The following is a 57,671-nucleotide window of genomic DNA, read 5'->3' as shown; positions in this document are numbered from 1 at the left end:
CTGGCCCTAACACAGGTGGAATGGGTGCTTATGCTCCAACACCACTTGTTAATGAAGATATCTATAAAAAAGTTGAAGAAAGAGTAGTAAAGCCTACACTTGATGGTATGAAAAATGAAGGAGCACCTTTTGAAGGTGTTCTTTTTATTGGTGTGATGGTAGTAAAAGGTGAACCAATTATTTTAGAATATAATGTTAGATTTGGCGATCCTGAGTGCGAAATATTAATGCCTTTACTTGAAACACCTGTTTCTGAACTTTTTTATAAAGGTGCAACTAAAGATTTAAATTCATTAGATATAAAAATTAAAGACGAATTTAGTGTTGGTGTTGTTATGGCAAGTGGAAATTATCCATACTCAAGTAGTGCACCAGCAGAAATAATTATTGATAATATAGTAGATGAAGATATACTTAATAATACTCATATCTCATTTGCAGGTGTGGCAAAACAAGATGACAAGCTAATGGCAACGGGTGGAAGAGTTTTAGTTTGTGTAGGCTTTGGAAAAACAATTAAACAAGCAAGAGATAGAGCTTATTTATTATGTGGACAAGTTCATTTTGCCGGTAAGAAATGTAGAACTGATATTGCATATCAAGCTTTGAAGTAGGTTCAAATGAGTGAATTAAATAATTCAAATTTAGAATTAGCTTCTTTAAGATCTAGAGCATTAGCTTTTGTTATTGATGATTTACTAATTACTTTTCTTATTGTTATCGTATTTTGGGATACTATTGTAACAACTACTAATGATCCTGCTGTTGTTTTAGCAATTATGAATCAATTTCTTTGGCCAGTTTTATTTGTAAAGTTTATTTACCACTCTTTTTTTGTTTGGTATTATGGTGCAACTGTTGGGAAGATTATAGTTAAGATTAAAGTAATAGACTATAATCATTTAGGAAGAGTATCTTTGCTTAATTCTATGTTTAGATCAGCAGGGCGAATATTAAGTGAAATGTTCTTTTACATAGGATTTTTGTTAGGTTTTTTTAGTGAAGGTAGACAAACATTTCATGATAAAATTGGTAGGACACTAATAATTGATGTTTAAAAAATTAGTTTTTATATGTTTAGTTGCATTATGTACTTCAAGTAATGCAAAAGAAGTAAATGATGATAAGTTTCAAATGGTTGCTAATAAAGTTGATAGTCAAAATAATTTAATTACTGCGTATGGTGATGTTGTTATTTTTTCATCAAATTATTATGCTAGTGCGCAAAAAGTTATTTATAATAAAAAAAATGAAACATTTGAGTTTTTTGATGATGTTTTGATTATTAAAGATAACAAAATCCAAACTCAAAGTGACTACGCCTTTTTAGATAATAAAACAAATGCCTTATTTCAAAAACCTACTTTGATTTTTGAGGGTGAAACAAACCTTTGGATAAACTCAACAAAATCTAATAAAACAAATGAAATAGTTTCTTTAGAAAAATCTATACTTTCAAGTTGTGACTGTGAAGATCCTGATTGGAGTATTAGAGTATCTAGTGCTGAATATAATTCAGAAACTAAATGGCTTAGTACTTTTAACACAAGACTTTATATAAAAGATGTGCCTGTTTTATATACACCTTATTTTGGGTTTTCAACTGATAATACAAGAAGAACAGGTCTTTTAATTCCTACAATAGGATATGGTAGTGATGAAGGTTTTATGTATAAACAACCAATTTTTATTGCACCTGCACCAAATTATGATATTGAACTTGTTCCTCAATATCGTTCAAAAAGAGGTAAGGGTTTAAATACTTATTTTAGATATGCAGATTCACAATATTCAACTTTAGAAGTTGGTGCAGGTTTTTTTAAAGAAGATAGTGATTATTTTGAAGAAAATGAATTAGAAAATCAAAACCATTATGGATGGAATATTGATTATAAAAGAACAAAACTTTTTTCAGATGCAGATTCTCAAGATGGTCTATTTGTGGATATATCATGGTTAAATGATATTGAATATAGAAACTTAGAAAATAGAACAAGAGATGATGAAGATAATGAAAAAAAGATTGAATCTAAAATAAACTATTTTTATAATACTTCAAAGTATTATACAGGTATGTATTTTAGACATTATATTGATACTACTGAAGAATCAAATGCAAAAACAATGCAAGAGTTACCTCAAGCACATTTTCACAAATATTCGCAACCAATTATTTTAGATAATTTATTATATTCAACTGATATTAGATATACAAATTATTATAGAGAAGAAGGAATCACAGCTAATAGGTATGATATAAATATACCCATTTCTTATTCAATGTCTTTTTTTGATGATTATTTACAATTAACACTTAAAAATGAAACAGTAATTAATCATTTACAATATGATGATACTACTACTAATTTAGAAGATGGAACTTTTATTGAAAATATTACTAGTGTTGGAGTTAGTACAGATTTAATTAAACCTTATGAAAACTTTTTACATACAGTTAATTTAAGTGCTGCTTATGTAGATGCTAAAACAATTGAAGATGATGGAGATTTATATAGCATAAATAATACTACTTCTGAATTGAACTTTTTTCCAATATCAAAAACAAAAAGAAGTATTCAACTTAGTTTAAATCAATCAATTTATGATAATGAAGATTTAAAACAAATTATCAATCATAAATTAAAGCAATCAATAATTTTTGATGAGTTTGATGATCCAAAACTTGATAATATGGAAAATGAATTAATTTATAACTATTTTCTAGGGAAAGTTTCTAATAAAGTCATTTATAATCACCAAGACAACGCCTTTATTGAGAACTCTACTTCTTTTTCATTTAATTATAATGATTTTAGTCTAAGACTTGGTTATTATATGTCAAAAGATACTCCAAACTCAGGGAAAGAAGACCTAGAATCATATAGAGTTGATGCAAACTATAAAATATCAAACGATTACTCTATTGGATACTATACAAATTACAATTTAGAAGAGAGTATGAGAACAAAACAAGGTGTTTTATTCTCTATAAATGATATTTGTTGGAGATTAGATTTCAGATTTGAAAAAGAGATGGAAGCTAGTTCTAGTAAATTATATGATAGAAAAGAACAAGATATTCTTTATGTACAATTCTTACTAAAACCAATTGGTGGTTTAGAACAAGAGTATAAGTTAAGAAAAAGTGAGAAATAATACAAATGCAAAATGAGCAAATATATTTCAAAAATAGAGATGTAGCTGCTTTTAGATTACTTGATGTATTGCCAATTGAAAGTATGAAACTTGAAGATTGGACAGTTTTTGCAACTTCGTATGGAGGAGTTCCAATTGCAAAAATAATAGCAAATAAACTTGAATCGAACTTTGATTTGATTTTGTCAAGTAAAATAATGGCTCCAAATAATGAAGATTGTGAAATAGCAATTGTAACTGAGTCAGAGGAAGTTGTAATTCATGAAGAACTTGCAAAATCTTTTGAAATTAGTTTAGATTTTATATTCTCAAAGTCTAAACAAATCTATGATAATGAATTAATGAAAACAGTTAAATTATATAGAAAAGATAAAAGAATAGAAAATTTAACAAATAAAAATGTATTATTAGTAGATGAGGGTTTAAATACAGGACTTACAATGATGGCTTGTATTAAAACCGCAATTAATTTAGGTGCAAAGTCTGTATCTGTTGCAACACCAATTTTACCAAGTGCTAGTGTTCCAACAATAGAGTCAATTGCTGATGATTTATATTATGTTAAAAAATTAGATCATTTTGTTTTTATAGATTTTTATTATGATAAACTAGAAAATATTAATTTTGAAGATATAAAAAATATTAAATAAAAGGAAAAGTATGTCAACAGTGTGTGAGTTTGAATTAAATGGAAAAGATGAAATATTTGAATTTGATAAAGTAGCAAAGCAAGCTAATGGATCAGTATTAGCAAGATTGGGGAATGCAGTTGTATTAGCAACAGTAGTAAGTGAATTTGATAATCCAGTAGAAGAGGATTTTACTCCATTGACTGTTCAATATGTAGAAAAAACATATGCTGCTGCTAAGCTTCCAGGTGGATTTATAAAAAGAGAAGCAAAACCAAGTGAATTTGAAACTTTAACTTCACGAGTAATTGATAGAAGTTTAAGACCACTTTTCCCAAAAGGATATGTATATCCTACAACAATTACTGTTATTGTTCTAAGTGCAGATAAAGATGTTGATTTACAAGCATTAGGTTTAAATGCAGCTAGTGCAGCTTTATATACTTCAAATTTACCTATTAAAAAATCTATTGCAGGTGTAAGAATTGGAAAAGTTAATAATGAATATATAGTTAATCCTACTTCTGATCAAATGACAGAATCTACACTAGATTTATATGTAGCTGGTTCTAAAGAAGAATTACTAATGATTGAAATGAAATCAATTTCAAGTGAAGAGATGGTTGAAGTAGATATCGAAGCTTTTACAAAAATTCATAAAACAAATGAAGTGAATGAAGATAATCTTGTAGAAGCAATAGAAATTGCACAAAATGTATTAAAAGAAGTTAATACAACTTATGAAAATGGATTTGAAACAGTTTGTAAAGAACAAAAAAATGTTGAACTTATTGAGTTTACTATTGATGAAGCAATAATTAATAATGTAAGAAACAATTATAATACAAATGTAAATGATGCTATTAAGAAACTTGCAAAGAGTGAAAGAGCTGTAGAATTAAAAGAACTTGCAAAACATATTTTAGAAAAAGAGTATAAAGAAAATGAAAATATAAATCTTGCTCAAGTTTATGAAGCAGTTTCAATTGTAAAAAAAGAGATAGTAAGAAAAATGATTGTTGAAGACAAAGTTAGAGCTGATGGAAGAGGGCTTAAAGATGTAAGACCTATTTCTATAGAGACTAATATACTTCCTTCAACTCACTCTTCTTGTTTATTTACAAGAGGTGAAACTCAAGCCTTGGTTATAGGAACAATTGCAGGACCTAAAGATGGGCAAATGTATGAAATTTTAACAAATAAATCTACATCTATGGAAAACTTTATGGTACATTATAATTTTCCAGGCTTTTCAGTTGGTGAAGCAAAACCTATGTTTGGTGTAGGTAGAAGAGAATTGGGTCATGGGAATCTTGGTAAAAAAGCTTTAGAAGCTACAATTGATAAAGATTTTAATGAAACAATAAGATTAGTATCTGAAATACTTGAGTCAAATGGTTCTTCTTCTATGGCTACTGTTTGTGGTGGTTCTTTGGCACTTAAAGCAGCTGGTATTCCAATTTCAGGTTTAGTTGCTGGTGTTGCAATGGGAATGGTAGTAGAAGATGAAAAATATTCAGTTTTAACTGATATTATGGGTCTTGAAGATCATGATGGAGATATGGACTTTAAAGTAGCAGGGACAAGTGAAGGTATTACAGCACTTCAAATGGATATTAAATTAGGTGGAATAGAACTTAATGTATTAAAAGAAGCATTACTTCAAGCAAAAGAAGGAAGATTACATATTTTAAATCTTATGGAAGAAGCTGCAAAAGAGATTGTTCCAAGTGATGCCTTACCATTAGTTGAACAATTCGCAATTGATCCAAGTAAAATAATGGTTGTAATTGGAAAAGCTGGTTCAACTATAAAAGAAATAATTGAAAAATTCTCTGTTTCAATTGACTTAGATAGAGATAGCGGAAATGTAAAAGTAAGTGGAGAGGATAAACAGAATGTACTTGATGCTTGTGAGCATATAAAAACAATTTCAAATAATGCAACTTCAAGAAAAGAAAGTGGCAAAAATATTGATTTTGGTAAGCTTTATACACCAGAAGAAGTATTAGAAGGTAAAGTTGAGAGAATTACAGATTTTGGTGCATTTATATCTTTACCAAAAGGCGGAGAAGGTCTACTACACATATCTAAGATCTCAAAAGAGAGAGTTAAAAATGTATCTGATGTTTTAAGTGTAGGAGAAGAAGTAAAAATTAAAGTATTAAATGTGAAGAAAGATAGAATAGAATTAGCTTCAACACTATTGTAAAAATTTTAATACTAAATTAATATTTCTTTAGTTAAGATATAAAAAATAATATTTATTTATAAGAAAACAAGGGGTTTTTTATGGCTAAGCTTTTAATAGTAGATGACTCAACAATGCTAAGAGATATGTTGAATTATGCACTTAACGAAGGTGGTTACAATGATGTAACGGAGGCAATTGATGGCGTTGATGGGCTAGAAAAAGCTAAAGCTTCAATGTATGATTTAATTATTACTGATGTGAATATGCCAAATATGGATGGACTTACATTAATAGCTGAATTAAGAAAGTTGTCTCAGTATGCTAATAAACCAATTTTAGTATTGACAACAGAAAGAAGTGATGAAATGAAAGCAAAAGGTAAAGCAGCAGGTGCTACGGGCTGGATTGTTAAACCCTTTGTTCCAGATCAATTGTTAAAAGCGGTTAATATAGTTTTAAGTAGATAATTTATTAAGTAATTAAAGTAGATAAAGGATAAGTTATGTCTGGTTTTGATATATCTAAGTATAGAGAAATGTTTGTAGAAGAAGCAGAAGAGCTTTTTGAATCTGCTGATAATGTACTATTAGAAGCTGAAACAAATGGAAGTTTAACAGATGATCAAATGGGTCAACTGTTCAGAGATGTACATACATTAAAAGGTAGTGGTGCATCAGTTGAATTGACTCTTTTTGCTGAGTTTACTCATGATGTAGAAAATATGATGGATAAACTAAGAAATCATCAAATTGAATTTCAACCAGAGATGGCAGTAACTTTAATAGATAGTTTAGATGTAATGAGAGAAGTTCTAGATCTTGAAGTTGCAGAAGATCTTGATCGAGATACTTTTGAAAATATGACTTCTTCTTTGCTTAAAGATATTCGAGCATATATAAATGGGGATAAAGTTAATCCAGAATCGGCTTCAGAAACTGCAAATACAGAAAAAATAGAAGAGAATAAAACTACAGAGCAAAATTCCACTATAAATGATGAAGTTGATGATGAATCTTTGACTAGAAATATTGGTTTTTTTGATGATAATTTAAATGATCAAAGAGATCATAAAACTTATGGGATATTTGCAGATGATGATTTAGATGATTCTACTGATACTCCTTATGGTTTTTTTGATGATGATTTAAATGAAAGTGCACAATTAAGCATGGATGATAACTCTTCACAAAGTATTTATGATGAAGATGAAGAAAACTTTGGATTTTTTGATGAAATGCCAGCAATTACTCCTGATTCAAAAATAGAAAAAAATGAAGTAGAAACTGAAGTTTCTAAACCTAAAATAGAGCAAAAAGAAGAGCATCCCGTAAAAGAAGAGGTAAAAAAACCTATAGATAAACAAGAAACTACGGCTAAACAGCCGGATAGAAAAGCAAGACCTGAAAAAGAGAAAAAAACTTCTTCAAATAATAATATTAGAGTTAATCTTGATAAAATTGATTTATTAATGAATAATGTTGGAGATTTAGTAATTACAAATGCAATGTTAACACAATTTTCAACTTCAATTGAAGAAGCAAAAACTAGAAATGCAGTTTTAGAAAGATTGGAACTTCTAGAAAGACACATTAGAGATATGCAAGATTCAATTATGAGTATTAGAATGGTACCAATGGAATCAATTTATTCAAAATTTCCAAAAGTTGTTAGAGATATTTCAAGAAAACTTGGTAAAAAAGTTTCATTTAAACATTATGGAGATGGAGTAGAAATTGATAAAGCAATGATTGAAGGATTAACTGATCCATTAATGCATATTATTAGAAACTCTCTTGACCATGGACTTGAAACTCCAGATGAAAGAACACAAAATGGCAAAAGTGAAACTGGTACTATTTCTATCTCTGCTGAACAAGCTAATGGTCAGATGATCATTACTATTAAAGATGATGGTAGAGGAATTGATGCTGAAAGAGTTGCACTTAAAGCTTTAGAAAATGGACAAATTGATAATAATCAGTTTGATTCAATGACTGATAGTGATAAAGCAATGTTAGTATTTGGAGCAGGGGTTAGTACTGCAAAAGAAGTTACAGATATTTCTGGTCGTGGTGTTGGAATGGATGTTGTTAAAACAAATATTCAAAAACTTGGTGGTGCAATTAAGTTAGATACTGAAAAAGGTTATGGAACTACAATTATAATTATGCTACCACTTACTCTTGCAATTTTAGATGGCTTAGATATTGCAGTTGGTGATCAAAAATATATTTTACCATTAAGTTCTATTGTTGAATCATTACAACCATCTTCTGATATGATTAAAAAAATAGGTGATGGTACACAAGATTTACTGATGTTAAGAGAAGAGTTTATTCCAGTTGTTAGATTGCACAATCTATTTGGAATAGAACCTACTTTTGATAAGTTAGAAGATGGTATGTTAATTGTCGTAAAATCTGGTAATACAAAAGTTGCTATATCTATTGATGAATTTTTAAATCAACACCAAGTTGTAGTTAAACCATTAGATAAAAACTTTAGAAGTGTAGATGGAATAGGTGCTGCAACAGTTAGAGGGGATGGAAGTATTGGTTTAATCTTAGATATTTTGGGTATTATTAATGCACAAATTAAGATTGAAAGAAGTGTAAATGCTACTAAAAGAAAAGCATCTTAGAAAAAAATGAATGATACTAAACATCTACATGATAGAGTAAAAAAAATTCTTTATTCTCTGACAGGTATTACACTTGCAGAGAATAAAGATATTATGATTGCTAATAGATTACACAAGCTAAAACGAGATACTAAATTTACAGGTGGAGATTTAGAAGCTTTATTAGATTCGATTGAAAATGGAAATAATACAACAGAATTTATCAATTCATTCACAACAAATAAAACACATTTTTTTAGAGAATGTTTTCATTTTGAAGATTTAAGGGATAGAGTTTTACCAACTTTTGCACAAAGTGGAAATCAAATTAAAATGTATTGTTCTGCTTCTTCAACAGGAGAAGAACCTTACTCTATGGCAATGACAGTTATGGAAGCAAGAGAAAAATTGGGCAAAAGTATAAATGCATCAATTATTGCTACGGATATTGATACTAATGTATTACAATTTGCAGCAAATGGAGTTTATAGATTTTCTAAATCTTCAAAAGAGTTTCCAGATTGGATAAAACCTCCTAAATATTTTAAAAGACGTGTAGAAAAGAATCTTGCAAATGAAGAAATATTGATAAAAGTAAAAGATGAAATAAAAAAAATGATTACATTTAAGGTAATGAATTTAAATGATTTATCTTATCCTTATAAAAAAGAAGAGTTTGATGTTGTTTTTTGTAGAAATGTACTTATATATTTTTCAGTACAAGATCAACAAACAATACTTAAAAAATTATTTTCACATTTAAAAATTGGTGGAACTTTATATCTGGGTCATTCAGAAAATCCACACGATTTAATTAATTATGTTCAAAGAATAGGACAAAATATTTTTGTTAAGACTAAGGATATACATTGATTTTAATTGGACACAAAGATGGAGGAATAGAAAGAGCCTCAAATAGTAGATTTAATCAAAAGATTAAAGGGTTTAATACTCATACAATAATTGGTGGTGAGTTTGCAGTGGGTAAAGATAGTGATGAAATTGCATTTAAGACACTTCTTGGTTCATGTGTTGCAATAATGTTTTATGATAGAGTGCAAAAAATAAAAGGAATGAATCACTTTTTGCTTCCTTCTACAAAAAACTCAAATGATGATATGAAATATGGTCTTTATTCTGTGGAAGCAATGCTAAATGAAATGTATAAACTTGGATGTAAAAAAGAGAATATTACTGCAAAAATTTCTGGTGGTGCAGATATTATGCAGCTTTCTAATGCAATTCCTAATAATAGTATTGGCTTTAGAAATGTCGAGTTTGCAAAAGATTTTTGTAGAGCAGAGGGCTTTAAACTTATTAGTGAACATACAAGAGGGGAACATGGTAGGTTGATTCTTTTGACAAATGATTTTAGCACTTTTATTAAAGTAACACAAAAAACTGCAACTGATGTTAAAATTGTCAATGAAGAAAAAGCTCTACAAACAGAAATTGCAAAAGAACCAGTTATTAAAGAATATGTTGGTGGTGTTGATCTATTTAATGAAGATATTAAAAAGAAAGATGAAACACAAATGGAAATCGAACTATTTTAAATGAGATTAAATGTATACAGTATTAGTTATTGATGATTCACCCTCAATGAGAAGAATCTTAAAAGATATGGTAAATTCAATTGATGAGTTTGAAGTAATTGCAGATGCAATGGATGCATATGATGCAAGAGAAAAAATCAAACAATATGAACCTGACTTGGTAACAATTGATATTAATATGCCAAAAATGGATGGAGTAACCTTTTTAAGAAATCTTATGAGGCTCCATCCCATGCCTGCAGTTGTTGTTTCAGGTGAAGGCGTAAGAGGAAATGATATTTTTGATGATGGTGCAGTAGGATTTATTCCTAAACCAGAAGCTGGTGAATCAATGATTAAATTTCAAGAGAGAATAAAAGATACATTAATGAATCTAACTTTCTTACTTAAAAGATATACACTAAAAAAGCCTAAAGCATTAAAAAAACCTAAAAAAGTATCATCAAATGAAGTTGAATATAAAATTCACCCCGATGAAGTCATCAAATCTTTTCCTGCTACATTTCCAGGTAGTAGAATAATTGCAATTGGTTCTTCTACAGGTGGAGTAGAATCTTTATTGAAAGTATTTAAACGTTTACCAAAAAATTTGCCTCCTATTGTTATTACTCAACATATTCCTTACGGTTTTTCTTCTTCTTTTGCACAAAGGTTAAATGCAAATTCAGAAGTAGTAGTACACGAAGCAAAAGATGGAATGATTCTTGAAAATAGTCATGCATATTTAGCTCCTGGGAATATGCATTTAACTATTGAAAAAAGAAGAGACGGTAAATACATAACAAGACTTTTAGATACAAAAAAAGTAAGTCATCATAAACCAAGTGTCGATGTTCTATTTAGATCAATAAATAACTCTGCTGGAGGATCAGCTATGGCTGTTGTGATGACAGGTATGGGTGATGATGGTAAGATAGCAATAAAAGAGTTATTTGACAATGGAGCTTATACTGTTGCTCAAAATAAAGAGAGTTGTGTAGTCTTTGGAATGCCTGCAAAAGCAATTGAAGCAAATGCCATAAAAGATATTATTCATTTAGATGAAATAGCAGATTATATTATAGATTTTTCAAAAGGTAAAAAAAGAAAGTAGGGTATAAACCTACTTTAAAATATATCTGTTGTTCTTTTCAACTTGTCTTTATCAAAATGCGTATAAATTCTAGAAGTATTTATATCTGCATGGCCTAATGATTCTTGAACTAAGATTAGATCCTTACTTTTTTGATAAAGCATTGTCGCAAATGTATGCCTTAACATATGTGCACCATTTTTTTCTTTTCTAATACCTACACTTAATAAAATTTTTTCAACAATACTACTAATATATGCTTGACTTAAAGGATTTCCTTTCTGATTACAAAATAGAAGATTCTCATCACAAATTCTATATTCAAACCATTCATTAAGATCTGTTTTAATAATTTTTTCTTTTATCATAACAACTCTTGGTTTATTTCCTTTTCCTCTTACTTGAATAATAAAGGCATCTTCATCTTTATTGAAGTCTTTTAAATCAATATTTATTGCTTCACTAACTCTTATACCTGTATAGAGTATTATTTTTATAATAAGTCTATTTCTTGCAGCTATTTTAGAACTAAATGGATATTTATCAATACCATCTAAAAACCTAGCAATTTCTTCTTTTTTCATAAAAGAGGGTAGTTTTGTACCTGATTTTCCTGCTAAACCACCCCAGTTTTTTAATTCTATCCCAAACCTATGAACAAAACCATTTTGTTCTTCATTTTGCTTATCTATATATCCAAAAAAAGAGATTAATGCAATTCTATAGTTTTTTTTAGTTGCATCAGAAAGATTACTAGTTTCAGTTGCCAAAAAATCACTTAGTAACTCTTCATCAATCTCCTTTAATGACTTTGCACCAAAATTAATTAAAAAGTAATATAACTTTTCAAGAGGAATAAAATATACATGAATACTATTTATTCCATTATTTCTAACTTCTTTTATTGTCTTTTTTAGTTTATCTATATCACTAAAACCTTTAATTAGCTCTTGCAATGTTTGAGCTAATCTATCTTTATTCTTAACTTGTCTATTAGATAAGGTTGTCATCTTATTTCTTAAAAAACGTGACAACCAGAATAAATATGTTTTTTCAAAGTTATTTTCACAATCTAAAGGATATTTCATTAAAAGCCTTTTATATATATATTACTTTTGGAAACTATAATTTCCAAACTAATGTGCTGAAACTACCATAAAAACGCGGTTTTATAAAATTACTTTCTTATTTTACTATTCTTTAAGCTTATTTAAGGTAGTAAAAATGTCACAAGACAATATGAAATTTAAAATGAATTATGATGTTAATTGTCCCGCTGAACTATTAGCGAACGAAAGTATAACAGATGTTGAATTAAGAGTTTATTTGATAATTAGAGCATTTACAAAAGGTAAAGATAAGTCTTGTTGGTTAACAAATGAACAAATCTCACAATGTTGCGGTAAAAAGCCCACTTTAGACAAAAATAACAAACCTCAATATGGTGCAATTAAAAAAGCCATATTTAATCTAAAAGAAAAAAAACTTATATATGTTGACACTAGACAAAACAGAACACCAAAGAGAAAAATATACATAGGAAAACAAGCATTTGAGAAACAACATGGTTTAAGTGATAATAATGCCCCTATTCCTGATAATTTCAACAATGTAAGTCATTTCAGAAACGCAGTAAAAGACCGTGCTACGGGATATACACTACGTATGAAAATTCAAAACGAAACTACTTATTTAATGATTGCTAACAATGGAATTGTTAATAAAAATACTTACAAATTAATTGATAATGAAACTGCAAAGAAATGCTGGGAATTTATATATCAAAACAAACAAGAAGAAATAAGAAATTATATTAAAATTAAGGAGCAAAAATGAGTTGGACAAATTGGTTAAGTAAAGGATTAGATGTTGCGAAAGTAATCGCGGGACCTACTCCAATTGGGGCTATTATAACTGTTGCAGATTCAATCGTAGATGAAACTGTAAAAGACAAAGGTATTAACAATGATGATGTAATTGACACATTACAAGTTATGTTAAAAAGTAAATGGAATGATTTAACACCTTTAAAAGTTGAACTAATCAAAGATATTATAAATAGTGATGGTAATACAAAAGATGACATCTTAGATGAATTAGGTATTAATAACGCGGTAGATAGTGCATTTATAAATAAAGATAGATTGTAAAGGGAAAAAATGAGTTTAGAAGAAAAAGAAAACTTAAATGAGATTGTTAAAGATACTGGGGATAATAATATTATTCCTGATGAAACTTTGGATAATACTAGTAATAACAATTTTGAAACTAAAGTTAAAAGAAGAAATGCAGAAGCTAAAAAAGCAAAAGAAGAGCTGGAAAATGAAACAGAAGAGGAAGAGCAGCCAAAAACAAAATCTTTCTTAAAAACTGTATTAGCTTTTGCTGGTATTGGTTTAATTGGTGTTGGTTTATTTGGTGCATTTAGAACGCAAAAACAGCCGCAAAACACGCAAATTTCGCAAGATGAGGGAATGAGTAATGAAAACATATGAGCAAATAAGTGAGCAAATGGGAACAGAAAATGAGTTTCCATTTGAGGAAAATGAGCAAAGTTTAACAAAGACAAGGGCAGAACTTGAAAAGATGACAAATAAAGAACTTGCAAAACTTGCAGAGCCTTTACAAAGTCAATACTCTTTTAACAGCTTAAAAGGTAGAAGTAAACCTTTTTTAATTGATATTATCTTAGGAGTAAATAAAGAGCCTAAAATTAATAACAATGCAAAAGCTGCACATAAAACAACAGTAAATGAAAGTGAAGATATTATCACAACTGGATTATCAGTTTTACAAGGTATAAAGCAACAAAGAGAGGGGCAAGAAGCATTGTTAAATCCAATCGCACAAGAGCTATTTAAAAACAGCGCAGTTAATACAGTAGATAAAGCAAGAGCAGAGGGAACACTAAGTTCTGAAAAATTTAGCACTGCCCTACTTGCTTTAAGTGGAACTGCATTAGTTGTTGATAGTGTTATTGGATTTAATAATATTCCTACATACTTCACAAAGTTAAAAGCAAGATTTACAAAAAAAGAAGAGGTTCAATCTTGATACAAAACAAGATTTATACAATCATTGGTCATAAAGGATATGGTAAGACTACTCTTACAGAGAAGTTAGCTATCTTAACAGATAAGCCTACCATTATCCTGGATCCTAGATTTCAGTATGAAGAAAATATTAGAAGATTAGTATTTACGAGTGTATCTAAGTTTCACAAGTTTATAACGAAAAGAGATAATTATAAACTATTTATGAAGCATAAATTAGAATTAGTCGTAAATACTATTGATGAAGCTGAAGAACTAGCAGAAACAATATTTAAAATGAAAAATATAACTTTTGTAATAGATGAAATAGATATGTTTTTTGATACTAGAACAGACAAGAAGAGCTATTTTAATAAACTTGTACAGTATGGTAGACATAACAGAATAGATATCATTACTACAAGCAGAAGACCCGCTAATATAAGCAGAAATTTAACAGCTTTAACAGATATATTTATTTTTAGTAGATTAAGAGAGCCAAATGACAAAAAATATATAAAAGCCCTACTCGATTCAAGTTATGCTGAAATGATTGCTGACCTTAATAAGTTTGAGTTTTTGAGAATTGAAGATGAAAAAAAGGAGATTATAAAAACAACTGAAAAAGACCTACAAATTTTAAGCTAAAAAAAAAGGCTTTAAAGTGCATTTCCCCAAGCACACTTTAAAACCCTCGCAAAAATAAGTCCTTGCCGAACTCAATCAAATAAGACCATTATTATAGCCAAAAAGGCTTAAAAAATCAACATAAAAAAGGAGTACTCAAAAATGAGTCAAAAAAATCTTTTAAAAGGTGCGATGATTGGCTTCGCAGTTGTTATCATAAGTGATGTAGCGGGTAAATGGATACCTCAAGCTAAAGCAGTATAGGGAAAGGGGAAAAACAAATGAATTTCACACAAACAGATTTAGGATTAGCACTTGGATGTATGGCGGGAATTATTATCGCAAAAAAATTTATTAGACCAGTTATTGCAGGGGCATTATAATGGCAAGATTATATGAGAGATACGAAAATCACGCGCTTTATAGTCCAAGTTCTCAAAAGAGAATTGAATTAAGTAGAAATTATCATACACAATATTTACTATTAAAATTAACAGTAAATCATGATAATGCAGCTGGTGCAACTTTTAAAGATGAGGCTTTATTTGGGTTAATAAATCAACTTGAAGTAATTGCAAATGGTAATCAAACTATTAAACAAATTCCGAGTAAAAAACTTTACTTAGATAATATTATTGGTACATCTCAAAGAGGTATGCATTCAATAGATACAAGTGAGGGAGCTGGAAAAGAAAGTTTTGTTTATGCTGTTATACCTTTTAGTATGTTTAACACTATCAGACCGCACGATACTATCTTAAATACTGCATTATTTACAACTTTTGACTTGTTAATAAACTGGGGTGGAGATAGTTCAATTGGTAGCGGTATAACTGTAAATAATGCAAAATTAGATGTTTGGTCATCTTCTTTGATTAATTACAAAAGAAATGCAAATGAAACAATTAGTTTCTTTAACTCAACTAGTTTACTAAAAGAAGTTACTAGTACAACAAATGAGCTAACTATTAGCTTACCTACACAAAAGCTTTACAAGTCAATTCAAATCGTTTCTACCGTAGATGGTAAAAGAGTTGACAACATGATAAAAGGTGTAAAGATAAAGTCTGGTAATACAACTTTTGTTGATATTGACGCGAACGCATTAAGGGCAAAAAACGTATTTGAGTTTAAACCCGAAGCATACAATTTATTAAAAGGTTGCTATGTGGTTGATTTTACAATTAGAGGTCGTATGACTGATTTACTAGACACTATAAACAGCTATAACACTTTAGAAGTTGTTTTAGATGTTGAGAAACAACCAGGGGAAACAAACAATGTACATATCTTAACTGATACAGTTCAAAAAACAAATATTTTAGAAAAGTAGGTGATTTATGAGCATGTGGGAAATGTACACGGGAGGCGACTCCACTCCCACTAATTGGAGTTTTGGAGATGTTACAGACACAGCAAATGAATGGATGGAAAACATTGGAAGTGTTTGGGAAAAATACACAGAGATTGAAAATGCAGTAAAAGGCAATTCAAACAAAAATGACAATAGTGCAAAAGCGCAAGAGTATGAGAACATTAATCAAAATGCACAACAAGACTCAATCAATCCTTTAAAAAATATAAGTAACACAAATTTAGTATATGGTGGTATTGGGTTACTTGCATTGTTTATAATATTTAAGGATTAAACATGGGGTTATTTGGTGGAAGTAGTCAAAGTACTAGTAGTGTTGTAAGTTCTATTGATTTTAGTCCAATTATACAGTTTGGGGAAGACCAAACGAGTACACAAGATAAAGTTAATAGACAAGACGCAACTACAAGCCCTAAACTTGATGATAGTTTAGGCTTAAGCGCTTCCGTTGGTGTTGCGGGTGGTACAGGTGGACCAGCACAAACAAGCAGATATCAAGAAGAAGATGCGCAACCTAAAGAAGCTGGAGTATTAAGAAATATAGGTACAGATGATAATAAAAAGCTTCTTTATATTATTGGTGGTGTTGGTGCTATTGGTGCAATTTATTTGTTAATTAATAAAAAATCTAAAAAGAAAAAATAATGTACTTTTTAGATAATTATGATTTTTTAGAAGAGTTAGTAAAAGAGGGTCAAGCAGACCCTCAAGAACCATTTATAAAAGATGGTTTTTGTATAGCAGATAAACCATCAAATCCAAATACAACTTATGTATTTATGTTTGATAGTGGCTTTATTTGGGCTTTATATGCTTATACAAAGAAAAAAAATAAAGCTTTTCTAAAATTTCATAAAAAAGTAGAAAAACTTATGTTTTCTTTTAACATGCCAATCTTAAGAATAGGAAAAAATAGGGATTATAAAAACCACACTGTCCCTATTGGCAAATTAGGAAACAATATAGTTTATCAATTTGTGAAGGATTAGCATGGGTGGCGGTGGAAGTAGTTCTAAAAACTACACTTACAATACAATAGATGTAAAACCAGTTACAAATGTAGAAATAGACACGGAAGAGATTGCTAAAGCAATAAAAGATGGCTCTTTAGAAGAAAAAGAAGCAATTATCGAAACTACAAAGCTAAAAGCAGTTTTAGCAAAAGCTGGTCTTGATTTAGAAAAACAAAAACAAGCACAAGAATTTTTTAAAGATGAAAAAACAAGAAACCAATTAGCCTTACTAACGGTAATAATTGGTAGTTCTTACATCTATAAACATTTAAAGAAAGGAAAAAAATGAGTACAGTTGACTATAACATAGCAAGAGTACCAATAAGCGAAAAAATAAATAACTTTCCAATCTCAGGTGGTAGAAATTATTTAATTTTACTTAGCGCTCCAGCTGGTGCTAATGTTACTGTTCGATTAGGAAGTAACCAAGCGGACGAAATACCAATAAAAGAAAACTTTGCATTAAAGACAAGCAATGTAACAGAAATTTATGTAAATTGTAATGCAGTTGAAAATGGAATGTTAGTATTTGGGCAAAGTTCAAGAAGTGATAACTTTGAAATATTACCAAGCCCACAAGTAAACAAAATAGGAGAAATAAACAATTTAAATAATTTGCAAAATGTTCAAGATTTGCAAAATGTTCAAAATTTTAGCCCTGCTCTACTAAGTGCATTAGATAAGATTTTTCATCCATTAGACACTAATAAAGATAAGTATAGTTACATTTCTGTTACTTTAACCTCTAGAGTTGAATATATTAGTACTATTTTAGATTGCGATGAAGTTGAGATTTTTATTTGTCCTAGAAGTACAATGTCAAATTTTTATTTAAGAGGCTTTACAATTGATGTTATGTTACAAGGTGTTTATGTAAATACTACTAATTATTGTGCTACAGGTTTAGATGTACAACACAAAGATATAAGTAAAAATATAATACTCAAAAACACAAAGAATAAAAGACTGCAGGTATTTAGTAAACTTTATGAGAATGATAGATTAAAGTTAGATATTACATTAATAAAAAGATATAAAAAGGTATAAAATGACAAAAAATCAAAGAGAAGAAATAGAGAAACTTTTAAAACAAAATGAAGTTGCTGTTGATATACAGCAAGTACAAATTGCAAAAGATGAAAACGGTTATCCTGTTTTTGAATTAAGATTTGAAAATCCTCCAACTAATTACAAAGTAGTAAAAATCATTGAGCCTTACAAAGGCGCAGTTTTAGAGGATTTAGACTTTAAAGAGGTGCTTCAAGATGAAGCAACAAAACAAGCTTAAAGCCCTTTTGGCTTTAGGTCTAATTTTGGGAGGTGTAAAAATGCACTCAAAAGAATACAAATTTTACGGGCTTATTGGTGGCGATTTAGAGATAATGGCTAAAATTACAATGGCATGCAAAGTAATATCGCCTAAAACAGAACAAGAAGCAAAGCTTTTATTGGCTGAAACGATTGCCGTAGAGTCTAGGAATGGAAAAGCCACGGATTATTCAAAGGAATATGGCGAGGGTTTAACACAATTTGACCGCCCTACTTTTACAGATGTTAAAAACCATTTTATGGCAAACATATTCAAAGAGCTTAGACAAAAAATTAAAAATTTTTTAGGTGTAGATATTGCAAAAGTACAATATACAGACCTAAGAAAATCACCGATGACATCTATCGTATTTGCAAGACTATTATATTTTAGAGTACCGGCCGCAATACCTAAGACAAAAATTGGAAGATGGCAATATTATAAAAAATATTTCAATTCTGTTTTAGGTGCAACAACACAAAGTAAATATTACAATGCAATGGAATACGCAGTATTTAAAGATAATAATCCAAATATGGTTGGCTAATATGTTTAAATCAAGATGGACGACCATAAATGAAGATGGAGAAATAGAAACTTTAGAAGCAAAAGACCCGACTTATAATCCTAACTTAGAGTTATACACAGATTATAAGTTTACAAATAGTCAAAAATTTGACTATTGGGAAAATGCTTTAAAAGATGAAGCTTCAAACACATTTTTACAGATTGATTCTGTTTTTACAAATGCGGGAAATGGCATTAAAAACGCTTCAAAAGCTTTTAAATATTTACCTTTAATTGCAATTGGTGCGGCTGCACTATTTGCATATAAAAAGGTTGCATAATGGAAGACATTTTAACACTAATAACCAATAATTGGGAAGTATGCTTTCTTTATGGGATAAAATATTTAAAAGATATCTCAAACAACTTGCATGATTTAAAAACAATCGTAAAAGTGCATGAAGCAGAAATAAAAAATTTAAAGGCTAAAAATGTTTGATAACTTAGACTTAGAAGCTCCAGCTAAAGCACACGCGCAAGAATTAAACAAAAGTATAGATAAAATATCTACAAATATTCTAATTGGCTTAGGTTTAATCGCCTTAGCTGTTGCATTTAAAAAGAAATAAAACAATTTTTCTATAAAATTGCTGCTTAAAAGGAGCAAAATGAAGAAAAATATTTTTATAGCTATAACTGCAGCAACTGTTATGATTGGTTGTGCAAAACAACCAATTGCAACAGTTGAAGCAACAGACTATGCGATGAGTTGTGAAGCACTTATTCACGAAATCAAAGAGATAAGAACACAATTAAGCAATGAAGAAAATAAAAATCTTGCTAAAAATGTTGTTGGTAAAGTTATGACACTTGGTATCTATAGCGCAGATGAAGAAGAGGAAATTATGCTTAGAGAAAGAGCGAAAAGCCTACAACTAATCTACACTATAAAACAAGCAAAAGGCGAATGTAAGGCATTAACAAGAGAAGATATTAAGATTGATAATGCAGTAATTCAAACTACAAAAGAAGCAAAAGAAACTATAAACAGTTTAAAAGAATAAATCTGGCGGGGCGCGGGTAAAAAAAACTATAATTTTTCCGCCCTACTTTTTTAAAAATCTCAAACATAAACAATATGGAATAAAAAACTATTTGAAATATACTCACAATCGAACAGAAATGGCTCTATTTCTTTAAAACTATCCTAATTAATATCAATACTAACCTTTAGTTTAAAAAAGCCATATAGAGAAGATATGAAGTTTTTTCATATCTTCCCTAGAAGATACAATCTTAAAAAAGTTTGCTTTAGCAAACACAATATTGGGCTTTAGCCCTCAAAAAATCCCGATTTTGCGACGCATGGAGCATAAATATCCTTTCTCACACAAGCCCCTGGGCGCAGTGTTCAAACAATGTGAGCCATGGGCGAACACCTTTTAACCGTCCTAAGGAGTGAGCCCAAGCGAATGTATTAGGACGCGACCGAGCGCAAGCGAGGGAGTAAGCAACCCCTAAGGGGTGCGTTTCTCCTTTTTGTTTCATTACATGTTAATTCTTGAAATAATGTTAGCCTTATGTTAACCTTTTTACTTAGTCATTAGATTTCTTTTTTATTCTTACTTATTACATAGTAATAGGAGTTTCTCTAAGAACCTAGGTTATATTCTCTAAGAACCTAGGTTATATTCTCTAAGAACCTAGGTTATATTAAATTTATTTTGCTACACTTTTAATTCACAATAATGTTATAAAATAGTCATAAATTTAAAATATTTTAAGATTGAATAAAGTTTAAGGTTGTTAAAATGGACGAGTTAAATTTTTCTAGTCAAGATGAAAGACTTAGATATCTAAAAGAAAAAGAGATAGAAAGGTCAAGAAAACTAAACAATGCCAAGAAAAATATAGGTATAACACTTACTTTCAAAGCGTGGGAAGTTGACAGAATACAGCGAAAATCTAAAGTGATAAAAAAGCTTTATGGAGTCAAAAGAAGCGATGTTTTAAAGAAAGTTTTGTTAAACTTAGATGATGAGGATTTAATTAATTTTCTAGGAATGAATAGAAATAAAAAGTAATACAAACGCCCCAAAGAAAAATTGCAGTTTTTCTTTGAGATTTAAACAACCCGACGAAAGGTTTTTGTGTTTGTTTGTAAATTAATTTTATAGTGTTATCACTTAAATGTAGCTGAAAATGGTTACTATAATTTCCAAACTATAACATATGCTTTATTAAAATACCCTAAATCTAATAGTAAATAGCTTCATTGCTATTTACTATCATACATAGATAAATCATCCATTGATACAAATAAACCTTTTTTTGATATTTTTCCATAATGATCATCAAATTTTGTTTTATATACTTTTTCTATTCTAAGTAATCTTCCCTTTAAATAAAAAGAACTTTTTATTTTTGTATCATTTAACATATTTGTTTGTTTATAGTCTCCATCATAAACAAAAACTTCAATTGGGTTTGTTTGCATTTTAAAAAATGTATAACCTTTTTCTTTATCAATTTTGTACAGTTCATCTAAATTTACTTGTTTTTCTTCTTTCTTTTTAGGTGTCTCTACACTTTCTTGCTTTGTAGCATTACAACCTGTAAATAGCATGGTAAATACTATTGTCGTAGAAATAACTATTTTTTTATGCATTATGCTCCTTTATTTAATTTAAAAGTACTCTTTTTCTAATTTTTTTATTTATATCCTCAAACTTGACATACACAGGTGTTATTTTAAAAACTTTGTATCCTTCTAAAATATCATTTTCTTTATAATATTTATTCTTATATTTAATCATATTATTTTCATACATTAAATGTTTTTTTATTTGTGCTAAATTATCTCTAATTTTAAAAATAGTTGTCTTTTTAGATTTTATTAAATCGCCCTCTTCTTCTTTTTTTATCTTTTTTTCTTTTTCTATAGAAGATATTGGGTTTATTTGATTTTGTTGATTTAATTCTATTATTGCAGTTATTGTATCATTTTCAATGTTTTTTATTATTTTAATATTATCTAGTTTAGTGTCTATTTCATTATTTTGTAATGATTTTTCTTCTTTTAATTGTACTTTTTCTACTTGCTTAAGAGTAAGTGCATTTTCAATAGTTTTATTATCAAAAGGCTTATTATTAGTAGTTTTAATTTTTACTTCATCAGTTATTTTATCATTATTAGGGATAGTGAAAAAAGTCAATAGGCCTAAAAATACTACCGTGAAAACACTACCTACAATAATATAATTTTTCTTTTTTATAATATATCTTTTATTTTTAAATAGTATTATTAGTTTGTCTATATTGTTAATAAAAGAACATTTAATACTTGACAGTATTTTTTTTAAATATTCAATATTTTTGTTATGATTTTCTTTTTTATTAATGGTTTGATTCTTTTTTTTCAATAGTACTTCTATTTCTTCTTCATTATAATCTTTTAATTCATCTAAAAAGATTTCAATAATAGATTTTTCTTTAGCTAAGTATTCATTTTCTTTTATTTTTACTAGAATAGTTTTTAATTGCCCAGGAGTTATTTTATATTCTGCTAACAAACCATCTACACTTAAATTGTTATTAGAATCGATTAATTTTTCATAAATACTGCTATATATATTTATACTCATTAAACTACCTTTGATAATTTTTATCATTATTACAAAATAATAGTTAATATTAGTTTAAAATAATAAATATCCTTATTATAATCTCGATTTTAATAAATACTTATCACCCTCTAGTAAACTCTTTGCCCTCAGTAGAATAAATAACTCTCTTTCCATATAGCTCATATTCATCTTTTTTCTCATTTGAAGGTTTATTTACAAAGTTTCCAACTTGTGAAGAGTGGTGTAAATAGTTGTTTTTTAACTCTTTATATATTTTTGTATTCTCTTTTTTTAAAACTTTGTGCTCTTTAAGTGCTTTATATGTTTCTTTTAAAGTTTCATCATCTTTAAAACTATGATCAAATTTACCAAAAGGAACCATCTCAAACTCATCTTTTCTATTTTTTTGTGTTTTTGAATCTACATATATAGCTTTATCATACATTAATCTCATAGCTACATGTTCATATTTATTTGATACTTTTGGTTTATACATATATAAATGTAAATGATATTCCCAATTTGAAGAGTTTCCCCAAATATCTTCTCTTGTATTTAAATTATATACATTTTTTATATAGTAATAAAAACCTTCTTTATTTTCCAATTTTTCAATATCATCTTTTAGTTTCTCTTTCTCATTTTTTGATTTATTTTCTTTTTCTAGTTCTTTTTTTAATTTCTCTATTTCACTTTCTCTTTCTTTTTGTTTTTCTTTCATTTCTTTTATTTCTTTTTTTGAATCTTTTTGTATTAATGCATTATTTTTTAACCAATTATATTTATTATTCCACTTTTGTATATTTTTTCTTAAGTAATCAGGTAGTTTTTTTTCTTCTATTATAAAATCACCAAGATAAACCAATTCATTTTCTTCATTATATCCCCCTCCTACATCTGCATGTGCTCCAGGAACATAAAACTCTTCAAATCTTGCACCACCATCTTCTCTTTTTTCTGTACTTTCTTTATAATAGTGCTTATTTATATTTGTAAAGATAGAGTATGCTTCAAAGTTATATCTAAACTCATCATCTGCCATTAGATGAACTACATGCCCTACTTTTTTATTATTATCATTTTCAAAAAAGTTTATATTTAAATCATCAGAATCATTTGATTGCATAATTCCATAATGTGTTACTGTATCAAACAATCCTGCAAATCTAAAAGAGATTGATTCAATTGTTATCTCTTTTTCTTTATAAAAAGGATTATAAACTCTATGATTATTGTTATTTGGATTAATATACTCTATATCTGTTCTAAGTGGATTAAAAATAGTCTTACTTCCAATTCTTACATAACCATTACTTCCAAAAAATTCATAAAAAATATCTTTACTATCTTTTGTTTTTATTGTATATTCTCTTTTTTCATTTTTTACTAATTGTGTATTTTTCAAAAGTGTACAAATAAAATGTCTTGCACTAGTAGAACCTCTACTAAATCCAAATACATCTAAAACTAGTTCATCCATATAAGTTATTGAATCTTTTCTTAATTGTTCAACCATTTTTATACAAGAGTATAGACAATGTGCTATTACTCCACTCTCTCCCATTCCAAGACCCAGTCCAACTACAGAGTCATCTTCATAATCTTTTTGTATAAAAGGATTAAAAGTTCCAGAACCACTTTCATAAAGTTTAAATCTAGTATTTGGAAGAGCATCTTTGTTTTTCTTTACATCATCTCCATCATATAATTCATATAATCTACTTATGTTTGTTTCACCATTTGTAAAGCTACTATCTTCATTATCATCTGGAAGTATTTCTTTTATTATATAATCAGAAATAGTTTTTTCTTGGGCATCTTTTTTACTATTTTTTACATCAAGTAAATAATCAAATACTTTTTTTGAATCTTTTTCTGCTTTTTTAGTAGTTATAATTTCATCCTTGCCTACAATAAAAACCGATTTATTATCAAAATATCTTATTGAAGCGTTGTTCATTTGATTTATAATTATTTTTTTTGTTTTTTTTGTAAACTCTGGGTTATCAGTTAATAGTATGTGGTATTGAATAGTTTTTTTATCTAATGTTTCTAATTCATCTTTTGAACGTCTTAAGCCATCTCTATTTTTTATTTTATCTTCTATATCTTTTGCAGGCTCTTTTAAAAACTCCATAAAGTTTTTATAAAAATCTATATTATATATATTATTATTTGTTCCATCAAAAAATACTCCATATTCGATTATTAACTCAGGCATAAAAGAGGCTATTATTTTCTCTTCATAAGATATTAGTTCTAACTCTTTTGTTTTAGAACCATCTTTTATATTATAAACATATGGCATAGATAGTACTATATATGCTTGTTCATTTTTATTTAATTTTTTTGAAGTTTTATTTACTTCTTTTTTTATAATTTCATTACAACTATCTTTAGTAAAAGTCAAAGCAGAAGTACTTTTCTTTTCAAGATTTTCTTTTAGATTTTTTTGCAGTACTTTTTTATATGCATGGTGATACTTTTTTGCTTTTAATACACTTCCATAAGATTTTGAGTTATACAATTGAGTGGTACAAAGTTTTACCAATTTTTTATCAATTATCTCTTCATTTACACCACGTAAATCATCGAAAATTAAGGGTTTATTATTTTTAGTACTCTCTTTTTCTACAGCTTTTATCAAATAAGGTTTATATTCTTCTATTACTTTATCTAAGATTATTTGTTTATCATCAGTTGAATTCAATAACTCTTTTATATCTTCATTTGATATAACCATATAAGCTATTCTAGTTTTTATATCTTCTTCTATTGCTTCATTCTCTTTGGTACAAAATTCATTTAAGTGTACTACTTCACCCTCTTTATGAAATGCATTTCCTTTAGTTATATCATTACTCATATGATACTCCTAATTTTTCTAGTCTTCTTTTTGCTCCATTATCACCAAGTTTTGCAGCTTTTTTATACCAAATAATTGCATTTTTCTTATCTTTTAAGTCATTTTCATATGTATATGCTATATTAAATATTGAATCTAAATCATTTTGTAAAGCACTAAATTTGTACCATTTTATAGCTCTATTATACTCTTTAAAATTCTTCGCATATATATTTCCTACTTCAAAAGCACAACTTTCACAATTAATTTTATTATATCCTTCTTTAAACCAATAAATTGCTTTTTTAGGATTATTTATATCTTTTAAATACATAAAACCTAATCTATTTATTGATTCTTCATTTTTAAGTTCAAATCCCTTTTTATACCAGTCTTCTGCTTTTTTGTAATCTTTCTTATTTTCCTCATAGTATGTGCCAAGTCCTGCTGCACATAATCCATATCCCATTTCATAACATTTCTTTAAATACTTTATTCCTTTTTTATCATCTTTTACATCTTTATTTTTTATAAATAAAATTCCTAAACTACGATATCCCTCTGGTTCACCCAATTCTCCAACTTTTTTATATATCTTTATTGATTCTGTATACTTTTTTTGTTGATCATACATCAATCCAATTGATAATAGTGAATTTAAATCTCCTGTTTCATATGATTTCATAAACCATTTATATGCTTCATCATATTTAAAGTTTTTATAATAATACACACCTAAATTATGTGCTGATTTTCCATGTCCTGCATTTGCTGCTACTTTAAAGTTTTTAACTGCTTTTTTATTATCATGTAAAAAACTTAAATATAGACTTCCTAATTGTGCATATGATTCTATACTTCCTTTTTCTTTTCCTTTATTAAAGTAATCTATTGCTTCATCAAAGTTACCTTGTCTTGCATAGTATATACCTGCACAACTATATCCTTGTAGTTCACCCTCTTGTATTAGTTTTTTATATTTTTTTATATCTTCTTTTGTATATTCTATTTTTATGCATTGGTTTATATCATATTCACTTTTTTTTAATTCTTGTGCATTTAATACTACTGTTGTTATACATATTATTAGTAGGGTTTTTATTATATTTTGCATACTATTTTTCCTGTTTATTTGTTTTTGTATTATTCTTTACTTTTTGATTTTTTCTTTCATCATAAGTTAATCTTGTATTAGCACCATCTTGAATTTTTCCATCAATATATGCTAAGAAATTAATCTCATGAACTTTTTCTTCTTTTAGATTATGTATGATTGTCTCTTTTCCATTATATTTTTCTCTTTGTGTATCTTCTATTTGCCATCTTATTTGCGCTAACTCTTCTTGCCTTGGCTCTTCTACATTTAATACAGCTATACACTCACCCTCTTCTTGTGATACATGAGAGCTAACTATATCTTCAACTTCTAAATATCTTACAAGTTGTGTTTGTGTATATCCCTCTTCTTCACTATTACTTACAAAACAGTGTGCATGTCCTACTTTATAAATATTTTCTTCTTCTAAAGAAACACTCATTTTTAATCCAGTAATAGTAATATTATCATTTGTTGGATTATCTGTTAAAATATCAGTATCAGCTTCATCATTGTTTTTTATAAAATACCATTGTAATTGAGCTTCTTGAGCAGGAGTTAAATCAGTAGTTTTACTCCAAACACCATTATAAAACTTCTCAACAATAGCTTCATACTCTAAAACTTGTGTTATATCATCTTGTTTTTTAATTGTAGGAATTAATTCCACTACTCTTACTTTTTCATATAGTGGTTTTGGTATCTCTATTTTTGGTACATCTTTTGCACTTACTCCACCATTTGATGATGTTGTATCAACAGTTCCTGCTTTTAAAAATATTCCAGATGTATCAACTGTTAAGACATTTCCTCCACATTTTAAACTAATTCCATTAGTTGCTTCTAATTCAATTGTTTTTGCTTGGTATTTTACAGTTTTAGCCTTTAAATGATATGAATTTATTACATCTAACCTATAATCTTTACCAATTTGTAAAAACATATTTTGTAAGTATTTTTTCTTTACATCTTGCTCTATATATTCTGTTTTTGTACCTTTTATACGTTTTATCACATTATTTTCTACAATTGTTTTTAAATCATCTTTAACAATAGTAATAAAATCTTCTAATATATGCTCTTCACAATCTTGTTTAACAGTAGTAATAGATTCTTTCTCAACAGTTAAAATTTTATTTGCTTTTATACTCTTTCTTTCTTCTTCTCCAACTGTTATAATTGAGTCTTTTTGGATTGTCTCTTCTTTATCATTTTCTACTAATAGTTTTGAGTTATTCTCTACATGTTTATATTCATCATTTAATACATGTGTTTTTAGATTCTTTTGTGCTCTAAATGATAATAACTCTTCACCTTGTTTATCTTCAAACAGTATCTCATTATATCCTTGTTTATGTTCATATTGTGGCATTGAGTTTGTTTTGATATAACTCTTTGTTTTATCTTTTGGAAGGTTATATGGTACTTTATTCTCACCATTATACAAGCTTCCTATTATTATTGGTTTATCTATATCTCCATTTACAAAGCTTACTATTACTTCACTATTTACTCTTGGCAGAAATTGTGCTCCATAGTTATCTCCTGCAAAGAAGTTTGAGTATCTTAAGTAACATGATATTGTTTTATTCTCTTCAAAGTGAAACAATACTTTTATTCTTCCTTGTTCATCTACATCTATTGTATTTACATCTTCTTTTGTATTACTATTACTACTTGCTACTATTGCTGTTTGTACTGAGTTTATTTTTGGTTTTATTACTGTATATGGTGGAACATACTCTATATCTTTTGGTATTGAAGTAAATTCTACTTCATATTCAAGTTCATGTTTTTTATTTTCATTTATATTTTGTATATATTCATCCAATGCATTTGGAAAAATTCCATTATATTTTACTTCTATTACTATTACATCAAATACTTTTTTTGCAGCCTCATCTTCTAATTTTATACACAAAGAGTCATTTATTACTACTTCTTGGCTTGTTGCATATATTATATTTGATTTTACATATTCTCTTTTTGCTTCTATTTTATTATATTTATCCAAATCTTTATACAAGCTCTCATCAAGTACATTTAGTTTATCTCTTAGATTATTTCTTTTTATATCTGTTCTTAATTGAGTTGTTGATTGATTATCTTTTATGCTAGAAGTTATTGCTGCACCTGTTTGCACTTTATATTCTAAGCTTGGTCTATTTTTATCATAATAATCTTCTATTATATTTGTTGCACTAAATTTTTTACTATGATTAAATTGGCTTACTGCGCTATAGCTATTTATTATTGCATGTTCATTTAAGTTACACAAAATTATATTATATGGATTATTTGAAGAGTATTCTACTATAAAGCTATATCCCTCTTCTTCACAAAGCATTGTAAGAAATTCCAAATCACTTTGATTATATTGAGTTATATACTCTCTTGTTACTTCATTTTTTATATCTATTTTTACATCTACATTTATATTTAGCAGTTGATTATATCTATTTAGTATTTCACTAAAAATTGTACTTACTTTTCTTTCATGATATATCTCATATCTATTATTTAATCCTAAGTAATACAAGGGCGATACTATTTTTACTTTATACAGATGTTTTCTTGCTACTACACTATCTTCACTTGCTTCATAGACTTTTCCAAATATTGTTTTTTTATCTAAAGGATTTATTTCATCTTGAATTATTAGTTCTACATCTGTATCTACTATATCTTCTATTTGTATAAACTCTTCACTTACAAATATTACTTCAAATTCATAAGGTTTATTTACTTTACTATATCCATTTAGTTTATATACACTCAAGCTTTCATTTAGTATATCTGGCAGGTCACTTCTATAGTTTAACAACTTGATTCTTGATTTTATGCTTTGTGTTATTTCTTTTCGTAAATTTTTATTTATATTTGCTATTTGAGACATTAAAAAAACCTTACTTTAATTCATTGTAAAAGTAATTATATAAAAAACCTTTACAAAAAATTAAATATGTGGAAATATTTAATTTCCACATATTATAAACTATGCATTTAATGCTACACCAATTCTCCAGTCATCTTCACCAGAAGTACTTGCAGTTTCATGTCTCCAAGTAATTTTTCTATATGCAAAAGATACTTTTTCAAGTGGAGCAACTTGAGTTTTTTCAAGTCCTTCTTCTGTATCCATATATGAAGCAATATCAACAATAACTGCATCTTCTAATTTAATAGTAAAATAATGCTCTGGTTTTCCAGCATAACTTGTTCTATACCATTTTAATTCAACTTCTGTTAAAGTTTCTCCTTTTGTCAATGCATTATATAAAAGAGGTGAACTTTTATCAAAAATCTTAGATATTTCTAATGGTTCATGAACTCTTTGACCTGATGGCTGACCTGATTGTGGATCTCGTGGTATTTTGATATCATGAGAGAAACCTTTAATTAAAGCTTCATTCTCATGACCTTTTTGATAAGAGTTACCAACTGATTCTGGTGTAAATGCACCCTCAGTAATTAAACCTTGAGTACTTCCTTTAACTGAAATAAAAATTGGATTATTCATTCGCTTTCCTTATAAAAATTTTGTAAAAGTATTTTAACACTAAATAATTAAATAAATTATTAAATAACTAGTTAAAATGTAAAAAATTTGTAAAAAAATTATAATATTGATTGAAATTTATAGTTCTTATTGAAGAATCAGCAGATAAATTCCTATTAAGCCACTTTTTTAGATAAAAAGGAATTGTATGTGAATTATCAAGAATGATTTTATTATTTCTAATAACAGGTGTTTTTAATGTAAAAAGTTCAAAAACAATAGCTGCAGTAGAATATATATCTGATTTTTCAGTAGGAATTCCTCCATTTATAATTTCTGGTGCACTATATTTTGGATTATATGCTTTTACTTTATTATAGTCTAGATGAATTGAGTTATTATTACAACTCAAAGAAATTCCAAAATCAATTAATATTATCTTATTGTTATTATCAATTATTATATTTGAAGGATTAATATCAGCATGTATTATATTTTTTGAATGTATATATTTAACTGTATTTAAAAGTGTTTTGAAAATATCTATTTTTAAACTTTTATTCATATTAAAAATCGAAATATCATTTAATAGTTTCCCTTCAATATACTCTAAAATCAAATAAGGAATTTTAGTTTTTTTATCAATCCCAAAATCATATACTTTTACAATATTTGGATGATTTAATTCTCTTAAAAATTTATATTCACTAAAAAGCAATGATGAGATATCTTTATTTTTTATAGTAGTTGCATTTGGAAGTTTTATAACAATATTTGAGTTTGTATTAAAATGAAAATCATATATATCTTCTACTAAAAAAACATCACACAAACCACCTTGTGCTATTTTATCTTTTATCACATACCTTTTATTAAATATGTTTTTTATTTGTGAATCTTGTTTTTTTGATGTTTTTTTAATGTTTTTCAAAAGGTCATTCATCATTTTAATACCTTATTTATTATAATAGCTGTTATATTATCTTGAGCTTTTGTTTTTAAGATATTTGAGATTAATATATCCATACTTTTTTTTATTTCTTTTTGTTTCATAAAATATGAAATTGTATCTTCACTAATAAAATCATAAAGACCATCAGAACATAATAAAAAACGATTTATTTCATCAATATAAAAAGAACTTTTTTCAAGTATAAAACTTTTACTTGGTGCACTAATTGCAGATGTCAATACTTTCTTACCATTTAAAAGTTTACTATGATCTTTTGTGTGATATTTAAGAATATTTGTATAACTATAACATCTACTATCTCCACAATGAAAGCACACTGCCCTATTTTCATAAATATATAAAAGTACCACCGTTGTTCCAATAATATTATTTGGTTTTTTTATTTGTTTTTGTAAAAGTTGATGGGCTTTTATTAATTGATTTTGAATTATCTCAACATTTTTGCTAAAAGAGTTAGTTAAAACTAACTCTTCAAATAAATCCGTAATTAAATGACTTGCAAAACTCCCATCATTATGACCTCCCATTCCATCACAAACTATCCATATACAATTTTTATCATCAATAAAAAATGAATCTTCATTTGATTCTCTTACATATCCAGGGTGAGTAAAATAAACACTTTCAAACATATTATAAACTCTTTGCTAATTTAAATGTTTTTAAATAATTATAATTAGTAAATGCTTGACTAGTTTCACCTTTTAGATAAAAAGAACCTGTATATTTTTTATCTTCATATTTAATAATAACAGAATCATTAGAATCTTTTTTTATTTTAAACTTTTCAAAAATTTGAAAGATTGCCCAATCATTATCTAAATATTTACTAACTACTGATTGTGAATTTAAATCAAATAATTCAAACTTTACAACACTATTTAAACTACTTGGAGGCCATATTAAATTTTTATTTTTTATAGGACCATGTTCATAATACAAAATGTCATCATTATATGTTAACTGCATCGTAGATAAATTCCCACCTAAAACATAAGGCTTAATACTTAAAATAAAACCTAAAGAACCACTATTTCTAAAAAAACTTTTTTTAATTTTAAAAGATTTTATAAGTGAGTCTATAAATACTTTATTTATATTTAAAGAGGCTCCATCTAGATTATTAATTGAATATCTATTATTTAATTTATTTATTTTTATAAAAAGTGATATGTAATTTTTATAAAAGTTATCAATAATTCCATCTTTTTTGAAGAAATCATTGAAATCTTCAAGCCTAATATAATCACTTTTAGTATTTGATACAGGATATTTATTTTTTATTTTTTCTTCATAAAATAAAAACAACTCTTCTTTGTATTTTTTATTCAAATATACTTTTGCTTCTTTTAAAATAAAAAACCAATTATTTTGTAAAAGTTGCAAATACCATTTTTTTATATGAATAGGTAATGTATTATAAGAAACTACAAAAGGATCAATTCTTCCTTCTATTCTATCTTTTACTAATCTAAAAGATTCAAAAGATGAGTTTACCGAGCTATCCAAAGATACCATTGTTTTGTAAACACTGTTTAATTTTTTAGTAGCTGATTGAAGTAGTCCTAAAGCTTGTTCATTTTTATCCAATAATTGATGATAAGGTTTAAAGAACTCTCTTAAGTTTTTAATACTTCTATTATCAATTAATCTTGAATCTTTATTGTTATCTAAAGCATTTTTTGCGACAGCTCTGCCAATTTGTCCTGGAGCTACTGTTGCAGCAACGGCTCTTGTAACATTTCCATTAGAACTTGCTTTTAATTTTAGCATTTCAGTAGGAGTGTAGATATCTGTATTATCTTTTAATGCAAGAATTATAGAGTATATAGGAGAATCTGCTGAACTAAAAGTTGACAATTGATTATTAAGTTCTGTTATTCTTCCTTTTTTTGGGATACTTAAAGAAGATAATGCTCTTAACCATTGCTCTTTATACTCTGAATAATATAAACTTAATATTTTTTTATAATTTGCATCAATAAAAGCTTGAGTTAACTCTTCCGTTCTTCCTAATACCCAATTATTTTCTAAAACTTCTTTAGTCAATGCTTTTCCATCTTTCATCATTAAAGAATGACCTTCTTTAGTAAACATTCCTGGAATTTTAAAATTGCTTCCTTTGAAAACATTTAAATTTCCAATTAAAGCTTGAGAAAAAGTAAAATCTTTTAAATTTAAAGTCTTTATTTTTATTTTTAAACTTTTATAACTTAGTGCATCTAATCCAAATTTCATTAGTCTATTTCTAGCAACTTTTAATAAATCATCATTTAGTTTTTGTGGCTTAAAGCCTGCATTAAGAACATTTTGCCAATGAAAGTTTAAACTATTTTGTAACTTTGGATAGCTTTTATATAATTCATTCCATCTTTTAGACATATATAATCTTAAAAACTTTTTATCTAACTTATCAGTTCTTTTTAGCATTACATAAGCTTTAGTATTATCCCATGATAAATCAAAATCGTTTAAATCTCTTTTTATCTGAGTTTGAATATCTAATTCAACTCTTTTTAATAAAAGTTGTTTTAAATCATTTGTATATATTGTTTCAAGTTTCTCTCTTCTATCATCTGTTTTATAAAAGATTAAATTCCAAAAATTATTAGCAACTTTTGTTTTATCTAGTTGTTTTATTTCTTGAAGATTATTCAAAACTAATGCAATATCTTTAAAACTATCAGAATTGTAAGTTTTATTTCTTTGTATTTTATATTTTAAGTAACTCTTTTCTAACTTTTTTAAAGTATTGTTATGTGTAATAAAATCATTAACTATAAATACCGTAGAAAAAACTATTAGTAAAAAGCTTAAGGTATAAGCTATTATTTGATTACGCTTTAATTTTTTCTTATAGTTATCATCCATTTTTAAAATTTCAGACTCAGGGAAAACAATATCTTTTAATATTTTGTAAATAAAAAAACCTTTTTTATTAGTATTACTATATTCTAATTGTTCTTCTGATATTAATGCATTTTGATTCTCTATACAAGATACACTAGTAAAGTATAAACCTCTTAACATTAAAGATTTTCTATATCTTGTTTGAGCAAAACAAATATCAATAAAAAGAGTGGTTTTATCAAAAAGTTGAGAAAAATTATCTGTAAAAAGATAAGTTTTAGAACGATTTTTTTCTTCCCATTCATAATGCAATTTAGTTAAAATAGAGCTACTTAATCTTTTTAATAACTCTTCAAGTTTTGGTTTGATTAATCCTGATTCAATATTTTCATCTTCATTAAGTGTTATACCTAAAATTTCATCTTTTTCATCTTCTTTTAAATCATTGAAGTATTCGTTAAAACCTGAAATTTGATCACATTTTGTTACAATTAAATATATAGGAATACTTGACATAAATGCTTTTGAAAGTTCATCAAATCTATCTCTTAAATCTTTTGCATACTGTTCTAACTCTTTTTCAGAATAATTTAAAATCTTTTCTACACTTATAGTTAAAATTATTCCATTTATTGGTCTTCTCCATCTTTTTTCAACAAATAACTCTAAAAATTTTTTCCAAACAATAGAATCTTCTTTATTCTCTTTTAGTTGTATATAATTTCCTGGTACATCAATAAAGATTGAATGTTCTGCAAAATACCATTGAAATTTTTGACTACTTCCCTCTTCTACAACACTTTTATTTTTATAATCAATATTTAATGGAAAGCTCAATCCAGAAGACTCTATAAGAGTAGTTTTACCCTCTTTAGAATCTCCTAAAATTAAATACCAAGGTAATTCATATTTTACATTTCTTTTATTTTTATAAAGTGAAGATTTTTTGATAATCTTTATTGCTTCTTTAAACTTAGTTTTTAAATCATTTACTTTATCATTTATTATTTTTTTGAATTCATCTTCTAACTCTTTTTCTTTTCTTTTTTGCTCAATTACCTCTTTTGTTTCTGGTTTTTTAAATACAATTATAAGTAAAATAGAAATTATTGTAATAGAAAAAATTGATGATGCAACTAAAAGTCTACTTGACAAACTTTTTAAACTATCAAATAAATATGGCCATAAAAAAATAATTAAAAGTGATATTATAAAAGAGATTAGTATAGTCCAAAAATATGGATTTTTAAATATAGTTTTCTTCATTATTTCAAATCCTTAGTATCTATAAAATTTATCTGTTTAATATCTTCTTGTAATATATTCATAAAATCATTATTTTGTGAATTTAAACTAAAAGATAATGTGGTATATATAATAGTTAATAGTGTAAAAATTATTAAGATTAATAAAGGATAAGAAAGCTTATCAAAAAGTCTAAATTTTTGTTTTGAGGCCTCTTGTTTTGTATAAAAAGAGAGAGGTTCTCTTCCTTGCACTATCATTATTTGCTTAAAAAGACTCTCTTTTAATATATTTAGTTCAATTTTCCCTTTATTCATTACTCTGTATTTACCCTCAAATCCCAATGCTAAGCAAACATACATTAATTCAAGAATATGAATATATTTTGCAGGGGTTTTTAAGAATTTATCTAAAAGATGAAAAAAGTTCTCTCCTCCATATGTTTCATTATGAAATAAACTTAATAAACTATTATTTGCCCAATCATGTTGTTTACCAAAATGAGTAGAATTTACTATTTCATCAACAAAAGTACATAATATATATCTTGTAACTAAAATCTCTGTTTCAATGATTTCAAATTCATTTGCTTTATCATTAAAATGATTGATTTTATCTACAAAGTTTTCTCTTACTTTATTTATTTCTAAATAATCAGTTGAATCATCTAAGCTATAAATATAATTAAAAATAGGAATAGATGCACTAATAAAAGGATTAAAACTAATTTCAAAATCATTAATATTAAAACTTCTATTTCTTTTAAAATAACTAGCTTTATTTTTTAGTTTAGTATATGTTTTTTCTACATCTGTAGCAGTATAGTTTGTTATATAACCACCATTATCTTCTGCTGTAACTAATATAGTCTTATTACTCATTGTTTACTCTTTAATTGCCCATAAAGCATATGAAATATCATCAACTTGCGTAGATAAATGAAATGCAAATCCAGCTGACTTTGCTAACTCTTTTTTATTTTCTTGTGTTAATTCAATTTTAAAATAAAGATGATTTGTTTTGTAAGGTATCTCTTTTGGTGCAGTATTTAATGCTTTTAACTTAAATCCAACCAAATGAAAGTTTACAAGATTTTTAATAGTTTCAATTGTTCCTATTTTAAGACCTGTTGTTAAGATTTCTTTTAGTTTATCTGTTGAGATACTTGCACTTACTGCAAAAATAAAAGTTGAATCATTTAAAATTTTCTTATCATTTAAAGCAGCTATATATATGCCATATTTCTTCTGTTCAATATTTAAAGAAATACTATTTTGCTCAAGAACCATGCTAAGCATTCCTTTTAATTTTTGCAACAAAGTTAAAAAGCAATTATGTTGTTCATAATGATTGTAATTTATTATTTCGATATCTCTTCTAGTTTTATTCATAAATACTGCTAATTCTGAGCTTAATGATGATAGTTCTAAAAAAAGTTCATCAGGATGAGTTTTTTCTTGAGATAAATAATATGATATTCTTGCATATGCTTTATTTAATAGCTGTAACATTAGATAATGTCCTAATTCCGTTGATTGCAGTGTTGTATCACTTATTTTCTCCGCAAGTTTTTCTGCTCTATAATTTAACATACTTGATAACTCTTTTATTTTTGACAATAAAGACTCGCATGAATTTAAATGTAAAAAAGTAGGTTCAAAGCTTGATTCTAGACTAACACTTTGTGTTGCACTAACATTCCCGATTTTTGCAACTTTAAGTTTCAATAGACCTTGATTAATATCTTCTTCAAATTGAAGTTTAAAATTATATTTTGCAATCAATATATCACTTGAACTATTTTCTCCTGCATTAATATTTGGAATATCTTTGATTAGTTTTGATTTATATCTTGTTAAAAGAGTTTCTTGTTCTTCAAAATGTATTTCATCACTATTTTCAATATATAAAGGTAAAGTTAAATATATAAATTTACCAACATCTGAAGCTTTTACTTCAATAATTAAATCATTTTCATTTTGAGAAGATAGTTCAAAAAGTGTACCATCAGGTAAAATTCCACTAGCACTTTTAATTAATAACTTACCTGTATTTAAAAGGGTTTTATCTATATCTAGATTAAAAAAGCCCCAATTATTTGCTCTACTTTCAATAGTTCTAGTTCTTAGCTCATGGCTATAGTGCCTATCATTTTGTTGAAAATGTTGAGGTCTTATAAAAAGACCCTCTTTCCATACTATTTTATTTTCCATTAATCTACTCTTTCTAGCTTAAAATTTTTTACTTTTAACTCTATATAGTTATATTCATCTTTTTCTAAATTAATAACATATTTCCATTGTTTATTTTTATTTAGTTTTCTAAAGTTCCCAATTACACCTAAAAATTTTGTCTTTTCATTAAAAGAGATTTTATATGTTTGTTCTTGTTGGGGAGTTATTACTTGCTTTGTTTGTGAAATCAAATCATCTCCTAATTTTCTACCAGATCTTTCTAAAAGACTCCAATAATCATACTTTATAAACTTTTCTGCTGATTTCAATTCATAAAAAGTAAGCATTAAAGGAGATGAGATATCATCCAAATCTTGATTTAAATCTTTTGAAGAAGTAACAACTAATTCTAAATGTGTTGGTTTAGTAGAACACCCATTTAAAATAAATATTGCTAAAGTTAAAATAATTAATTTTAGTTTCATTGTTTTTCCTTATAGTGATGTGAGTTTTATTGTATACAAAATATTTTTGTACTCATTTATAAAATCATTCATAATTAACTCTTGTCCATGGTTTGGATTTTCATCGATTTTATTAAGCATTTTTGAATAAGAATTCCAAAGTTGTGATTTCTTAGGTAATAAACTATTTATTTCATTATTACTTTCAAAATAATATTCTAAATTTTTTGGTGAAAATTTTGAAGCAGTGATATTAATTAGATTTTTACTAGTTCTGTGTAATGCTACATTATGAGTATCTAATTCTTTAAAAGACTTTGATACAGCTTCTGATAAGCTAACTTTTTCAGTATCGTTTATATCAATTACATTTAAAGCTAGTAATCCCATATTTATTGGATTTTTCATTTTAATATTTTCTTGAATATTCAAATCTTTAGTAATTTTTTCTTTTATAGATAAAGAGTTTTTTAAGCCCTCTAATGAATTTATTACAATATCTGAGATTTCATTTAAGACATTTTCCCTCTCTTTTTTTGATAAACTATCAAATTCAATTCCTAAATTTTTTCCTAATATTTGTAACTCATCTTCAACACTAGCAATCTCTTTATTAAAAATCTTTTCTACTTTTTCATCTTTAATATATGTATCAACATCAATATGATCATCTAAAATATCTTTACTAACTTTTTGTTCTTCTTCATAAATAGTTTCAACAATTGTATTTGAAGTTGTTTCTTCTTTTAATATATCTAAAACACTAGAAGAATAAGTTTCTTCTTCCATTGATAAATTTTTTAATTCATCATCAATTAAAAAATCATCTGGAATCAATTTGTTTTCATTAAACTTTTCTTGTGTATTAGAGTAATCAAGTGTTGTAAATCTTGCTTGAAGTTCATACTCTCCTACTATAAAAATATCTAAATCATTTATTTTTACAGGTTCATTTTTCACTAGTTTTGAAAATGGATTTTTTAAAAAAGTACCATTTGTACTTGTATCTTCAATGAAGTATTGATTATTTTCAAAATGTATTAAAAAATGATTACTTGAAATAATATTTTTAGTATCAGCTAGTTTATTATCAATATCATCAGATCTTCCAACTACTCCACCAGTTTTATTAAATTGAAAATTTCTTTTTAATAATTTTTCTTGAGGATGCTTAACTATATCAAGGATTAATTTCATTTTAAATCCTCAATCTCTGGTTTAGCTTGATATAATGGTTTATAAGTTTCATGAAAACTTGCACATCCTGAAAACAAAATTATAAAAAAAATAAAAAATAATTTTTTCATCATAATTTCTCCTTTATTTAATCAATATTTCATTACTCTTTGAATCTAGATTTAAAGAGATATTTTTTATTTTCTTTTTATTTATAGACGAATCCAATAAATATTTAGATAACTTTGGCATAATTTTTGTATTAATTATCAAATCAATATTTCTAGCACCTGTATCAATACTGTTTGATAAACTAACTATATATTTGATAAGGTTTTCATCAATTTCTAAATCGATTTCTTTTTTAAGTAATTGTTTTTTAGTTATTTCAAATTTTTGTTTTGTAATTTTGATTAAAGCCTCTTCATTTAAATTAAAATACGGAATCACATTCATTCTTCCAAGTAATGCAGGTTTTAAATAATCACTAAGCACAGGTGTAATAAGTGATGAAAGCTCTTCTAATGAAATATTATCTTTATTATTTTGACAATAATTTGTTATTTCTTTAGTTGCTAAATTAGAAGTCATAATTATGGTAGTATTTTTAAAATCAATTACTCTTCCTTCTCCATCATTTACTTCTCCTTTGTCAAAAATTTGATAGAAAAGATTTAAAATATCAGGATGAGCTTTTTCTATTTCATCTAGCAATATAACTGAATATGGTTTTACTCTAACAGGATCAGTTAGTTGACCTCCATCACCATACCCAACATAACCAGGAGGTGATCCTATAAGTCTTGAAACTGTATGCTTTTCTTGAAACTCTGTCATATTTATAGTAGTGATAAACCTTTCACCACCATACATAAGTTGAGCTATTGCTTTTGCTGTTTCTGTTTTACCAACTCCACTAGGTCCTACAAGTAAAAATACACCAGTAGGAGAGTCTTCTTTTTTCAATCCAGAAATTGAAATTTGCAAAAACCTATTTAAATATGATATTGCTTGTTCTTGACCTATAACTTTGTCTTTAATTTTATCTTCAAGTTCAACAACTGTTTTTATTTGCTCTTCAACCATATTCCCCAAAGGAATTCCTGTCCATGAAGATATAACTTTTGCTACTTGTTCTTTATTAACAGTATTAAAAATATACATATTGTTTTTTTGTAAAGTTTTAAGTTGGGTTTTTAGTTTACTTTTCTCTTTTTTATCTTTGCATTCTCCAATTTGTTCTAAAACTTCTTTTTGTTTTTCCCAGTTTGTTCTAATGAGTTTTTCTTCATCTTCATAGACTTTAAGCTCATTTTTTAAAATCTTAATTTTTTCTTTGTTATTTTTTATTTTGTTTACATCATCTCTTTGTAAGAACTCTATTTCTCTTTCTTTTTCTAATATCTTTGTAGCAATTTTTTGTAATTCAAAAGGTATATTTGATTGACTAATTTTTACATTTGCACAAGCAGTATCTAAAACATCAATTGCTTTATCAGGAAGTTGTCTACCTGTTATATATCTAGCAGATAAAGATGAAGCACTTTTTATTGCATCATCTTCAATATAAACATCATGTGCTTCTTCATATTTTTTAGCAATTCCTCTTAAAATTGTTGTAGCTTCAGTTACTGTTGGTTCTAAAAGATTGATTTTTTGAAATCTTCTTGATAAAGCGGGATCTTTTTCAAAATATTTTCTATATTCTAACCATGTAGTTGCAGCAATTGTTTTGAGTTCTCCTCTTGCTAGTGCAGGTTTTAATAAATTTGCAGCATCTGAACCACCTTCATTTCCCCCTGCTCCTATTAGTGTATGAGCTTCATCAATAAATAAAATTACAAATTCACTACTTGCTTTTAATTTATTAATTACCTCTTGCAATCTTCTCTCAAACTCTCCTTTTACACTTGCTCCAGCTTGTAAAGCACCAACATCTAAAGATAATATTTTTGCTTCTTTTAATTGAACAGGAACTTCATTATTAACAATTTTTAAAGCTAGCCCTTCAACTACTGCAGTTTTTCCAACACCTGCCTCACCAACTAAAATAGGATTATTTTTTCTTCTTCTTAACAAAATATCAATTGCTTGTTTTATCTCATCATCTCTACATAATACAGGATCAATTCTATTTTCTTTTGCTAATTGGGTTAAATCTGTTGTATACTTTTCTATTTCACTTTTTGTATTTGAGTTTTCATTAGAAGTCTTATTTTCAATTGGTTTCTCATTTAATCCCTCTATTAAGGATTTTAGCTCTTCTACATCAATTTCTTCAAATATTTTAAAGTATTTTGTATTTGAATATTTAATACTATTTTCAAATAAAGATAAAATCATTGAAGATTGCGTTATTTCATTTTGATTTAAAATAAGCTTTGCATAAGAATAAGAATCTTCAAGCCAATTAACTAAAATAGTAGAGAATATAGGGCTGTTTGATTCACTTATACTTATTTTTACTTCTTTTTGAATTACTTTTATTAACTCATTTTTATCAATTCTGTATTGATTTAACATCAAAGAAAATATGCTATTTTCATCTTCTAAAAAAACATATAAAATATCTTCTATTAAAATTTCACTTCCACCTCTTACAATACATCTTTGTGCTGAGTTTTCAAGATATTTTTTTGTTTGCTTATCTAAATTATTTATCAAATTTTTTAATTCTAATTTCATTATAATCCTTTTTGTGCTATTACTATTTTTTCATCGTAGAATGTTTGCCCAATCCAACTATTTATTCCCAAAAATTGTTTGGCATTAATATCAAGAGAAAGAGACTCTTTTTCTTCTTTTTTTACTTCAAAACAGACTTCATGTTTAAGTGGTTCATTTAAAGAAAACGCAATTAAATCTTTTAATTCTTTCATTTTAAATCCTAAAATACTATACTCTAGTAGTTGTTGATTAGTAACATTTTTTAATAGAATCTGAAATTTGGCATTTTTACTTTTAACAGATTCTCCTATTAGAAAACTACTATTCAAGCTACAGTTTTCATCACCTAAAGAACATCTTTGAAAAGAAGGTATATTATAATTATCTTCAATGCATTGAATTATTTCTAATTCATTATGATTTAAGTAGTGTCTTAAAATCGATTTTAAAGTTCCTGCTGATTTATGTTTCATAAATAAAATTCCAATATATGGAATAAGTTTTCTTAAATTTAAGGAACTATTATTTTGTAGTCTGTTTGAATATAATCCTAAAAATGAAAATATATATTTTGAAAATTTGTCTTTTAAATCATTTTGATATTGTATATAATATCTATGTTTTTGCCATATAGGATAGATAAACCTTTGCAAATGATGATTAAATAAATTAAGGAAATCATGTAATATATAGTCACTATCAATACTATATAAAACCATTTCACTATAATGAGATGGTAAAGGAGAAGAACTACCAAATATACCTAAAAAGTTTAAAGTAATTTCAGCTTTTATATCATTCTGTTCTTCAAAAAGAATTACTTTTGATACTTCTGATTTTTGAAAAGACAAACTTGGATTTGAACTAAATTTAATAAGTTCATAAACTTCTATACTATTTTTGTTTATATGAAAATCTTTTAAATATCCACATACAACCCTTATAATTTGTGGTAATGAATATTTAGAAATACTCTCATTTAAACTACTATTTATTTCTTCAATTTTCATATTAATCTTCTACTATATTAATGTTTGTGAACCAATTTTTGCAGGCCACTGAAAATAGTCTTCATTATTTATATCAACACTTAATTTATGAAATGAATTTAGATTACTATAAAGTGCAAAAAATTCATTTAATACACAACAAAATATGTAAGCTTCTCCAAGACAAGAGAAGTTTAAAGGATTAACTTTTAATTTTATATGAGTTCCTCTTATTGGTAAACCTTTATCTATCATTTCACAAGTTTCATATGAAATATTTTCAATCCCTTTTAATTGCATTGCTGTTTTTTCTTTTTGTTTTCTATCAAATGCTCCATAAAAATCATAAGTTTCTAAGATGGTTCTTAAAGAATTAATATCTTCTAAAGAGAGATAATTCAAAGACATGTTAGAAATCACTCTCCACAAAAAGTCTCCTGAAATTGGAGGTGGATAGCTTTGTGTAGGAATAGTAATATTTTGAAATTTTAAATTTGCACTTTTTGATAAAGGATTTGCAGTATCAATTTCTTTTAATAAAAGTTTAGAAGGTAAGTTTTTATTTGTACACAATATTTTTACTGATATTGTTGCATTACTTTTTAAAATATCTTCTTCTAATCCTTTTGAATTGGAAAATCTCAAATATGTATTTGTTTGCGCTTCATCCGTTGACAATTTAACTCTTGATGAGTAATACTCTGTATTTGATAAGTTATGTTCAAATGTTTCAAAAGGCATAAAATCCTCATAACTTGACTTATTTGCAATCCAACCTCTTACATTTTCAATTGAAAAAACTTCACTTTGATTTTTATCTAAATTTGAAGGAACTACTAAATACTCTTCATCATAACTTGTTTTTCTAATTGGTACAGAATCTGTTTCAAATAGATTAACTATAGGAGTACTATACAAAAAGAAGTTGCTAATGCTTGGAGTTTCAGATTGTTTTATCTTTTTAGAAAATGTTATTTTTATAGTAAAATTTCTACTTTTTTCTAAGATTTCATTTGATATGGTATTAATATTTGATAAATTTAATATATCAATAAATAAAAATTTATCTTTAAAACAAAAATATTCTTGTAGCAAAATATATCCATCAAAAACATTTAAAGAATAAGGCATAAGATTTTGGTTTGAATTAAAGCCAACTTGTTTTATTGAGTTTTTATCAATTGATATTGAAGCAAGTTCTTTACTATCATCAGAATTAATAATCAAATCAATTTTTTCAACATAGTTTGTTAGAAAAAGATATAAATCTTGTGCAATAAATTTAGAACCACCTAAATGTAACCTTAAATTCTCAAATGTTAAATCTTGTAGTGTTCCAATTGTTGACATTTGAAAAGACAATTCAAGATCACTTTTTTTACTATATGTATAGTAATTAACATTTTGTAATTCAAAGGGCATAACAGTAAGTTCATAAGCAGTTCTAAATTTACATTGTGAATTATTTATACTTTTACTTAAAACTTCAGTATTTTTTTCAACTTTAATATTTTGAGTTGAGTCTTTGATTGATTCATATTTAATAATAGAGTACGATGGTATTGGTCGAATATAGTTTGGCCAAAGTAGTTGAACTAAAGTATGAGAAACTTCTGGTAATTCATAATCAAGTTGCTGTTTTAATCTCCCTGTTAGAAAAGAAAAACCCTCAAGTAGTCTTTCCACATCAGGATCTTGTCCTTCTTTTGAAAGATAAGTTGATAATCCAGGATTTTTTTTAGAAAACTCTGAACCTTCAAGTCGTAATGAGTTTAATTCTTTTTTATAATAGTCATTAAATGTCATCTTTAAATATCTTTACCTTTCCATTTTTTAATAAATTTGCTCTATAACTTACTTTTTTGCTTCTACCATTTATTACTAGATATCCTTGTATTAAAATTGTCATTTCATTAAAACTTAAATTTTCTCTTAAAATTCCAACTTTTGTTTTATACAATCTAGGCTCAAACTTTTTTATAGCATTTTGTGAACTTTTTTCTATAAATTCAATAGAGTCATTCATACTTAAATTTATATTATTTAAATCTACTTTTCCATAATCTTTCGATATTTCAGCACTTCCTGCATTTGTAGAGAAGATTCTTGAAAGATTATTTGCAATTGATGCATATAATGCTTCTTCTTTTGAATCAAACTGTTTATCATCAAAACTTGAGGATAATCTTTCAAATAAACTTCCCTTATACATCTTTTACTCTTTATCTAACTTACCAACAAGTGATAACTCAAAACTTGCACCCATGTATTTAAAATGAGGTCTTAATGAAATTCTAACTTTATACCAACCTGGATCATCAGCAACATCTTCAACATCAATTGCAATATCTTTAAAAGGTCTTTTACTTCTAATTTCTGCACTTGGATTTTCTTGATTTGCAACATACTGCTTAGCCCATTTATTAAGTTCTCTTTCTAAATCTGATCTTTCTCTCCATGAACCAATGTACTCTCTTTGCAATACTTTTATATAATGAGACATTCTTGTAATGGCAAATAAATATGGTAATTGAGTACCTAATTTATAATTTAATTGTGCTTCATTACCCTCAGGAGTATTTGCAAAAAGTTTTGGCTCTTGTGCTGAACTAGCAGCAAAGAATGCAGCAGTATTACTTCCTTTTCTCATAATCAATGGAATAAAACCTTGTTCAGATAATTCATACTCTCTTCTATCTGAAACTAAAACTTCTGTTGGTATCTTCATCTCAATATCACCCATACTCTCAAAAGTATGTACAGGTAAATCTCTAACTTCACCACCTGATTTTGGTCCTATTATATTAGTACACCATCTATAACTTGCAAAACTATCAGTTAATTTACTTGCAAAAGCATAAACTGTATTTCCCCATAAATAATCTTCATGACTTTTTGAAACATCTTCTTTATAAACAAAATTTGAAATAGGATTATCTTCTGGATCATAAGGAGGTCTAAGTAAAAATCTAGGAAGAGTAAGTCCTACATATCTTGAATCTTCATTTTTTCTAAAGCCTTTCCAAGCTGCAAATTGTGGAGATGTCATTACATCTTCTATATCTTTTAAATCAGGAAGCCCCTCAAAACTATCTAGTCCAAAAAACTTAGGACCTGCTGCACTAATAAAAGGTGCATGACTCATTGCAGAAATTGAGGCTACTTTATTTAAAAATTTTATATCCATATTTGAAGGAGAAAGTTCATAATCAGCAATAATAGTACCTACTGGTTCCCCACCAAATTGTCCATATCCTGCACTATATACATGCTTATAAAGACCTGTTTTTGTAATATCTAAGCTATCCTCAAAATCTTCAATTAATTCTTCTTTTGATACATTTATAAATTCCATTAAAATATTTTGTCTAAAGTCAGTTCTTTCAACTAACATATAAAGACCTTTCCATTTTGATTCTAATGCCTGAAACTGCTCATGATGCAAAACTTCATCCATTTGAGCAGATATTTTTTCATCTATTTCTGCAATCATTTTATCTATTATAGATTTATTAACTTTTTCTTCTTTATTATCAGATTTAATTAATTCTTCTACAAGTGCTTCTACGCCTGTTTTTACAACTGAATAGCTGTCATCATTTTGGTTTATGCTTGTTTGAGCTACAATATTATCTAATAAACTTAATTGTTCTATATCTGAAATATTGTTTTGTGAAACTTGTTCTGTAGTCATCTAAACTCCTTTTATTCTTTAACACCAAGATTTAATTCATTCATCAATTTATCTCTTTCTTCTTTATTTGAAATAGCATCTTCAATAGCTTTTCTAAATGCAGGTACATTTCCTAATGGACCTTTTAAAGCCATCAATGATTGTCTTAATTGCATAAGAACTTTTAATTCTGGGATATTTTCAACTATTTTTTCAGGTGAAAAATCTTTAATACTATTAATTTTTAAATCTACATTCAATGAAGAATCTTCTTCTTGTGTTAATTTATTATCAACATTAAATGTTACAGATAAATCTTGTGCTTTTAATACATCGTTAAAGTTATTTTTATCTATTTTTACAACTTTTTTCTCTTCAACAGGTTTTTTTTCTTCATTTGGGTTATATTCTCCCAATAAAGTAATCTTATATGGAATTTCTATCTCTTCTGTCATATCTCCTGTTGCAGGTTTATAAGTGACGTTAATTCTCTCTTTTGGTGATTCTGATTGTTTATTCATCTATATTCTCCTAATTTAAATATTTATTTTTAATGCACTATTTATATCAATTTTACAAAGTAGTGAATAATATTTTTCTATTTGTTCATTCTCTACTTGGATGTTGCTAAATGAGCTTAAAAAAAGTACATACACTTCTGATACAAGTTTTGCATCCCATTGTATTAAATTGTGTTTTACAATATATTTTTCAAGTTCATCAAATAGTGCTAAAGCCATACTCTCTTTATTGTTTTCTATAGCTAATTGCATTTGCTTTAATCTTAAAAGAAATTTATCTTTTATATTTTGTGAACTAATATATTTTTTATCTATTAGGTTTATTGCCTCCTTAAAATTTAAAGTTTCATCTACTTCAAACTCACAATCATTGTTTTTATTTGAACTATTTGCATTCTCTTGCATATTTTCATTAAGCCATTTTTTAGTTTTAGGTGATGCGAAATTACTATGGTCTTTAAATTTTAAATCAAGTATTCCTTCATTTGTTTTTAAAAAATAGATTAATAAATTTTTTACTTCATTTGCTTGTTTTTCTTTATTTAATTTTTTGAAAATATTATATATATAATAATGCCCATCAAACCAAAAAGGAGAAACTTCCACAATTTCTTCAATTAACTTTACTGCATCATCATAGTTTGAATTTTTATACAAACTTTTTACTTCATCGATTTCTAATATTGAAGGAGGATTTAATTGTGTAATTGAGTTTTCATTTAAAGGAAGTCCATCAGTTTCAAGCCAAGACAAGAATCTTGTAATTCTTAATGCTTTAAGCTCAATAAAATCTTCTTCTCTATAAAAATGTGCTAATTTTGAAGCATCTTTTTTCAATTCCCTTAAAAAAGATATTGCTTTATGTGAATCTAATTCATCTTTTTGTTTATTAATTTGAGTAACTTGTTCTTTTTTTTTCAGTTCTTCTTTTGCATTTTGTTCTTGTAGTTTAGCTTTAAGTATATTTATAATCTTTTTAAAATATACATCTTCATTTTCTAATAATTTATTAAAAGTATTGTTAAGTTCCATAAAAAGTTCATAGAAAACTTCAATATTAGAAGTAAAATTTTGGCTTATTTCTAAAGTCAACTGTTCTTCAAACCAAAAAATAATATTTGTTTTACCTTTAATAGATTTAGGATATAATTTATCGTTAAATTGATTTATGAAATTTATATAAATAGGAAGATTAACTTCTAATCCTATAAAAGAGTTTACTTTCCAACATGAATATATCCACCAAGTTGCAATCTTAAAATCTTTACTTTTATTTATAAGAAAATCTTGAGTACTATTTAATACTAACTCCCAATCTGTAGAACCATCAAAAAAAGCACTGTGACTTTTATCTATTTCTTGTTCAATCGATAAAAAAGCATCATCATATTTAAAATCTTTTCCCACAATTGAATCATCAATTGATTGAAGAATTAATGCACTCAAAAAACTTTCTCCTTTTCATATAATTTAGCTGTTAAGTTATAATTTTTACGAAATTGTAACTAGAAATATTTTAATTTATGTTAAAAAATTACTATATATATTATTTAATTGTCTATTAAAAAATTATTTATATCTACTATTAATAATATTTTATGTTATCTAGACATGAACTAGAGGTAATTTTATAAATTTAAAAATTATTTAATTTATAAAAATTTTATAAATTATTTTAAAAAACAAAAAAACTATATTAAAATTAATGATAAATTTGTACAATATATATATTAAAGGAATTTAAATATGAAATTATTAGTAATTATTGCCCATGGAAGTCGATTAGAAAGTTCAAATAAAGAGATACAAAATTTAGCAGAAAAATTAATAATAAATAATATTGATGATAATTTAAAAATCACCTATGCATTTTTAGAGTTATGTGAACCCACAATTTATAAAAGCATAAAAAATGAAATTGTAAATGGATGTAACGAAATAGAAGTTTTTCCATATTTTCTTGCAGCAGGTAAACATGTAAAAGATGATATTCCAAAAGAAATAGATAAATTAAAAGAAGAGTATCCAGATATTAAATTTAAGATTCTTCCACATTTAGGAAGTTGTAAAGAAATTGTACCACTTATATTTTCACAATTACAAGATAAAGAGTAAAGACAAATAGCTAAAAAAAGCTATTTGTATAATTATCTTCTTCTATATCAATTTCAATATAAATATTATCACTATAATCTAAATATATACTATATTCTCCAAAGTTAACAGATTTTTCAATATCTCTTTTATTAAAATAAACTTCGCACTCATGAGTATCTAAATTATTTAAATGATACTCAACTATTGAAGGTGGCATTTTATTTATAGCCTCCTCCAATGAATTGAAACAATCAATTCCAAAAGTATTAAAAAGAGTATTTTTATCTATGTGTTTAGTCATAGCTATCTTTAATTATTAAAACCATTTAGTAAAGAAGCCATTCTATTTAAATCTATTTTATTTTCACTATTACTAGATTCTTTGAAATTTGCAGAAGTATTGTCAATTTCTTCTTCTAGTATTTGATCTAAACTACTATTTTTAGAATTATCTTGTTCTTTAATAAAGGTTTCTTTTTCTCTTGAATCAAACTTATTATTATTATTATCTTTTTCATATTTGTTAGAATTTTTTTTGCTACCTAGAAGATTTTCAATTTTACCTAACATAGAATTAATGTTATTGTTTTGTTTTTCTGTAGAATCATTTAATTCATTAACATTATCTTCTAAATTTCTATTTTTATCTTCTAGGCCTCCCACTTTTGCTTCAAGTTCTTTTTTATCTTTATTAAGATTATCAATTTTTTCTTCTAATAGTGTATTCTCATTTTGTAATTCTTCATATGCTTTTATTAATGTATTTAAAGCTTCATTTAATTTTGTAATAGTCTCTTGATTAGTCATATTTATAAAATCCTCTTTTAGGTTTGTATTTAAAAAAGCTATTATTACAAAAATTAGCTAATAATTCCATCAATTTTCAATAAAGAATCAACACTTGGTTCTCTTTGTGCAAATTTATAGAACAATTTATCCATATTTTCAGAACCACCTTTTTGTAAAATATGCTCTTTATATTTCATGGCTAACTCTTTGTTAAACAAATTTCCAGAGTCTATAAACATATAAAATGCATCAGCACTTAAAACTTCAGCCCATTTATATGAATAGTACCCAGCAGCATAACCACCTCCAAAAATGTGTCCAAATCCATGTTGGAATTTATTGTATGAAGGTGGGATTAATGGGCTATACTCTGCTCTTATGCTATCAAGTAAAGCTTGTATTTCTTCTGCATTGTTGTATAATTTTTGATGTAGGTTAAAATCAAACAATGCAAACTCAACTTGTCTTAACATTGATAATGATGATTGAAAATTTCTAGCATCTATTAATCTTTGAATTGCTTCATCATCTAAAACTTTTTTTGTTTCATAATGTTTTGCAAAAATTTTTAAAACATCTTTTGCATATGCAAAATATTCTAAAAATTGTGAAGGAAATTCAACTGTATCCCATGCAACACCAGAAATTCCACTAACATATGGTTCATTTACTTTACTTAATAAATGATGTAATGCATGTCCCATTTCGTGAAATAAAGTAACAACATCATCATGTCTTAATAATGAAGGAGTATTATCTTTTGATTGTGGAAAATTACAAACTACATATGCTGTAGGTAAATGTTCTTTTTTATTTGAATCAACATAGTGAGTATGCCAGTTATTCATCCAAGCACCACCTCTTTTATCTTCTCTTGCTTCTAAATCAAGATAAATTCTAGCTATAGTTTTATTATTTTCAAAAATATTAAATACTTTTACTTTATCATCCCAAGTCTTTGTTTGAACCTCTTCAAACTTAATTTCAAATATATCATTTAGAAAACTAAAGAATCCATTTAATACAGATTTTTGTTCAAAATAAGGTCTGTAATACTCTTGGTCTAAATCATATTTTGCTTTTTTAACTTTCTCACTATAATAAGCCATATCAAAGCTTTTAATATCTTCAATGTTATCTTCACTTGCATATGTTTTGATCTCTTCTAGTTCTTCTTTAGCACTTTGTTTACCTTTAATTGCTAACTCTTTTAAAAATGAAACAACCTCTTCTTCACTATTAGCCATTTTTCTACTTAAAGAGTATTGTGAATAGTTTTCAAAACCAAGAAGTTTTACTTTTTCATCTTTTAATTTCAATATTTCATTGATTACTTCTTCATTTTCTGGTGCTCTAGTACAATAAGCTTTATAAATTTCTTCTCTTTTTTCTCTATTAGTTCCATATGTAATATAAGCTAAATATGATGGCATTTGAAGAGTAAATTTATATTTTGTTTTATTATCATTTTCATCTGTAAATTTTGCTAGTTCTAAATCTGACTTTGGTAACTCTTTTACATCTTCAAAATTTTCACATATCATTTCAAAGCTATTTGTTGCATTTAAAAGATTTTGAGAAAACTTTTGAGACAATTCACTAAGCTTCAAATTTAATTGTTTAAGTCTATTCTTTTTTTCTTCATCTAGATGACAACCACTTAATTCAAAATCTTTTATCTCATTTTCTAGAACTTTTTTTTGTATACTACTTAAAGATATATAATCCTTATCTTGTATATCTTTTAAAGACCTATAAATATTATCATTTTGAGACATCTCAGTTTCATAAATTGAGATCAAAGGAATGCACTCTTCTAAAACTTTTTGTGTAATATTTGAATTTTTAACTGAATCAATATGAAAGATTGGAGTTATAAAATCACTTAAGTTCTCCCCTACTTCTTGATAAGGCATTACAAAATTTTCATAACTCTTTTCTTCTATTTTTAAAAGTTCCTCAACTTTATCTTTACTCTGATTTATTTTCTCTTCTAATAAACTTTTACTATTTTCTAAATTTTCTAAATTAAACTCTTTAAACATTATTTATCTCCTTTTATAAATTTAATACTAAAACCTCTATCAAAATTTGAGTAATCTTTGTAAAACTCATACTTTTGTATATCAAAATTTTTAAAGTACTCTTCTAAAGGTTTTTTCTGATCATATCCCATTTCACATAATAAATATCTAATCTTTTTATTATATGTATCATCAATAATTCTTTTTAAAATTTCATCTCCAACTTCTCCTCCAAATAGAGCACTTCTTGGTTCAAACTCTACATTTAATGGTAGTTTATAACTGTTTGCAATATATGGAGGATTAGAAATAGTCATATCAAATATTTGTTCATCTATATTTTCATATAAATCACTTTTAATAAACTCTATTTTATGCTCGATTTCATGTTTTTTTGCATTTTTCTTAGCTAAAATAATTGCATCATCATTAATATCTACTGCAATAATTTTTATATTATCTACAAGTTTTGCAAGCATTACTGAAATAATTCCTGAGCCTGTACCTATTTCTAATACTTTTGGGCTTTTTATATCTTTTAATATCTCAACTGCATTTTCTACTAAAAGCTCTGTTTCAGGTCTAGGGATTAATACATTTGTTGCAACCTCAAAAAGTTCCCCATAAAATGAAGCTTTTTTTGTTATATATTCCATTGGATAGTTAGTAGCTCTTTTTTTTACAAGTTTCTCAAGCTCTTTTTCATGTTTGAACTCTTCATTATAATGTAGATGTAACCAAATAACATTTTTTTGTAAAATATGTAAAATTAAAATCTCAACTTCTTTGTTGGGAATATGAGTTATATCTCTTAACTGTTTTGAATAATTTTTTATACAATCTTTTATTGTCAAATATAATACCTTTGTTAAATATTTTGCCTATTTTATTGAAACTTTACTCTATTACATATAAAGCCAATTCATCTGCTAATAAAAAGTTTTGATTATAAACTTTATCATCTTTTAATATAAGTTTCTTTTCATCTATTAAATCTTGCACTTCTTTTAACTCATTTTCGTTAAATAGTTCTATTTTTACGCCAGTTGAAGACCTAAACCCCAATAAAACTTTTTCTATTTTTATATCTTTTTTGCTTAAATTTTCAATTTCATACTTTATTGGTTCATTTATATACTCTTGAATATCTTTTTTTGGATAATATCTTGAGTTTTGTTTATATCCAACTGCACCAGCACCTACACCTAAATACTCTTTATGTTCCCAATATCCATAATTATGTTTTGATTCAAACTCTTTTGCTTTTGAAAAATTTGAGATTTCATATTGGGTAAATCCACACTTATTTATATAATCAAATATTTCATATGATAACTCTTCATCATCAATTTTTATTTCAGATTTATTATAAAATTTTGTGCCTTTTTCAATAGTCAAACTATATGCACTTAAATGTGTTATTGGCAATGAAAAAGCAGTATCAAAATCCTTCTTTAAACTTTCAAAGCTATCTGCTTCTACTCCGTAAATTATATCACAGTTAATACCATTAAAACCTATACAACTAGCTTTTTGTATAGCATTTATAGCACTTTTACTATTATGCGCTCTTCCTAGTTTTTTTAACTTCTCATTGTCAAAACTTTGTACTCCAAAGCTTATTCTATTTACCCCAAAACTCTTCATTCCTAAAAGCCATTTCTCACTTGCTGAGTTTGGGTTTGCCTCTGTTGTTATTTCACAGTTTTTTTCTAAATAAGGTTTTATTAATTCAAAAACCTCTTCATACTCTTCATGCTTTATAGAACTAGGAGTCCCTCCTCCTATAAAAACCGTTTCTAGTTTTTTATTTTCTTTTTTAACATACTCTAATTCAAACTTTAGTTGTTTAACTAAAGCTTTCATATAGTTATGTTTTAAGTGAAACTTATCTGTGTAAGAATTGAATGCACAATAGTGACATTTACTATCACAAAAGGGAATATGTATATATAAAAGCAATTTTTAATCCTAATTTAAATATAATTTTCGCCTAATTATAAGGGAAAATATATTTATGACTGATAAAAAAGAAACAATAGAAAAAAAAGATGGTAAAAACTACAGACCAAATGTTGCAGCAATTGTACTATCAGCAAAATATCCTGAAAAATGTGAAGTTTTTATAGCTTCTCGTACCGATGTAGAGAATGCTTGGCAGTTTCCACAAGGTGGAATTGATGAGGGTGAATCGTCTAAAGAAGCTCTTTATAGAGAGCTTGAAGAAGAAATCGGAACAAAGGAAATTGAAATTATTGCTGAATATCCGCAGTGGGTAAGTTATGAGTTCCCCCCTGCAATTGCAAAAAAAATGCAACCATATGATGGGCAAATTCAAAGATATTATTTAGTAAAGTTAAAAAAAGGCGCAAAAATAAATATCAATACTCAAATACCTGAATTTAGCGAATACAAATTTGTTGAAACAAAAAATATTTATGATTATATAACATTCTTTAAAAGAACAGTGTATAAACAAGTATTAAAATATTTTAGAAATGAAGGTTATATTTAAAAAGGTAATTAAAAAAGATGTTAAAAGTATTAAAATTTGGCGGAACAAGTGTTGGTAATTTAGATAGAATTCAAAATGTAGCAAACATTATAAAAAAAATCCGTGATGAAGGACATGATATTATTGCTGTAGTTTCTGCAATGAGTGGAGAAACTAATAAATTAATTGATTATGCTGAGCATTTTTCAAGTAATCCAAATAAAGCTGAGATGGATATGCTTTTAAGTTCAGGAGAAAGAGTAACTTCAGCACTTTTATCAATTGCATTAAATGAACAAGGATATAAGACTACTTCTATGAGTGGAAGAGAAGCTGGAATAAAAACTGACTCTTCACACACAAGAGCAAGAATTGAAGATATTGATACAACTGCTATGAAAACTGCTATGAAAGCAGGCAAAATTATAGTTGTTGCAGGTTTTCAAGGAGTTACTTATGAAGGTAGAGTAACTACACTTGGTAGAGGTGGTAGTGATTTAACAGCTGTAGCAATAGCTGGCGCAATAAATGCAGATGTTTGTGAAATTTATACAGATGTTGATGGAATTTATACAACAGATCCAAGAATTGAACCAAAAGCTAAAAAGCTTGATAAAATCTCATATGATGAAATGTTAGAGCTTGCAAGTCTTGGAGCTAAAGTATTACAAAACAGATCAGTAGAAATGGCAAAAAAATTAAATGTAAATTTGATATCAAGAAGTAGCTTCACACCAGAAGTTGAAGGTACATTAATAACTAAGGAAGAAAATATTATGGAAAAACCAATAGTTAGCGGTATTGCATTAGATAGAAACCAAATTAGAGTTGGAATGTATGGTGTTAAAGATAGACCAGGAATTGCAGCTTCTATTTTTACATCATTAGCAAATGAAAATATTAATGTAGATATGATAGTTCAAACAGTTGGAGTAGATGGAAAAGCTGACTTAGACTTTACAATTCCAACTACTGATTTTGAAGCATGTAAAAAAGTAATGGAAACATTTAGAACAGATACTAGAAATATTGAATATAACGATTCTATATGTAAAGTATCAATTGTTGGTGTAGGTATGAAGTCTCATACAGGTGTTGCCTCAAAAGCATTTTCTACTTTAGCAAATGAAAATATTAATATAAGAATTATTTCAACAAGTGAAATAAAAATATCTATGGTTATTGAAGAAAAGTATGCAGAGTTAGCAGTTAGAGCACTACACGAAGTTTACAATCTGGATAAGTAATAGTGCAAGAATTTTTAAATTGGACAGTTGATACTATAAGAGAAGATAAATTACTTTCTCCTTGGTTAGAAGAGAAAAAATATGAATGGACTCCTTTAGTATCTAAATCTGTAGTGAATATACTTGAAAAAGGTTGTTCTGTAATTATAATTACAGATAAAGAAAGAGATTGGTTTTTAGAATATATTTTTACAAATATAAACTCACAAAATTTAAATAGACCGTTTTTACCTTTTTATGATGCAAAAGGTTTTTATAAATATTTAGATGAAGTTAAATCAGAAGATGATATTAACTATATAAAAGATATGTTAAGTATCTCTTTTCCTAATGGCTATTGTTTTTGGTATATTGGGAGAAGTCAAAGTGTAAGGGCAATTATTCCAAAAGTTTCTAAAAACTCATTTTTATGGCTTTTTGATGAAGAGATGCAAGACGCTTTTAATTTAAGAAGTAAAGATGATGCTTTAGATATGAAACTTTTGCAAATGTTTAGACTTTATACTAAAACTTTAAGTGCTGCGCTTTTTGCAGAAATAAATGTAGAGAACTAATGTAATGACAAATATAAACGATATAAAAGTGGATTCATCAACTATATTAATAGTAAATAGTATAGAAGATACTCTTTCATATCTTTTATCAACTTTGCCAACGCATTCAGCTAGAGTTATAAAAAATGAACAAAAAGATGAGTTTTTATTAGCTCAAGCAAATGCAGCTGTAAAAGAAGCTTATATTGCTACAAATAGTAAAAAATATCTTATATTATGTGGTACAACATTTAGAAGTGAAGCTCAAAACTCTTTATTAAAGGTATTAGAAGAACCACCAAAAAATATTGTTTTTATTATTGTGACAACAACAAAGTCAACAATATTACCAACAATTTTTTCAAGAATGCCCCATAAATATTTAAAAAAATCACAAAATTTAAATTCATCTAAATTGGATTTATTAAGACTTGATTTAAAAGATATTTATAATTTTTTAAAAGAGAATCAAAAAATCTCAAAAAATGAAGCTATTTCAATAGTTGAATCAATGCTTTTTAAAGTAAAAGAACAAAATATAAACTTAACACAAAAAGAGCTTGATATGTTTTCAAATGCAATTAAATTAATTAATTTAAATTCACGTCCTATAAATGTATTAACAACTTTGCTTTTAACAATAAATAATAGAAAAAGATTTTAATATGAAAACAAATAAAACAAAAATAATGGGTGTATTAAATGCAAATGAAGACTCTTTTTTTAAAAATAGTAGATTTAGTGAGTCTCAAGCAATAACTAGAATCGAAGCTTTAATAACTGATAAAGCAGATATTATTGATATTGGAGCAGTATCAAGTAGACCTGGAAGTATCCCTGTGAAACCAGAAATTGAATTACAAAGAGTAAAAAATATAGTAGATTCAATCTATGAACAAAAGCTTTATGAAAAGGCGATTTTCTCTATTGATTCATATGAACCTTTAGTAATTGACTATGTTTTAAATAAAGGTTTTAAAATAGTAAATGATATTACAGGTTTACAAAATGAAGAAGTTATAAAATTAACTGCAAAATATAATGCAACTGCAGTTATTATGCATATGCAAAATGATCCAAAAACAATGCAAGAAAGCCCTACTTATAAAAATGTCATCTTAGAAGTAGAAGAATTTTTAAAACAACAAACACAAAAAGCAGAAAGTTTTGGTCTTAAAGATATTATTTTAGATGTAGGAATTGGCTTTGGTAAAACCTTAGAACACAATTTGTTACTACTAAAAAACTTAGAACATTTTAAATATATGGGGTATGAATTACTAATTGGAGCAAGTAGAAAATCAATGATTGATAAAATAGTAACTTCATCAATTGAACAAAGACTTCCTGGAACTCTAGCAATTCATTTAGAATCAATCAACAAAGGAGCATCAATTATTAGATGCCATGATGTAAAAGAGCATTATCAAGCAATAAAAGTTCAAGAAGCTATAAATACACAAGAAGAGATACGTTAAAGTATCTCATGTAAAGTATTGGCTTTTGCCATCCACTTTTCTAGTTCTTCATAATTTTCATCTTCAACCATTTTTCTAACTTTTTTCATATGTTCTTCAAATAAATCGATTGAAGTTAAAA

At 26.6% G+C, this 57,671-nt stretch carries 61 protein-coding genes (2 of these 61 running past the window's edge); 34 read left to right on the top strand and 27 right to left on the bottom strand.

Features of this window, described 5'->3' with window-relative positions; genetic code table 11:
* From purD to cheB, 10 genes are all read left to right on the top strand, one after another.
* On the top strand, positions 1–614 hold the 3' portion of the coding sequence (gene purD, locus AMRN_RS07130) for a phosphoribosylamine--glycine ligase (RefSeq protein ID WP_099311510.1). The gene continues 652 nt to the left of window position 1, outside the view; only the last 614 of its 1,266 coding nucleotides appear in the window; its start codon lies beyond the left edge, outside the window; its stop codon occupies positions 612–614.
* A 6-nt stretch (positions 615–620) separates the two neighbouring features.
* Positions 621–1,058 carry an RDD family protein gene (locus AMRN_RS07125; RefSeq protein WP_099311509.1) on the top strand — a complete coding sequence of 146 codons (438 nt, stop codon included), beginning with the start codon at positions 621–623 and terminating at the stop codon, positions 1,056–1,058.
* Positions 1,051–3,156: an LPS-assembly protein LptD gene (locus AMRN_RS07120; RefSeq protein ID WP_099311508.1), complete on the top strand. Its 2,106-nt coding sequence runs from the start codon at positions 1,051–1,053 to the stop codon at positions 3,154–3,156. Before AMRN_RS07125 ends, AMRN_RS07120 begins: the two co-directional genes overlap by 8 nt.
* Positions 3,157–3,161: 5 nt before the next feature.
* On the top strand, positions 3,162–3,806 hold the full coding sequence (locus AMRN_RS07115; RefSeq protein WP_099311507.1) for a phosphoribosyltransferase: 645 nt from the start codon (positions 3,162–3,164) through the stop codon (positions 3,804–3,806).
* A 10-nt stretch (positions 3,807–3,816) separates the two neighbouring features.
* On the top strand, positions 3,817–5,997 hold the full coding sequence (locus tag AMRN_RS07110; RefSeq protein WP_099311506.1) for a polyribonucleotide nucleotidyltransferase: 2,181 nt from the start codon (positions 3,817–3,819) through the stop codon (positions 5,995–5,997).
* Between the two features lie 80 nt (positions 5,998–6,077).
* Positions 6,078–6,446, top strand: coding sequence for a response regulator (locus AMRN_RS07105; RefSeq protein ID WP_079577925.1), 369 nt, complete (start codon positions 6,078–6,080; stop codon positions 6,444–6,446).
* A 35-nt stretch (positions 6,447–6,481) separates the two neighbouring features.
* Positions 6,482–8,620: a chemotaxis protein CheA gene (locus AMRN_RS07100; protein ID WP_099311505.1), complete on the top strand. Its 2,139-nt coding sequence runs from the start codon at positions 6,482–6,484 to the stop codon at positions 8,618–8,620.
* A gap of 6 nt (positions 8,621–8,626) precedes the next feature.
* Complete coding sequence (locus AMRN_RS07095) at positions 8,627–9,472, top strand: CheR family methyltransferase (protein WP_099311504.1); 846 nt, start codon at positions 8,627–8,629, stop codon at positions 9,470–9,472.
* Entirely contained in the window at positions 9,469–10,155 is a 687-nt protein-coding gene (locus tag AMRN_RS07090) for a chemotaxis protein CheD (RefSeq protein ID WP_099311503.1), read from the top strand. Before AMRN_RS07095 ends, AMRN_RS07090 begins: the two co-directional genes overlap by 4 nt.
* Positions 10,156–10,165: 10 nt before the next feature.
* Complete coding sequence (cheB, locus tag AMRN_RS07085; protein ID WP_099311502.1) at positions 10,166–11,248, top strand: chemotaxis-specific protein-glutamate methyltransferase CheB; 1,083 nt, start codon at positions 10,166–10,168, stop codon at positions 11,246–11,248.
* Between the two features lie 14 nt (positions 11,249–11,262).
* Here cheB and AMRN_RS07080 read toward each other — a convergent pair whose 3' ends face one another.
* On the bottom strand, positions 11,263–12,315 hold the full coding sequence (locus AMRN_RS07080) for a tyrosine-type recombinase/integrase (RefSeq protein WP_099311501.1): 1,053 nt from the start codon (positions 12,313–12,315) through the stop codon (positions 11,263–11,265).
* Between the two features lie 136 nt (positions 12,316–12,451).
* Between AMRN_RS07080 and AMRN_RS07075 the strand changes: the two genes are divergently transcribed.
* The 18 genes from AMRN_RS07075 to AMRN_RS07000 all read left to right on the top strand — a co-directional run bounded on the left by AMRN_RS07075 (position 12,452) and on the right by AMRN_RS07000 (position 21,174).
* On the top strand, positions 12,452–13,063 hold the full coding sequence (locus AMRN_RS07075) for a hypothetical protein (protein ID WP_099311500.1): 612 nt from the start codon (positions 12,452–12,454) through the stop codon (positions 13,061–13,063).
* Positions 13,060–13,377 (top strand): hypothetical protein, encoded by a 318-nt coding sequence (locus AMRN_RS07070; protein WP_099311499.1) that lies wholly within the window; start codon positions 13,060–13,062, stop codon positions 13,375–13,377. The genes AMRN_RS07075 and AMRN_RS07070 overlap by 4 nt, the downstream gene beginning before the upstream one ends.
* A gap of 9 nt (positions 13,378–13,386) precedes the next feature.
* On the top strand, positions 13,387–13,722 hold the full coding sequence (locus tag AMRN_RS07065) for a hypothetical protein (RefSeq protein WP_099311498.1): 336 nt from the start codon (positions 13,387–13,389) through the stop codon (positions 13,720–13,722).
* The gene (locus tag AMRN_RS07060; RefSeq protein ID WP_099311497.1) at positions 13,709–14,281 is read left to right on the top strand and encodes a hypothetical protein; all 573 of its coding nucleotides are present in this window, start codon (positions 13,709–13,711) and stop codon (positions 14,279–14,281) included. The genes AMRN_RS07065 and AMRN_RS07060 overlap by 14 nt, the downstream gene beginning before the upstream one ends.
* Positions 14,278–14,907 carry an AAA family ATPase gene (locus AMRN_RS07055; protein WP_165772852.1) on the top strand — a complete coding sequence of 210 codons (630 nt, stop codon included), beginning with the start codon at positions 14,278–14,280 and terminating at the stop codon, positions 14,905–14,907. The genes AMRN_RS07060 and AMRN_RS07055 overlap by 4 nt, the downstream gene beginning before the upstream one ends.
* Before the next feature lie 361 nt (positions 14,908–15,268).
* Positions 15,269–16,219 (top strand): hypothetical protein, encoded by a 951-nt coding sequence (locus tag AMRN_RS07050; RefSeq protein ID WP_099311495.1) that lies wholly within the window; start codon positions 15,269–15,271, stop codon positions 16,217–16,219.
* A 7-nt stretch (positions 16,220–16,226) separates the two neighbouring features.
* Positions 16,227–16,535, top strand: a complete 309-nt coding sequence (locus AMRN_RS07045) for a hypothetical protein (RefSeq protein WP_099311494.1) — start codon at positions 16,227–16,229, stop codon at positions 16,533–16,535.
* Positions 16,536–16,537: 2 nt separating this feature from the next.
* Positions 16,538–16,906 (top strand): hypothetical protein, encoded by a 369-nt coding sequence (locus tag AMRN_RS07040; RefSeq protein ID WP_099311493.1) that lies wholly within the window; start codon positions 16,538–16,540, stop codon positions 16,904–16,906.
* Positions 16,906–17,250: a hypothetical protein gene (locus AMRN_RS07035; RefSeq protein WP_099311492.1), complete on the top strand. Its 345-nt coding sequence runs from the start codon at positions 16,906–16,908 to the stop codon at positions 17,248–17,250. The genes AMRN_RS07040 and AMRN_RS07035 overlap by 1 nt, the downstream gene beginning before the upstream one ends.
* 1 nt (position 17,251) lies before the next feature.
* Positions 17,252–17,563 carry a hypothetical protein gene (locus AMRN_RS07030; protein WP_099311491.1) on the top strand — a complete coding sequence of 104 codons (312 nt, stop codon included), beginning with the start codon at positions 17,252–17,254 and terminating at the stop codon, positions 17,561–17,563.
* Positions 17,560–18,321, top strand: coding sequence for a hypothetical protein (locus tag AMRN_RS07025; RefSeq protein ID WP_099311490.1), 762 nt, complete (start codon positions 17,560–17,562; stop codon positions 18,319–18,321). The genes AMRN_RS07030 and AMRN_RS07025 overlap by 4 nt, the downstream gene beginning before the upstream one ends.
* 1 nt (position 18,322) lies before the next feature.
* Positions 18,323–18,562 carry a hypothetical protein gene (locus tag AMRN_RS07020; protein ID WP_099311489.1) on the top strand — a complete coding sequence of 80 codons (240 nt, stop codon included), beginning with the start codon at positions 18,323–18,325 and terminating at the stop codon, positions 18,560–18,562.
* Positions 18,540–19,130, top strand: coding sequence for a hypothetical protein (locus AMRN_RS07015; protein WP_099311488.1), 591 nt, complete (start codon positions 18,540–18,542; stop codon positions 19,128–19,130). Before AMRN_RS07020 ends, AMRN_RS07015 begins: the two co-directional genes overlap by 23 nt.
* Before the next feature lies 1 nt (position 19,131).
* Positions 19,132–19,431: a hypothetical protein gene (locus AMRN_RS07010; RefSeq protein WP_099311487.1), complete on the top strand. Its 300-nt coding sequence runs from the start codon at positions 19,132–19,134 to the stop codon at positions 19,429–19,431.
* A complete protein-coding gene (locus AMRN_RS14225) occupies positions 19,431–19,589 on the top strand; it encodes a hypothetical protein (RefSeq protein WP_165772851.1) in 159 nt (52 codons plus the stop codon). Before AMRN_RS07010 ends, AMRN_RS14225 begins: the two co-directional genes overlap by 1 nt.
* On the top strand, positions 19,582–19,719 hold the full coding sequence (locus tag AMRN_RS14220) for a hypothetical protein (RefSeq protein WP_165772850.1): 138 nt from the start codon (positions 19,582–19,584) through the stop codon (positions 19,717–19,719). Before AMRN_RS14225 ends, AMRN_RS14220 begins: the two co-directional genes overlap by 8 nt.
* Before the next feature lie 39 nt (positions 19,720–19,758).
* A complete protein-coding gene (locus tag AMRN_RS07005; protein ID WP_099311486.1) occupies positions 19,759–20,154 on the top strand; it encodes a hypothetical protein in 396 nt (131 codons plus the stop codon).
* Between the two features lie 747 nt (positions 20,155–20,901).
* A complete protein-coding gene (locus tag AMRN_RS07000) occupies positions 20,902–21,174 on the top strand; it encodes a hypothetical protein (RefSeq protein WP_099311485.1) in 273 nt (90 codons plus the stop codon).
* 194 nt (positions 21,175–21,368) lie between these two features.
* On the opposite strand, the gene AMRN_RS06995 is transcribed toward AMRN_RS07000, so the two are convergent.
* From AMRN_RS06995 to AMRN_RS06900, 20 genes are all read right to left on the bottom strand, one after another.
* Positions 21,369–21,758: a hypothetical protein gene (locus AMRN_RS06995; protein WP_099311484.1), complete on the bottom strand. Its 390-nt coding sequence runs from the start codon at positions 21,756–21,758 to the stop codon at positions 21,369–21,371.
* 13 nt (positions 21,759–21,771) lie between these two features.
* Positions 21,772–22,734 (bottom strand): hypothetical protein, encoded by a 963-nt coding sequence (locus AMRN_RS06990; RefSeq protein ID WP_118897396.1) that lies wholly within the window; start codon positions 22,732–22,734, stop codon positions 21,772–21,774.
* Positions 22,735–22,837: 103 nt separating this feature from the next.
* Positions 22,838–25,582, bottom strand: a complete 2,745-nt coding sequence (locus AMRN_RS06985) for a T6SS phospholipase effector Tle1-like catalytic domain-containing protein (RefSeq protein ID WP_152031932.1) — start codon at positions 25,580–25,582, stop codon at positions 22,838–22,840.
* Complete coding sequence (locus tag AMRN_RS06980) at positions 25,575–26,675, bottom strand: tetratricopeptide repeat protein (RefSeq protein ID WP_118897394.1); 1,101 nt, start codon at positions 26,673–26,675, stop codon at positions 25,575–25,577. The genes AMRN_RS06985 and AMRN_RS06980 overlap by 8 nt, the downstream gene beginning before the upstream one ends.
* A 1-nt stretch (position 26,676) precedes the next feature.
* Entirely contained in the window at positions 26,677–29,553 is a 2,877-nt protein-coding gene (locus tag AMRN_RS06975; RefSeq protein ID WP_118897392.1) for a type VI secretion system Vgr family protein, read from the bottom strand.
* Positions 29,554–29,652: 99 nt separating this feature from the next.
* Positions 29,653–30,177, bottom strand: a complete 525-nt coding sequence (locus AMRN_RS06970) for an Hcp family type VI secretion system effector (RefSeq protein WP_099310207.1) — start codon at positions 30,175–30,177, stop codon at positions 29,653–29,655.
* A 67-nt stretch (positions 30,178–30,244) separates the two neighbouring features.
* On the bottom strand, positions 30,245–31,102 hold the full coding sequence (locus AMRN_RS06965; RefSeq protein ID WP_099310206.1) for a protein kinase domain-containing protein: 858 nt from the start codon (positions 31,100–31,102) through the stop codon (positions 30,245–30,247).
* Positions 31,099–31,761: a PP2C family protein-serine/threonine phosphatase gene (locus tag AMRN_RS06960; protein WP_099310205.1), complete on the bottom strand. Its 663-nt coding sequence runs from the start codon at positions 31,759–31,761 to the stop codon at positions 31,099–31,101. The genes AMRN_RS06965 and AMRN_RS06960 overlap by 4 nt, the downstream gene beginning before the upstream one ends.
* A 1-nt stretch (position 31,762) precedes the next feature.
* Positions 31,763–35,245, bottom strand: coding sequence for a type VI secretion system membrane subunit TssM (tssM, locus tag AMRN_RS06955; RefSeq protein ID WP_099310204.1), 3,483 nt, complete (start codon positions 35,243–35,245; stop codon positions 31,763–31,765).
* On the bottom strand, positions 35,245–36,105 hold the full coding sequence (gene icmH, locus AMRN_RS06950; RefSeq protein WP_099310203.1) for a type IVB secretion system protein IcmH/DotU: 861 nt from the start codon (positions 36,103–36,105) through the stop codon (positions 35,245–35,247). Before icmH ends, tssM begins: the two co-directional genes overlap by 1 nt.
* Positions 36,106–36,108: 3 nt before the next feature.
* Positions 36,109–37,437, bottom strand: a complete 1,329-nt coding sequence (tssK, locus tag AMRN_RS06945) for a type VI secretion system baseplate subunit TssK (protein ID WP_099310202.1) — start codon at positions 37,435–37,437, stop codon at positions 36,109–36,111.
* A complete protein-coding gene (gene tssJ, locus AMRN_RS06940; protein WP_099310201.1) occupies positions 37,437–37,883 on the bottom strand; it encodes a type VI secretion system lipoprotein TssJ in 447 nt (148 codons plus the stop codon). Before tssJ ends, tssK begins: the two co-directional genes overlap by 1 nt.
* A gap of 9 nt (positions 37,884–37,892) precedes the next feature.
* On the bottom strand, positions 37,893–39,059 hold the full coding sequence (locus AMRN_RS06935; protein ID WP_099310200.1) for a type VI secretion system-associated FHA domain protein: 1,167 nt from the start codon (positions 39,057–39,059) through the stop codon (positions 37,893–37,895).
* Between the two features lie 123 nt (positions 39,060–39,182).
* Positions 39,183–41,723 (bottom strand): type VI secretion system ATPase TssH, encoded by a 2,541-nt coding sequence (gene tssH / locus AMRN_RS06930; protein WP_099310199.1) that lies wholly within the window; start codon positions 41,721–41,723, stop codon positions 39,183–39,185.
* On the bottom strand, positions 41,723–42,715 hold the full coding sequence (tssG, locus tag AMRN_RS06925) for a type VI secretion system baseplate subunit TssG (RefSeq protein WP_099310198.1): 993 nt from the start codon (positions 42,713–42,715) through the stop codon (positions 41,723–41,725). Before tssG ends, tssH begins: the two co-directional genes overlap by 1 nt.
* A gap of 12 nt (positions 42,716–42,727) precedes the next feature.
* The gene (tssF, locus tag AMRN_RS06920) at positions 42,728–44,500 is read right to left on the bottom strand and encodes a type VI secretion system baseplate subunit TssF (protein ID WP_099310197.1); all 1,773 of its coding nucleotides are present in this window, start codon (positions 44,498–44,500) and stop codon (positions 42,728–42,730) included.
* Positions 44,490–44,906 carry a type VI secretion system baseplate subunit TssE gene (gene tssE / locus AMRN_RS06915; protein ID WP_099310196.1) on the bottom strand — a complete coding sequence of 139 codons (417 nt, stop codon included), beginning with the start codon at positions 44,904–44,906 and terminating at the stop codon, positions 44,490–44,492. The genes tssF and tssE overlap by 11 nt, the downstream gene beginning before the upstream one ends.
* Positions 44,907–44,909: 3 nt before the next feature.
* Positions 44,910–46,388: a type VI secretion system contractile sheath large subunit gene (tssC, locus tag AMRN_RS06910; protein ID WP_099310195.1), complete on the bottom strand. Its 1,479-nt coding sequence runs from the start codon at positions 46,386–46,388 to the stop codon at positions 44,910–44,912.
* Between the two features lie 11 nt (positions 46,389–46,399).
* A complete protein-coding gene (gene tssB / locus AMRN_RS06905) occupies positions 46,400–46,888 on the bottom strand; it encodes a type VI secretion system contractile sheath small subunit (RefSeq protein ID WP_099310194.1) in 489 nt (162 codons plus the stop codon).
* A 15-nt stretch (positions 46,889–46,903) separates the two neighbouring features.
* Positions 46,904–48,334, bottom strand: a complete 1,431-nt coding sequence (locus tag AMRN_RS06900) for a TssA family type VI secretion system protein (RefSeq protein ID WP_099310193.1) — start codon at positions 48,332–48,334, stop codon at positions 46,904–46,906.
* A gap of 300 nt (positions 48,335–48,634) precedes the next feature.
* On the opposite strand from AMRN_RS06900, the gene AMRN_RS06895 reads away from it, so the two are divergent.
* Complete coding sequence (locus AMRN_RS06895; protein WP_099310192.1) at positions 48,635–49,003, top strand: sirohydrochlorin chelatase; 369 nt, start codon at positions 48,635–48,637, stop codon at positions 49,001–49,003.
* Positions 49,004–49,013: 10 nt separating this feature from the next.
* Here AMRN_RS06895 and AMRN_RS06890 read toward each other — a convergent pair whose 3' ends face one another.
* From AMRN_RS06890 to hemW, 5 genes are read right to left on the bottom strand one after another with little or no spacing between them, the layout of a single operon-like run.
* Entirely contained in the window at positions 49,014–49,286 is a 273-nt protein-coding gene (locus tag AMRN_RS06890) for a hypothetical protein (protein WP_099310191.1), read from the bottom strand.
* Between the two features lie 8 nt (positions 49,287–49,294).
* A complete protein-coding gene (locus tag AMRN_RS06885; protein WP_099310190.1) occupies positions 49,295–49,792 on the bottom strand; it encodes a hypothetical protein in 498 nt (165 codons plus the stop codon).
* Positions 49,793–49,845: 53 nt separating this feature from the next.
* Positions 49,846–51,819 carry a M3 family metallopeptidase gene (locus tag AMRN_RS06880; protein WP_191282181.1) on the bottom strand — a complete coding sequence of 658 codons (1,974 nt, stop codon included), beginning with the start codon at positions 51,817–51,819 and terminating at the stop codon, positions 49,846–49,848.
* Positions 51,819–52,652, bottom strand: a complete 834-nt coding sequence (gene prmC, locus AMRN_RS06875) for a peptide chain release factor N(5)-glutamine methyltransferase (RefSeq protein WP_099310188.1) — start codon at positions 52,650–52,652, stop codon at positions 51,819–51,821. The genes AMRN_RS06880 and prmC overlap by 1 nt, the downstream gene beginning before the upstream one ends.
* 43 nt (positions 52,653–52,695) lie before the next feature.
* Positions 52,696–53,760, bottom strand: a complete 1,065-nt coding sequence (hemW, locus tag AMRN_RS06870) for a radical SAM family heme chaperone HemW (protein WP_099310187.1) — start codon at positions 53,758–53,760, stop codon at positions 52,696–52,698.
* Between the two features lie 55 nt (positions 53,761–53,815).
* On the opposite strand from hemW, the gene AMRN_RS06865 reads away from it, so the two are divergent.
* From AMRN_RS06865 to folP, 5 genes are read left to right on the top strand one after another with little or no spacing between them, the layout of a single operon-like run.
* A complete protein-coding gene (locus AMRN_RS06865; RefSeq protein WP_099310186.1) occupies positions 53,816–54,313 on the top strand; it encodes an RNA pyrophosphohydrolase in 498 nt (165 codons plus the stop codon).
* Positions 54,314–54,330: 17 nt separating this feature from the next.
* The gene (locus AMRN_RS06860; protein ID WP_099310185.1) at positions 54,331–55,539 is read left to right on the top strand and encodes an aspartate kinase; all 1,209 of its coding nucleotides are present in this window, start codon (positions 54,331–54,333) and stop codon (positions 55,537–55,539) included.
* 2 nt (positions 55,540–55,541) lie between these two features.
* Complete coding sequence (locus AMRN_RS06855; RefSeq protein WP_099310184.1) at positions 55,542–56,093, top strand: HobA family DNA replication regulator; 552 nt, start codon at positions 55,542–55,544, stop codon at positions 56,091–56,093.
* A gap of 4 nt (positions 56,094–56,097) precedes the next feature.
* Positions 56,098–56,736: a DNA polymerase III subunit delta' gene (locus tag AMRN_RS06850; RefSeq protein WP_099310183.1), complete on the top strand. Its 639-nt coding sequence runs from the start codon at positions 56,098–56,100 to the stop codon at positions 56,734–56,736.
* Position 56,737: 1 nt separating this feature from the next.
* Positions 56,738–57,550, top strand: coding sequence for a dihydropteroate synthase (gene folP, locus AMRN_RS06845; RefSeq protein WP_099310182.1), 813 nt, complete (start codon positions 56,738–56,740; stop codon positions 57,548–57,550).
* Here folP and AMRN_RS06840 read toward each other — a convergent pair.
* Positions 57,547–57,671, bottom strand: the 3' portion of a protein-coding gene (locus tag AMRN_RS06840; RefSeq protein WP_099310181.1) for a prephenate dehydrogenase. The gene runs 706 nt beyond the window's last position; 125 of the gene's 831 nt are visible here — the last part of the coding sequence; its start codon lies beyond the right edge, outside the window; it ends in the stop codon at positions 57,547–57,549. The genes folP and AMRN_RS06840 overlap by 4 nt on opposite strands.

The sequence above is a fragment of the Malaciobacter marinus genome (assembly GCF_003544855.1).
Classification (GTDB): Bacteria; Campylobacterota; Campylobacteria; order Campylobacterales; family Arcobacteraceae; genus Malaciobacter; species Malaciobacter marinus.
Note: the sequence above shows the minus strand (reverse complement) of the source record. Positions and strands in the feature narration are given on the sequence as shown.

What these genes read in the sequence shown, in the direction of transcription:
- AMRN_RS07125 (WP_099311509.1), top strand. Translation starts at nt 621, where the DNA reads ATGAGTGAATTAAATAATTCAAATTTAGAATTAGCTTCTTTAAGATCT.
- AMRN_RS07120 (WP_099311508.1), top strand. Translation starts at nt 1,051, where the DNA reads ATGTTTAAAAAATTAGTTTTTATATGTTTAGTTGCATTATGTACTTCA.
- AMRN_RS07115 (WP_099311507.1), top strand. Translation starts at nt 3,162, where the DNA reads ATGCAAAATGAGCAAATATATTTCAAAAATAGAGATGTAGCTGCTTTT.
- AMRN_RS07110 (WP_099311506.1), top strand. Translation starts at nt 3,817, where the DNA reads ATGTCAACAGTGTGTGAGTTTGAATTAAATGGAAAAGATGAAATATTT.
- AMRN_RS07105 (WP_079577925.1), top strand. Translation starts at nt 6,078, where the DNA reads ATGGCTAAGCTTTTAATAGTAGATGACTCAACAATGCTAAGAGATATG.
- AMRN_RS07100 (WP_099311505.1), top strand. Translation starts at nt 6,482, where the DNA reads ATGTCTGGTTTTGATATATCTAAGTATAGAGAAATGTTTGTAGAAGAA.
- AMRN_RS07095 (WP_099311504.1), top strand. Translation starts at nt 8,627, where the DNA reads ATGAATGATACTAAACATCTACATGATAGAGTAAAAAAAATTCTTTAT.
- cheB (WP_099311502.1), top strand. Translation starts at nt 10,166, where the DNA reads ATGTATACAGTATTAGTTATTGATGATTCACCCTCAATGAGAAGAATC.
- AMRN_RS07080 (WP_099311501.1), bottom strand. Translation starts at nt 12,315, where the DNA reads ATGAAATATCCTTTAGATTGTGAAAATAACTTTGAAAAAACATATTTA.
- AMRN_RS07075 (WP_099311500.1), top strand. Translation starts at nt 12,452, where the DNA reads ATGTCACAAGACAATATGAAATTTAAAATGAATTATGATGTTAATTGT.
- AMRN_RS07070 (WP_099311499.1), top strand. Translation starts at nt 13,060, where the DNA reads ATGAGTTGGACAAATTGGTTAAGTAAAGGATTAGATGTTGCGAAAGTA.
- AMRN_RS07065 (WP_099311498.1), top strand. Translation starts at nt 13,387, where the DNA reads ATGAGTTTAGAAGAAAAAGAAAACTTAAATGAGATTGTTAAAGATACT.
- AMRN_RS07060 (WP_099311497.1), top strand. Translation starts at nt 13,709, where the DNA reads ATGAAAACATATGAGCAAATAAGTGAGCAAATGGGAACAGAAAATGAG.
- AMRN_RS07050 (WP_099311495.1), top strand. Translation starts at nt 15,269, where the DNA reads ATGGCAAGATTATATGAGAGATACGAAAATCACGCGCTTTATAGTCCA.
- AMRN_RS07045 (WP_099311494.1), top strand. Translation starts at nt 16,227, where the DNA reads ATGAGCATGTGGGAAATGTACACGGGAGGCGACTCCACTCCCACTAAT.
- AMRN_RS07040 (WP_099311493.1), top strand. Translation starts at nt 16,538, where the DNA reads ATGGGGTTATTTGGTGGAAGTAGTCAAAGTACTAGTAGTGTTGTAAGT.
- AMRN_RS07035 (WP_099311492.1), top strand. Translation starts at nt 16,906, where the DNA reads ATGTACTTTTTAGATAATTATGATTTTTTAGAAGAGTTAGTAAAAGAG.
- AMRN_RS07030 (WP_099311491.1), top strand. Translation starts at nt 17,252, where the DNA reads ATGGGTGGCGGTGGAAGTAGTTCTAAAAACTACACTTACAATACAATA.
- AMRN_RS07025 (WP_099311490.1), top strand. Translation starts at nt 17,560, where the DNA reads ATGAGTACAGTTGACTATAACATAGCAAGAGTACCAATAAGCGAAAAA.
- AMRN_RS07020 (WP_099311489.1), top strand. Translation starts at nt 18,323, where the DNA reads ATGACAAAAAATCAAAGAGAAGAAATAGAGAAACTTTTAAAACAAAAT.
- AMRN_RS07015 (WP_099311488.1), top strand. Translation starts at nt 18,540, where the DNA reads ATGAAGCAACAAAACAAGCTTAAAGCCCTTTTGGCTTTAGGTCTAATT.
- AMRN_RS07010 (WP_099311487.1), top strand. Translation starts at nt 19,132, where the DNA reads ATGTTTAAATCAAGATGGACGACCATAAATGAAGATGGAGAAATAGAA.
- AMRN_RS14225 (WP_165772851.1), top strand. Translation starts at nt 19,431, where the DNA reads ATGGAAGACATTTTAACACTAATAACCAATAATTGGGAAGTATGCTTT.
- AMRN_RS14220 (WP_165772850.1), top strand. Translation starts at nt 19,582, where the DNA reads ATGTTTGATAACTTAGACTTAGAAGCTCCAGCTAAAGCACACGCGCAA.
- AMRN_RS07005 (WP_099311486.1), top strand. Translation starts at nt 19,759, where the DNA reads ATGAAGAAAAATATTTTTATAGCTATAACTGCAGCAACTGTTATGATT.
- AMRN_RS07000 (WP_099311485.1), top strand. Translation starts at nt 20,902, where the DNA reads ATGGACGAGTTAAATTTTTCTAGTCAAGATGAAAGACTTAGATATCTA.
- AMRN_RS06995 (WP_099311484.1), bottom strand. Translation starts at nt 21,758, where the DNA reads ATGCATAAAAAAATAGTTATTTCTACGACAATAGTATTTACCATGCTA.
- AMRN_RS06990 (WP_118897396.1), bottom strand. Translation starts at nt 22,734, where the DNA reads ATGAGTATAAATATATATAGCAGTATTTATGAAAAATTAATCGATTCT.
- AMRN_RS06985 (WP_152031932.1), bottom strand. Translation starts at nt 25,582, where the DNA reads ATGAGTAATGATATAACTAAAGGAAATGCATTTCATAAAGAGGGTGAA.
- AMRN_RS06980 (WP_118897394.1), bottom strand. Translation starts at nt 26,675, where the DNA reads ATGCAAAATATAATAAAAACCCTACTAATAATATGTATAACAACAGTA.
- AMRN_RS06975 (WP_118897392.1), bottom strand. Translation starts at nt 29,553, where the DNA reads ATGTCTCAAATAGCAAATATAAATAAAAATTTACGAAAAGAAATAACA.
- AMRN_RS06970 (WP_099310207.1), bottom strand. Translation starts at nt 30,177, where the DNA reads ATGAATAATCCAATTTTTATTTCAGTTAAAGGAAGTACTCAAGGTTTA.
- AMRN_RS06965 (WP_099310206.1), bottom strand. Translation starts at nt 31,102, where the DNA reads ATGATGAATGACCTTTTGAAAAACATTAAAAAAACATCAAAAAAACAA.
- AMRN_RS06960 (WP_099310205.1), bottom strand. Translation starts at nt 31,761, where the DNA reads ATGTTTGAAAGTGTTTATTTTACTCACCCTGGATATGTAAGAGAATCA.
- tssM (WP_099310204.1), bottom strand. Translation starts at nt 35,245, where the DNA reads ATGAAGAAAACTATATTTAAAAATCCATATTTTTGGACTATACTAATC.
- icmH (WP_099310203.1), bottom strand. Translation starts at nt 36,105, where the DNA reads ATGAGTAATAAGACTATATTAGTTACAGCAGAAGATAATGGTGGTTAT.
- tssK (WP_099310202.1), bottom strand. Translation starts at nt 37,437, where the DNA reads ATGGAAAATAAAATAGTATGGAAAGAGGGTCTTTTTATAAGACCTCAA.
- tssJ (WP_099310201.1), bottom strand. Translation starts at nt 37,883, where the DNA reads ATGAAACTAAAATTAATTATTTTAACTTTAGCAATATTTATTTTAAAT.
- AMRN_RS06935 (WP_099310200.1), bottom strand. Translation starts at nt 39,059, where the DNA reads ATGAAATTAATCCTTGATATAGTTAAGCATCCTCAAGAAAAATTATTA.
- tssH (WP_099310199.1), bottom strand. Translation starts at nt 41,723, where the DNA reads ATGAAATTAGAATTAAAAAATTTGATAAATAATTTAGATAAGCAAACA.
- tssG (WP_099310198.1), bottom strand. Translation starts at nt 42,715, where the DNA reads ATGAAAATTGAAGAAATAAATAGTAGTTTAAATGAGAGTATTTCTAAA.
- tssF (WP_099310197.1), bottom strand. Translation starts at nt 44,500, where the DNA reads ATGACATTTAATGACTATTATAAAAAAGAATTAAACTCATTACGACTT.
- tssE (WP_099310196.1), bottom strand. Translation starts at nt 44,906, where the DNA reads ATGTATAAGGGAAGTTTATTTGAAAGATTATCCTCAAGTTTTGATGAT.
- tssC (WP_099310195.1), bottom strand. Translation starts at nt 46,388, where the DNA reads ATGACTACAGAACAAGTTTCACAAAACAATATTTCAGATATAGAACAA.
- tssB (WP_099310194.1), bottom strand. Translation starts at nt 46,888, where the DNA reads ATGAATAAACAATCAGAATCACCAAAAGAGAGAATTAACGTCACTTAT.
- AMRN_RS06895 (WP_099310192.1), top strand. Translation starts at nt 48,635, where the DNA reads ATGAAATTATTAGTAATTATTGCCCATGGAAGTCGATTAGAAAGTTCA.
- AMRN_RS06890 (WP_099310191.1), bottom strand. Translation starts at nt 49,286, where the DNA reads ATGACTAAACACATAGATAAAAATACTCTTTTTAATACTTTTGGAATT.
- AMRN_RS06885 (WP_099310190.1), bottom strand. Translation starts at nt 49,792, where the DNA reads ATGACTAATCAAGAGACTATTACAAAATTAAATGAAGCTTTAAATACA.
- AMRN_RS06880 (WP_191282181.1), bottom strand. Translation starts at nt 51,819, where the DNA reads ATGTTTAAAGAGTTTAATTTAGAAAATTTAGAAAATAGTAAAAGTTTA.
- AMRN_RS06865 (WP_099310186.1), top strand. Translation starts at nt 53,816, where the DNA reads ATGACTGATAAAAAAGAAACAATAGAAAAAAAAGATGGTAAAAACTAC.
- AMRN_RS06860 (WP_099310185.1), top strand. Translation starts at nt 54,331, where the DNA reads ATGTTAAAAGTATTAAAATTTGGCGGAACAAGTGTTGGTAATTTAGAT.
- AMRN_RS06850 (WP_099310183.1), top strand. Translation starts at nt 56,098, where the DNA reads ATGACAAATATAAACGATATAAAAGTGGATTCATCAACTATATTAATA.
- folP (WP_099310182.1), top strand. Translation starts at nt 56,738, where the DNA reads ATGAAAACAAATAAAACAAAAATAATGGGTGTATTAAATGCAAATGAA.